We start from the raw sequence: 57,671 nt of genomic DNA, 5'->3' as shown, positions 1-57,671 counted from the left end.
AGGGCGAGAAGCAGTACGATTGTTAACATAATTTTATTTATTTATATGCCTATTGCCAATCCACATACCAAAAAACCAAAAGCACACTTAACCAATTGATAATCAACAATCAATACACCTAAAAAACTTCAAACCAGATGATAGGCATAAAAAAACCCTTCCAAAATGGAAGGGTTCTTTATCATAATGAAAATGGTTTTTTCAGGTTTTAACTGATTTTATATTCTTCCATTTTACGGTAAAGGGTGGTCAGACCAATCCCAAGTAGCCTGGCGGCTTCCGTTTTATTACCTCTGGTATGTTTTAAAACTTTATTGATATGCAGTTTTTCCATCACCTGCATTTTCATAGAATCTTCTTCCTGAACTTCAGCATGAAATTCATAAGGCAGGAGATTGGCTGTAGCCACATTGCCATCCGCAAGAATGACGACCCTTTCCATCACATTTTTTAATTCCCGGATATTTCCCTTCCAAACATGCTTCATGAGTAAGTCAGCAAAACTATCCTCCATTGTGAAGTCCGGCTTGTTCAGCTTTACAGCAAACTCCTTCAGGTAATGTTTAGCGATCATGAGGATGTCTGTTTTCCTTTGCGCCAGATTGGGTAATTCAATAGAAAAAACCGAAAGCCGGTAAAACAAATCTAATCTAAACCTACCTGCATCTGCTTCGGCTTTCAAATCTCTATTTGTGGCTGCAATAATCCGGACATTGACTTTACTGGTTTGTGTGTCTCCCAATTTAATGAAAGTTTGATTTTCCAGCACCCTCAAAAGTTTAGCCTGTAAATCGAGGTTCATCTCTCCTATTTCATCTAAGAACAGGGTTCCTTCATGCGCTTCTTCCAGTAAACCTCTTTTATCTTTACCTGCGCCGGTAAATGCACCCTGTTTATACCCAAACAGCTCACTTTCCAATAACTCAGGATTAAATCCACTGCAGTTAAGGGCCACAAAAGGTTTGTTTTTCCTGAGGCTCTCATAATGAATGGCCTGTGCAAAAACTTCTTTTCCCGTACCCGTTTCACCGAGTAATAGTACTGTGGTGTCTGTACCCGCTACCTTTTGCGCCAGATCCAGTGCCTCTTTCATGGCTTTCGATTGCCCAAGGATACTGCTAAAACTATATTTTTTACTGATTTTATTTTCCAGCTCAAACACCCTCCGCTGTAACTTCACCTTATCCATGGCTTTATAGACCAATGGAATAATTTTATCGTTATCATCTCCTTTGGTGATGTAATCAAAAGCACCATTTCTCATCGCCATTACCCCATCCTGGATGGTTCCAAACGCGGTAAGGTTAATCACTTCTACATAAGGTTTGATCTTTTTGATTTCTTTGACCAATTCCACTCCATTGAAATCGGGTAGTTTCACATCGCTGATCACGACATTCACATCCTGCATGGCAAGGGTTTTCAAGCCCTCCTTTCCGGTATTGGCCTGAAACACCTTAAATCCTTCCAGCTCTATGATCCTCGCCAGAAGGCTGCAGATTTTTTTCTCGTCATCTATGATTAGGACGGTGTCTTGCATATCGTTAATTTCAACAATTATAATAATTATCTAACATAACTAAGGCTTTCTGCTTGCCATGCTGACCAAATAATTTTTCCAGCATACAGATGTAATCTTCAATTCCGGTCCGGATTTCTTCAACATAAATGTATTCATCGGCCATATGAGATCTGGCCGAATCACCGGGACCCATTTTTAAAGAAGGAACTTCTAACCAGCCCTGATCGGAACTGGTTGGAGAGCAATAAGTGGTTTTTCCAATCTCTTTTCCCGCCATCACTAATGGATGATAACCATCGATAAAAGAAGGCTTCATGACATTCGGCCTGACTTTAATCTGGCATGTGGTATGGTTTTGAACGGTCGTTAAAATCTCTCTCCATGTCCAGCCATGTGTAAAGCGAATGTCTACCGTAAAATCGCATTCTGCAGGTACAATATTGTGTTGTAAACCGGCATGTACCTCTGTTACCGTCATTTTTACCGGATTCAGCAAATCGCCTTCGATTGGAAACAGGAATTCAGAAAACCATTGAATATCCAGCAATGCCTTATAAATGGCGTTATCGCCTTCTTCTCTTGCGGCATGCCCCGCTTTCCCGAAACTGGTACAATCGAGCACCATTGATCCTTTCTCAGCAACAGCCATTTCCATTTGTGTAGGCTCAGCTATGATGGCAAAAGCGATATTTTGTAATTCAGGAAGTACACTCTTCAGTCCATATTCCCCTGAAGTCTCTTCTTCTGCCGTTGCTGCCAAACAAAGGTTGTAAGGTAAATTTTCAAATGTATAGAAATGCAGGAAAGTAGCGATCAGTGCAACCAGACCACCACCGGCATCATTACTCCCCAATCCATAGAGTTTCCCTTCCTGAATAAAAGGTAGAAAAGGGTTAAACTGATAGGATTTTGTTGGCCTTACCGTATCGTGATGTGAGTTCAATAGTAAGGTCGGTTTTGAAGGATCGAAGTACTTGTTGTAGCACCAGATGTTATTGCGTTTGCGGAATGTGAACACTCCATTTTGATGAAGGAAAGATTCAATCAGCTCAGCGGTATCATTTTCTTCTCCACTAAACGAAGGACTGGCAATTAGTTTTTTTAATAACCCGATCGAGGCTTCGGAAAGGGTATTAAAGTCAGGTTCTCTACCTGATTGATCAAGTGATTGGCTATTCATTTTATTTGATAATTAGGGAATTTGATTTAAAAGGAAGGGTTGATTTTAGAAAAATAATGGGGATAAGATGCTGTAGAGAAAGTATGTTCAGCCTCTGGCTGATGCTGCTCCGGATCGAACAACATAGCGGTACACAAGCAGTTGCATTTCTTTTTGCCTTCCAGCACCTCATAATTGACACAGCTTTTACAGCCTTCCCAAAAATTCGGGTCATGCGTAATTTCCGCGAAGCTGACCGGCTCAAAGCCCAGCCGGGTGTTCATCTTCATGATCGCCATTCCGGAGGTAATACTGAATATTTTTGCCTCAGGGTATCTTCTTCTTGAAATTCTGAAGATCCGGTCTTTAATTGCTCTGGCCACACCAGATTTCCTAAATTTAGGCGCCACAATCAGTCCCGAGTTAGAAATGAACTTTTCATTTTCCCAGATTTCAAAATAAGCAAAGCCCACCCATTCGCCACTACTCGTGATTGCAATCACGGCTTTTTCATCTCTCATCTTCTGAGCCAGTGATTCTGGCGTCCTTTTTGAAATACCCGATCCCCGGGCAATCGCCGAAGATTCCGTTTCCTGAATTATTTCGTCTACGTATTTTATATCATTTATGGTAGCAATACGCACAAAGATCATAGGATTTTCCATTGGTGTTCTAATTTTATCCAGGCCCTGTTCAAAGCAAATGCCCTAAGCGGCTAAAATCAACGAAAGCCTGTTTTATCATTGATTAACACGGGAATATTAATTTCATGACGTTGTTGTGGCAATAGTTAAGCTTACCAAAATGGAAGGGTTAATTTCATTTTAGTTACCTTTACCGAAATTCTATTCTAAAAAGTTATGAAACTAAAATTTCTCCTTCCCTCGTCGTTTTTATTTGCGCTCGCACTCTTCGTTTCTTCCTGTCAGGAAAATAAAAAACTGCCAATTTTAGGGCCTAGAGAAGCAGTATCTGTAAAAAATGCAGACGGTTCAATGGGTGTGGATACGGTTTATAAAACCATTCCTGCTTTTAGTTTCTTAAACCAGGATAGCGTATTGATCAACAATGATACTTTTAAGGATAAGATCTATATCGCTGACTTCTTTTTTACTTCATGTACAACCATTTGTCCGACAATGCATCGGAATATGAAAACCATTTTTGAAGCCTATAAAGAAAATCCAGAGCTGATGTTTCTTTCACATACCATCGACTTCAAATATGATACCCCTTCAGTGTTAAAAAAATACGCACAGAAATTAGGTGTTGATGGCCCGAAATGGCAGTTTGTATACGGATCAAAAGATAGCGTTTACAAAATAGCTGAAAAAGATTACCTGGTTGCCGTAATGGAAGACAGCACAAACAGAGATGGTTATATCCATCAGGGATGGCTGGTGCTGATCGACAAAAACAAACGACTACGCGGTGCTTATGATGGTACAGACGAAAAACAGGTTGAACAGTTGAAAAAAGATGTTGCTATTTTACTAGCTGAAGATAAGAAATAACCATGCGCAGATTACTGATCACCATTCCTGTTCTCTTCACTTTAGTCATGATGATTTACTCCTGCCAGAGTGCAGATCAGGTCCAAAAAGACCTGTATTATGTAAGCGGAAGGGATTATTACATTAAGTATTGCCAAAATTGTCATGGTGCAAAAGGTGAAGGCTTAGGTGCCCTTGCTCCTCCGCTTACGGATACGGTGTTTCTAAAAGAAAATAGAAATAAGCTGGCCTGTTTTATCAAAAATGGGATGAGTGAAGCAATTACCATTCATGGTAAAAAGTATGAGGAGAAAATGCCAGATTTCCAAACGCTGGGTAATATCGACATCGCAAAGATCGTCGTTTACATCACCAACTCTTTTGGAAATAACCAGGGAATGTATCCATTGGAACAGGCCAATGAAGACCTGAAAAAGTGTAAACAATAATAGAAATCCTTTCTGATTTCCCATATTTTAAAAAGGGTTTAACTTCTCCATTACATTGGAAAAGTTAAGCCCTTTTTTAATTGACGCTATTCCACTTTTATTTCCAGTGTAGTACTCATTGGATTTTCTACGTTTAGATTCTGAATCGCTATTTTGTAATTGCCCGGTACATCGCTGGTATAAAAATCCAGGCTAGCCAACCCTTTGTTTAGGGAAACTTTTGGGGCGTAATAAATCAGGTTCCTTTGATCCGGCAGTCTTTTATTAACGGCTTGTTGGGGAGAAAAAGGCGTACGGGGAAGCTGTATCCCATTAAAAGAATGCACTGATACATAAGGTTCAAGCGGGTATCCATCCAGGTCGCCATTATAAGTTTGCAAGCTTAAAATCCCATTGGCTTCAAGGTTGTTATAAAAGTAAGTATGCGCTACTACAGCACCTTTTTTAAGCTTAAAGGGATCAAATTTGAAGAATTTGTTGAAGTTGAAAATCGGTACACCATCGATCATAATAAGAGGATCCTGATCCGAATAACGTGGCGTGACCAAACCTTTATTCAGGGCACGAAGCTGAAGTCCATCCTTATGTTTTTCAACGATAATGGTGCCCACATATTCCCTAAACACTTCTTCCATAGTCGTAAAACGGTTGTAATCATCAAGGTTAAACTTTTCATCAGGGATTCCGAAAAATTGGGTACTGTCCAATGGAGGGGCATTTAAAACGGTACTTAAGCTATCGCTGTGGTAAGCCGACTGTACCTGCAAGGTTTTATGTCGCTCCCTGACCTCTGCAATTAAATCCGGACTAAGGCCTAGCTCATCGGACATGATGCTATCTGCAACTTTATGCTCAAAGAATGGACTATAGATCACAATTCTTACCGTACTATCTTTAGGTAAGGGTTGAACGATTAAATCCATATTACCGTTTAACACGGGAATTTCTAAATCCAGGTTCCCATCCTGATCACTTTCAATGGCATAAAGCCGAACATTTTTGCCTGGTATACTGACCAATACCGGGATGTTCGGAAGCGGATCTCCTGCTTTGCTCAAAACTTTTCCCTTAATGAGCTGTCCGTTAATTTCCGGTGGAAATTGGAAGGCTTTAATATTTCTATCCATGAGCTCTCCCATCGGAATTCTTTTTTGAGGATCTCCTGCAAATACTTTATTTGCAGCCCATTCAGAAAGTTTATCGGTTTTGATCACCGTTACCATGAAATTATCGGATTGGCTATTCTTCGATTCCAGATTCAGGCTAACCTTTTCCCGTTTATTAAAAACGGTTTTGCTGGTTTTAACTGACAGCCCCGCAGTATTGGTTTGCGCTTGAACAATAGGTCTTGTGCTGATCGGGGAAGCTGCCTCCGAAATAAGAGGGATCGGTTGAAATGAGTTGAACAGTACAATTTGCTTTTTAAAAAAGCAATCTTCGCCATAGTTTTTCATCCAATTGGTATAGGCACATATGGTGTAATGACCCGTCGACAGTTCAGCAGGTAATTTTAGATACCCGGTTGCAGATCCGTTTTTCATGCCAATTTTCTCCTGGTAAACAGGCTTGTTCCGGCCATCTAAAATTTCTACATATACGATTTTACTCAGGTCCTGTGCTCTAGAACCCGGTGACTGCGTTGGAAGCAGCTGTAGCCAGATCGTTTCACCAGAGAGATAAACCAGCCGGTCTGTCTGAATTGATAATTGAGGCAGTTCATTATATTTAAGACGATCGCCTGCGGAAGGTTGCGCGTATGTGTAAGCAACGATCAGGAGAAACATCCAGACTGTAAATTGTTCCTTTTTCATAAGTGTAGTTTAAATCAACTATTTAACGTGGCCAATAGACCGGTTTTTCATTTGTGCCACCCCGGGTAATACATTCAACGCAATTTTTACTGATCACCCCAAATCCTTTGTTACGATTATTTTCTATGTAAACAATAAAATTTCCCAATGCAAATAGTCGTGCAAGTCCTAGTTTAGAGTGATCATAATCGGGATCTGGATTACCACAGTCATTTATGTATCCCCAATCCATAGGTCTGGGAATATATTGCCGCTTTATACTTTCTGTTGATGCAGACACATAGCCAATTACGGGCTCATTTGGATTGTTGATGCAAAAAATATTACCCTTTATTTCAGTGGGTAAAGGACTAAAAATCCCACCCAATTGTTCTGTCACTTTTCTCAAATTGAAATAATAGTAATAGGCTTCTTTAGTCAATGCATATTGTTTTAAATGCACGCTATAACCAATGGCGAACTCAATACTATTATCGCGAATGACTTTTAAAGGTGCCTGAAATACTTCATCCAGTCGAAGCTGTTCTGTACTGGCAATTAAAATACTAGTGTTCAGGTCTTTTTGCCAACAACGTAACTTTTTTTCCTGATATGGAACATCAGTAGGAAGCAGGGTTGAATCGGCCGGATTGAATTTCATAAATGCCGTATATTGCGAATTGTACTCATACGTACCCTCATACAACCAACGGTAATACCTGGTATTATTGGTTTCATCATGGGTATTGACGTATATCTGTGCATCTTTATTTTTAATGTAATAATCAATACGGTCAATTGGAGGAGAAATCTTCACCGGGACAAATGCAGAAGCATATTGCGATTGGTTTTTCGTAGTGATTTTCAGCCTGCATTTAGCACCTGCAGGCACCACAATGTCTTTTCCATAATAATTGCCGGGTTTATCTTCAACAAAAGCAAAGCTTGCCCCATTTTCTATCTCTACACTAACAGAGGCGCCTGCTTCTACGATGAGTTTTTCATCTGTATCAGGGGGAAGTGTTCTCGAAAGCATAATATGAGTAGTATTGCCCAAACCCGGTATAATGGTGCCCTCGATCACCAGGTAATTGACCTTACGGGATTCTATTTCAGGTATGAATTTATCTTTACACTGACAGAAAAACAGGCTGCATAGCAGTGCTGAAATCATATAGTATGAATGTTTTTTCATGGCTTTAGAATTTAAAGTTATAAGTAGCAAAAGGAATGGCGGCTCCAAAAATGGAAAATTTATAACCATTAGTTTTCCCGTTTTCAGATACAAAATAGACGGAGTAGGGATTTCTTCGACCGGTTAAATTATAGATGCCAACTGTAAAACTGCTGTGGAATAATTTTTTCACTTTGTGGTTGCCTTCGATATTCATACTAAAGTCTGTTCTAAAATAATCGGGTATGCGGTAGGTGTTTCGGTCAGCGTATAACATTCGATAAGCGTCTGCATAATAATACCTGGCTATAGGGTAAGTAATCGGCCTGCCTGTACTGTAATTCGTTGTTAAAGAGACACTAAATCGATGTGACAATTTGTAATTGCTGATAAAGTTTACCACATGTGGTTTATCGTAATCTGCCGGGAAGAAATTTCCATTATTTACGGCTGAGGGAACCAATGGATCATCCATTTTTAAGAATGTTCTCGAAAAGGTATAGCTCAGCCAACCCGTTAATTTCCCCGTAGTTTTTTTGATTAAAAACTCAATGCCATATGCTTTGCCAGAGGCATTGGCGATTTCGGTTTCGATGTGTGGATTTAACAGCAATTCAGCTCCGTTCTTATAAGTAATGGCATGTTGAATACGCTTATAGTAGGCCTCAATAGATGTTTCAATACTATTATCTTTGAAATTTCTATAGTAGCCAAGGGCAAACTGATCGCCGATTTGTGGACGCAGGTAATTGTCGCTGAGTTTCCAGGTATCCATCGGACTAATGGCCGTGGTGTTACTCAGCATATGGATGTTCTGCCTTGTTCTATTGTAAGCCATTTTGATACTCGCGTTTGAGGATAAAGTGTATCTTAATGATGCTCGCGGTTCCAGGCCTATATAAGATTTGATGGTTCCTGTTTTTTGAATGGTATTGCTGATGCTGACTGTACTCCTGGGAGCGCCGGGGAGGTATTCGTAAATGGTTTGTGGGCCATTATAATGGAATAGATTGAAGCGTACACCAACATTCAGGGATAAATCAGGTGTCATAATATAAGTATCACTTAAATAGACGGCGGCATCTAAACCCTGCTCAGGCTCTACCGTATTGGTCAGTACTTGTCCCTTCCCAATGGCAAAATAATCTCCTGGTCGTAATTTATAGGAAATGGCAGAAAGACCAGCCTCAAATTTATGTTTTACATTGGGTACATAGGTAAAATCAGCTTTGCCATGATATTGCCTCACATCAAACTTAAATTTAAAGTCATTTATATTGCCATTTTCACTTTCCATAGAGAAATTATAGCTATCGTATCCGGCTGTGACTACGCTAAAAAGACGATTATTGAAAATGCGTTTCCATTTAACAACCACATTTTTATTGGCATATTTATAAAGCGAATCTCCATCTAAACTGAAACGATCTGCACTTAAATAGCCGGAAAAATAAATACTGTTTTTTTCATTCGCATCATGACTGATTCGTAGGTTTAAATCCTGAAAACCACCTTTGCTGCGCTGGTATTTTTCATCATCCAGTAAACCAAGCAGCCAGTTGGAATAGGTGGCACGACCACCAGCGATGAACGTAGTTTTTTTTCCAATTGGCCCTTCAAAAGTAAGATGTGCATTTAATGGGCCTATCCCTCCCGAACCTGAAAACTTGTTGTGGTTACCTTCCCGCGTGACCACTTCTAATACGGAAGAGAGACGGCCACCATATTTTATAGGAATACTGCTTTTGTACAGCTCTGCATCTTTAACCACATCGGGATTGAATCCAGAAAAGAAACCAAAGAAATGGGATGGATTGTAAATTGTTGCGCCATCATACAGGACTAGATTTTGATCTACAGCCCCACCCCTGACGTTAAGTCCCGTACTCCCTTCCCCTACGCTGGTCACCCCCGGAAGGTTTAATATCACGCGAATAATATCGGGCTCGCCTAATAAAGCAGGCAACTGCTTTACAGTTTTGATGTTTACTTTTTGCATCCCCATCAGGGTAGAACGAACATTCGAAGTTTTCTCGCTGGCTATATTGACCACATTCAGGGCCGTAATATAGTCTGTCAGCACAATGGTCATCTTGCCATCGCCATACAACATCAATTGTCGTTTTGTATCACTGAGCCCAACATATTTGAGATGAAGGGTATGTTTTCCCTTTGGTAAGGTGATGCTGAAGTAGCCATATTGATCGGAGATGGCGCGGATTTTAAAACCTTCTACAGCGATAGATGCTCCGCTGATTCCTTCCCCGGTTTTATGGTATCTTACATAACCCGCTACCGTTGCATTGCCGGTACCAAAAGTCTTTGTTTTGATCCCAATATCATAGATTTTATTTTCTTCATAACTGATATGAATTAAAGGGTTGACCGTTGGGTCGGGAGGACTTTTTTCATTTGCCTTTACAGCTGGACTCAGGTACTTCTTTGTGACCGTAATTACTGGTTTTTCACCTACAGCAAAAGAAATAATGGCATCAGTGCTCAAATAAATCGCATGGTTATCTTCAATACTATAATAGACCCCTTTATTTTGGAAAGCCTCCTGTAAAACTTTTTCAAGCGGCTGGTCTTTCACATCCATCGTGATCACTAAACCATCAAACTTTTGTTCATCAAAGTAAAAGAAGCAATTACTTTGACGCTCTATGGCATCAACAAACTGTCTAATTTTTGCGCTATCAACTGAGAGTGTAATTTTCTTATTGAATAGTTTTTCCTGAGCTAGTCCTATGAGAGGAGAGCAAAAGACCATCAAGGTCCATAAATACTTCATATCTGGATTTATTTGTCTATAAATTCTGCAACAAGGCGGAGTGATGTGCCTGGTGATTCTTTGATGAGCAAATCATTTTTCTGTATAAAATCTTTTAGTTCCTTTTTCTTGTCAGGGAAGATATCATACAAAGATTTTTCATTTTTAACGAGGTTAAATTGCCTGTTGTTTTCGATGTAATATTTAGGATCATACTCATCAATCACATTTTGGGTACTGCCGAGATAAGGTATAGAATATCTGTAAGTTTTTTTATGCTTACGGAGTACCTTGGTTTTACCCTTCAGCACTATTTCATAATAACCAGGTGGTATATTTTTTCCTTCCGGAATGTTGATGAAATGATCATCGCCAATAGAGAATTCACTGACTTCAGATCTTCTCAATACAACTTCAGATTCCAGAAACTGGTGTAAAATGACCACTTCATCAAGAATGATGTCGTATTTTAGGGCTACATCTTTGTAGAATCTGCCACTATAAACCAGGGTTCCTGCTTTAAAGAGTGAATCCCTTAAAAAGGCATGTTTATTATGATAAATGTTTTCATCGAGGTAACTGGGATAAGCTATACCATTGTACAAGGAAGGATTAGTCCGTTCTTTATACTGTTTGTATACTTCATCTTGCAGGCTATTCTGAGGAAATGCCACATGGGTCATTATCAGTAACAGCAGCAGGTTTAACCCTACGGTTTTACGAGAAAATGTGCTTTTTCCAGTAGATTCATCATTGGGTTTTAATTTTGCCGGCAATGGATTAAACTGTTCTTTAATCATGGTAGACAGGTTTTTAGGACGCACCAAATCCATCGCAAAAAATGCAACATCAATAGGTACTTATGAATAATAGTTAATTGAAATTAATACTTACGGAGCCCCGAACGCTTTGTCTATTTTTATCCTTTTTGTTCATTTTATGAACAATTTTTGACAAGATTTTCGAACACAGTATTCTCAACCTTTTATAGAGTTTAATAGATGATCTTGGACTATTTTTAACTGTTTTCAGCTATTTTTAAACAGCTGAGTTTTATCTGTTTTATTCAATTTCAGACCAATTTTTAACAAGATTTTACGAAGCACATTTCAGCTTAAAATCAGTAGCTATAGTTCAATAAAACACTGAGGAATAAAACAAATTTTCTATTTGGCGGAAAGCTGAACGGCCGGGCCAAAACGAAAGGGATAACAATAGATGATATTGTAATTTTATTTAGCGCTGAAAAGAAAAAGAAATTGGAATGATATTAAATGAAGGAACAGTTGAATCAAAATCATTAAGGAACTGCCTGATCGAATATCTATATTATTCTCAAAAAAACAAAAATATGAGAAATAAAAAATTCACAAAATGATTAACTTCTGATTAAACCAGTCTACACAACTAATTACTCCTGTTTTTTTCCCGGTTACACTTGCAATTATATTGCTCATCTTTTGCTTGAGCAAAAGATGAGCAATATAATTGCATAAGAATAGCAAAACAGGAGCAAAACAAATAGCGGATTATATCCGGGGAAAGTAAAGTGAATAGCGGATGTAAAATCCTTTAGGATTTTTATTTGATAAACGACAAAGAGACACTAATTAGCTAAAAATAATAGAAACATCAAAAAAACACCAGAAATAAAAATTTCATATTATTTTCTTTTACTTCTTATTTATTAAAAAAAATAAAACAAAGATTGCTACGCATTGGTAGGAAACCACCTTATAAAAAAATGGTCCTGGAATACTTTTACGCCGATAGGATAAAAAAACTGCTGCTTACAATTCCGACAGACGGAGTGATGAGCGGTCTTCAAAACTGCTAAAGGACTTCCCTTATAGCAAAAAAGCGCCTTTTTTTTATATCTTTGCAGCACAAAAAATGCAAGCTGTTCTATCGCTGCGATTTATCGGAGAGGAAAGTCCGGGCAACACAGAGCATCCCGCTTCCTAACGGGAAGAGGCTTAGGAATGAATACCTGAGTTATGGAAAGTGCCGCAGAAAACATACCGCCGATGGCTTTTAAGCACAGGTAAGGTTGAAAACGTGAGGTAAGAGCTCACGAGTATTCCGGGCAACCGGATTGCTGGTAAACCCCGGGAGTTGAAAGACCAAATAGGCTAACGCATGTAGGGCTGCTCGTCCGATGTTAGTGGGTAGGTCGTTAGAGATAAATGGCGACATTTATACTGGATTAATGGTAGAAGGACTGAGCAATCAGTTTACAGAACCCGGCTTATAGGCTTGCATTTTTTTGTTAAATATCAACGCTTTGAAAAGCATATAAACAGGGTTTAGCCTTGATTTCAAGATTTTTTCATTTGGTAACAGATTAGTGAAGCAGGTTATCAAAAGTGCTAAAAGCAATTTTATTCAAATGAAAATAATATATTCGTATTCCTAATAAAAATGATGAGCAATACCTATGGCAAAATTATTAATAATTGATGATGAACGCGCAATAAGGAGCACACTTCGTGAAATCCTAGAATATGAAAATTACGATGTAGAAGATATTGATAATGGTGTTGATGGATTAGACCTGATTAAGAAAAAGAAATTTGACCTGGTTTTATGCGACATTAAAATGAATAAGATGGACGGAATGGAAGTGCTGGAACAAGCACAAGCCTATAGTCCTGATCTTCCTTTTATTATGATATCTGGTCATGGAACTGTGGAAACTGCAATTGAAGCCAGTAAAAAAGGAGCCTTCGACTTTATCTCTAAACCACCAGATTTAAACAGGCTATTAATTACCGTAAGAAATGCGCTGGACAGAGGTACTTTGGTGACTGAAACCAAGGTATTGAAGAGAAAAGCCAGCAAGACAAGAGATATATTGGGTAGTTCTGAGAGCATCGGAAAAATCAAAGAAACGATTGAACGTGTTGCGCCTACGGATGCCAGGGTATTGATTACTGGTGCCAATGGTAGTGGTAAAGAGCTCGTGGCTCGTTGGTTACATGAAAAATCCAATCGTGCAGACAGTCCTTTAATAGAGGTCAACTGCGCGGCCATCCCATCCGAACTGATCGAGAGTGAACTATTCGGACATGAGAAAGGTTCTTTTACCTCGGCTGTAAAACAACGTATTGGTAAATTTGAACTGGCCAATGGCGGAACTTTATTCCTGGATGAGATTGGTGATATGAGCCTTTCTGCTCAGGCTAAAGTATTGCGTGCCCTACAAGAACATAAAATCAGTCGCGTAGGTGGCGAAAAAGAATTGGAAGTAAACGTTAGGGTACTGGCTGCAACCAATAAAGATCTTTTAAAAGAAATCGAAGATGGCAATTTCCGTATGGATTTATACCACCGTTTAAACGTGATCAATATCCACGTTCCTCATTTAACCGAACGCGTAGAAGACATTCCTGAGATCGCACAGCAGTTCCTTGAAGAAATCTGCAAAGAATATGGCATGCCGGTTAAAAAGATCGGGGACGCCGCTATGCTGGCCTTACAGGCTTTACCATGGACTGGAAATGTACGGGAATTACACAACATGATTGAACGTTTGATCATCCTGAGTGATAAAGCCATTACAGAACATGATGTGGCTGCCTTTGCCAATCCTGGAGGTGGTACAAATATTGGTGCTGCAAATCCTAGTTCCGCAAGTCAGCATGCAGGCCGCAACCTGAGTCAGAATTACGATAGCTTTAGTAATTTCCAGGATTATAAAGACCATGCTGAAAAAGAATTCATCAAGTTCAAACTAGAGAAAAACAACTGGAATGTATCGAAGACAGCCGACGATATTGACATTCAACGTAGTCACCTTTACAGTAAGATTGAGAAATTCGGACTAAAAAGAACCGCTGAATAAACGTTAAAATAAAAGAATCAGTTACCGTAAAAAGCCAGCTTCTGTAATAGAGAGCTGGCTTTTTCTTATTCCATATAATCTGCCTGTCTGGCCAGTAGTTTTCGGTATTTATTAAATATCGTGGTTTTAGAGACAAAGCCAAGATAACGGTCTTCTTCCGTCAAAACCGGTAAAGCCCATACGTTTTCTTTCTCCATTTTCTGCATCACAATCCTCATCGAATCATTGATATGAACTTTATCCGGAGCCTCCTCGATTAAATCGTTAGCCCTCACTTCCAGGTGATCCACATGGTTGATCCCTTTCTTCAGCAGCTCCTCCAGATAGATCAAACCTTTAAAACTATGGTCTTCCTCCGCTACTACCGGAAATACGCTCCTTTTGGATTGCAAAATCTCTGTTAAACGGTCAACAATCAAATCGTCCTGATATAATACCAGGTAATCCTTTTCTACCAGATACCTCAATTTCATCATATTCAAAACCGTAGAATCCTTGTCTTCATAAGACAACAACTCCCCTTTTTCTGCCAATGGCTTGGTATAAATAGAGTATTTATTTTTACTGCGGTTGATCAGGTAAGAAATCGCAGAAACAATCATTAGAGGAACCATTAATACATAGCCTCCGGTGATTTCTGCAATCAGGAAAATTCCGGTCAGCGGCGCATGCATGATGGCACTTAAAGAGCCAGCCATCCCTGCCACAATAAAATTGGCCACATTGAGGTGTGCAATACCCAAAGTATTTATGGTAAAAGCCAGCATAAAGCCCATCAATCCACCCATGATTAAGCTGGGTGCAAAGATACCTCCATTCCCACCAGCACTTAAAGTGATCAGTGTTGCGGCGGATTTAGCAAAAAGTGTGGCAATGGTAAAGACCAGCACGAGCCAGGGCAGGTGACTGTAACCAGAGAAAATACTATTGTTAATGATGGTAAAGTAATTTCCACCCAATAGGTTTTTGATGGTGATATAGCCCTCTCCATATAATGTAGGGAATAGAAACACGAGTAAACCTAGCATTAAACCACCCAAAACAACCTTTTTATAAGGATGTTTGATCTGATAAAAAGCACCTTTTATAAAAGTACTTGCCTTGGTAAAATAAATGGAGAAAAAGCCTATAAACACCGCAAGGATCACATAATAGATCAGTGCATCCATTTTCCAGCCTTCGGTAACCAGGAAGAACAGTTGTTCATTATAAAACAATCTTGCTACCACAGCTGCTGTAGCTGAAGCCAGCAACAAGGGAATAAAGGCAGGAATGCTGAATTCAGGGAGCAGAATTTCTACCGCAAACACAATTCCTGCAATCGGACTATTAAATGCGCCTGCGATCCCCGCAGCGGCTCCACAAGCCAAAAGCATAGTCGTTTCCTTGTAAGACAAGCCCAGGAAACGGCCTACTACAGATCCGATCCCTGCACCACTGGTTACAATAGGCGCTTCGAGCCCCGTAGAACCACCAAAGCCTACCGTTAAGGCGGCTGTGATGATCTGGGAATAAATATTATGAGGTTCTACCTTGCTTGATTTTCTGGAGATGGTGTACAGCAATGGGGTCAATCCGGTTTCAAATTTCCCTCTTCTAATGAAACGCCGGACGTATAGGACCGACAATAAAATCCCGATAAAGGGAAAAAAGAAGAAAAGGTAATACTTGTATTCCCAATGGAAACCTGTCTGTAGAAATTCCTCAATATGGTGTGTAATCGCTTTCAGTAAGGATGCTGCAAGTCCTGCGAGCACGCCAACAATCAATGCTGCAATCACAAGGAAATTCCTGTTCGAGATTTTACTCTTCCGGTATTGGTTAATTCTGTCTACATAATTTACCATCCGTACATACATATCTTAGCCTCTAAGCGTCAAATTTATCAAGTAATTTAATCAGGGTTGCAAAATCCTTAGGATATGGTGCTTCAATTACGATATCTGTACCGTCCAGTCCTTTAAATACCAAATGTCTGGCATGTAAAGCAAAACGTTTCATAATCGGAAGCTCCTCATCATCTTTTGCAATGCGATAACCTTTTTTGATGGCCGATAAAAACACCGGTTTTCCACGGTACATATCATCACCAGCAATTGCGGCGCGTTGTGTAGCCAGGTGAATCCTGATCTGGTGCATGCGGCCAGTGATTGGCTTACATTCTACCAGGGTATAATGACGGTAATTTTTAAGGGTATTAAAAATAGTTTCTGCACGTTTACCTTCTTTTCTATCGATGGTAACGCTCTTATTCCCGTCGTTAAGGATAGGAAGGTCGATAAATAGCTCGTTAAAAGTAAACTGTCCGTCTACCACAGCATGGTACACCTTGTTTATTTTACGCTTTTCAAATTGTATCGCTACATTGCGATAGGCATCTGGAGTTTTTGCGATGATAATCGCACCTGAAGTTTCTTTATCTAAACGATGACATACCTGTGCATCAGCAGAATACTGCTTTGCCAAACGTAATATATTGACCTCCCCTGATCCGCCACGCTCATCCAGCGAGGCTACAAATGGAGGTTTATTTACAACGATATAATCATCGTTTTCGAATAGAATAAGATCTTTAAAAGAAGGATATTTCAATACAGTGAATTTAATACTGTACAAAAATACTAAGAAAGTTCGAATTTATAGCCTACACCCTTCACAGTTGCGACATAAGTCTCGCCTAATTTCTCACGAAGTTTACGGATATGCACATCAATTGTACGGTTGGTCACCACTACTGAATCTTCCCAGATGTTTTTAAGGATAGACTCTCTGGTGTATACTTTTCCTGGTTTAGAGGCCAATAAGTACAACAATTCAAATTCTTTTTTGGCAAGAATTACTTTCTGTCCGTTTTGATAAACCAGATAAGCTTCTCTGTCGATCACCAGATCTCCAATTTCTACTTTATTATCAGAAACTTCATCTGCACTCGAATTTCTTCTTAATATGGCATTAATTCGACTCACCAATGCACGTGGTTTAATTGGTTTCGCGATATAATCATCCGCACCTACATTAAAACCAGCAATTTCTGAGTACTCTTCACTTCTGGCAGTCAGGAATACCATGAAGGTATTTTTAAACTCTGGAATGGCACGCATTAACCTGCAAGCCTCTATCCCGTCCATTTTGGGCATCATGATGTCAAGGATGATCAAATCAGGATGAACCTTCTTTGCTACCGTAATCCCCTCCTGGCCATTGCTAGCCAAAAAAACCTGATATCCTTCTTTTTTCAAGTTGTACTCGATCAATTCAAGGATATCAGGTTCATCATCCACAATTAGTATCTTCTGTTTTACGGTGCTCATAGCTTTAAATATTTGTTACGAAATTAAGTAATCAATTATAATATACCGTTAAACCCAAGTTAACAAATTGTTAAGTAACTCCAGTGTGTTAACACGGATTTATGATTATTTTAAGGTTTTATTTAAGAAAGCATCCAGTTCTTCCCCACGTAAGTTCTTTGCTAATATTTTTCCGTTAGGGTCTAATAAAAAGGAACTTGGGATCGCTTCGATCTCGTACATTCTCACTACAGGGCCATCAAAATCTTTCAATTCACCAGCATGAGTCCATGTTAAATGATCCGCAGCAATTGCATTTTTCCATGCCGCAGCATCTTTATCCAAAGAAATTCCAAGGACGGTAAAGTTCTTATCTTTGAAAGTCTGGTAAGCTTTTACCAGGTTTGGATTCTCCTCGCGACAAGGTCTGCACCAGGAAGCCCAGAAATCGATCAATACATATTTACCTTTAAAATCTGACAATTTCACTGGTTTACCATCAATACCGGCAATGGTAAAATCTGGTGCCTGCTGACCTACTGATAATGATTTAAGCTTAGACATTTTTGTGATAAACTCCGTTACCGAAGGGTTATCATTGAAATTACTCTTGATTTTATCTGCATAGGCTACCATTTCCTGCTCATACTCTGCTGGATTTAATAGGTTGATGGCATAGAAACCAGCCAATGAATTGCTGTTTTCCTGAGCAAATTTCAATACTGCTTTGTTCAGGCCATTGATTTCTTCCATATATTTAGGCTTGAATTGCTCCATCATCGCTTCTCTTTTATCAGATTGACCGGCTACAGCTTCCTCAAATTGCGACTGGATTGCCGATAGTTTCTGCATATACTGGTTTTTAACCGTATTCAATTCCTGCAATTTATCGGCTTCTGTTGCACCAGAAATGGTATATCCTAAATTCTTATCCTGTAAATCAGCAGCGATTTTTATGTCGTCGCCATTTTTTGCAATGATCATGTATTCGCTATTACCGGCAGCGATTTTAAAGAAATCTACACCTGGTGTGCTGTGTGAGAATTTAAACTCTCCTTTTTCTGAAAACACCGTTGAATCCAAAGGCAATGCATTTTCCTTTTGTAAGCCATATAAGTAAACTTTACTTTGAGGCGTTGCGTTTTTAAATTCTCCGGTGATGGTGAACTTACTCTTATCTTTACATGCAGTAAATGCAAAACAGATCAATAACAGATATCCGAGTTTCTTCATTTGTGTTCTTTTACTTTAGTTTTTCTTGTAATAGTTCGTTTACTTTCTGCGCATCTGCTTTTCCTTTGGCAAGCTTCATGACTTCACCAACAAACAGACCGAGTACGCCCTTCTTCCCTTTCTTATAGGCTTGTACCTGGGCATCAAATTTAGCCAAAACCTGATCTACAAAGCCAGACAGTTCATCGCTGTTCTCTACAATCAAGAGATTTAAAGATACAGCGGTTGCCATCGCTTCTGCTTCCGGATGCGCAATCAATTCAGGAAGCAATTGCTGTAAAGCAATCTGCTGAGTAATCTTTTTATCATCCACAAGGTTGATCATTTCGGCCAGTTGTACAGGTTTCAGCTTAAAATCAGCAATGCTGATCTCCTGTTCGCTTAATAAGGCTCTGATAGATCCCGTTAACCAATTCACCAGACTTTTCTTCACATTAACAGTGGCTAAAGCCTCATTAAAATAGCTCAGTAAGTCTCGATCTTCGGAGAGCATAGCAGCTTCGGAAGCATTAACGCCAAAATCGGCAACTAATTGCTTAGAGATGGCTGCAGGTAATGCCGGCATTTCCAATTTAATTTGCGCCAGCCATTCTGCAGAGATGTGTATCGGTGAAAGGTCAGGATCAGGGAAATAGCGGTAATCATTGGCTTCTTCTTTAGTCCTCATCGGGGCTGTGGTGCCCTGATCAGCATCAAAATTCAAGGTGCTTTGAATGATTTTACCTCCTGCAGAAATTACTTCCTGCTGACGGTTGAATTCAAAATCCATCGCCCTGCGTACGTTACGAACAGAGTTTAAGTTTTTTACTTCACAACGTGTACCGAATTCAGTCGTACCAAATTTACGGATGGAGATATTTGCATCGCAACGCAAGCTACCCTCTTCCATATTTCCATCACTCACATCAAGATGGCGCACCAGTTTCCTGATTTCCAGCAATAATGCAGCAGCTTCTTCCGCAGAACGGATATCCGGTTCAGTCACAATTTCTATTAATGGAACCCCCGCCCTGTTCAGGTCTACAAAAGAAAAGCGATCGTTCTGATCGTGTAAACTCTTTCCTGCATCTTCTTCCAGGTGGATTCTGTTGATGCCTATTCTTTTCTCTTCGCCATTCGCTAAAGTCACATTCAGGAAACCATTCTGACAAATCGGCTTATTATCCTGAGTGATCTGGTATCCTTTAGGAAGATCCGCATAGAAATAATTCTTGCGGTCAAAGTAATTCAGTTCGTTGATGGTACAATTGAGTGCCAATCCCATTCTAACGGCTTTGGCAACAACTTCTTTATTGAGTTTCGGCAAAGCGCCGGGTAAGGCAAGAGATACCGCAGAAATGTGTTCATTGGGTTTAGCCCCGAAAGAAGCACTATCTGAGGAGAAAATTTTTGATTTCGTATTTAACTGTACGTGGATTTCTAAACCAGATACCAATTCAAATTCTGATGGAGAAACTGCTGTATTCGTACTCATTTATCGGCAATGATTAAAACTTGATTTTCGATGTATTAGATAGACAAATATAACGGAATTGCGCATTAACTGGGTAGTTTCCATCCAGAATTATACAGAGCAGAAGAACTTTAATGCCGCTCTTGTCCGAAATCATTGCATTTACCCATTACTCCATCCAAATTTAAAGAAGCATCCTATGGCTTTAAGATGAGGAGGAAGAATTGCCCGATCAGCTCAATTGAAGGGCATCGATTTAGGAATCGATACCCACATTTACCTCTGAAGGCAACATGCCAAAATAGCGTTTAAAAGCGTCTGTCAGGTGACTTTGATGATTAAAACCTACTGCTGTTGCGACTTGTCCGATGCTCATTTTCTCTTCCAGAATGAGTCTTTTTGCTTCTTCCATCCGCAGGCGGGTCACATAGCCATAAATAGTGATGCCAAAATACTCTTTAAAAGCACGCTTCAGTTTAAACTCATTTAAGGTGGTGATTTTTGATAACTCTATGATGGTTGGTGGATAACGGTAACCGGAATCCAGCACCTCTCTGGCATGTTCAATTTTCTTTAAATCATCAGGTTTGATCTGGTATCTTTCCACTTCCAATCCGGACTGCATTTGCTCCAGTTGTAGCATCAGCAGCTCCAGAATCTTCGCTTCGGTATGCATTCTTTTCAACTCTCCGGAACGTTTACATTCGCAAATGTCGTTGATCAGCCTTCTCATTTCAGGGGTTACGGATAGGTCTTTCGCAACAAATGAGGTGAATTTTCCTTTGAGGATCTCTTTTACAAAATCGGTATGCAGTAAAGAATGTTGATCAATCAAATGAAAATAATAGGCTTTGGAAAGCACCAGTAAAAAATACTTATATTCCACACCAGGAAGCATCGGATATTTTCCTTTCAAAGAGGGAATGTAGCGAATGTTATGCCTGCTACCCATCCTCCTGCTGTTTTTGGAAAGGCCTTTTTCCGATGAGGCCGGAGTAGCGCCATAAAAGATAAATTGCGAGGTGATGGTTTCCCCTTCTACTTCTGACAAGACCTTCACATTCTCATTAAACTGCATGGTAGAATGTACCAGAAATAAGCCTCCTGAACTCAATTGATAATTGATCAGTTTATTGACAGAAGGCATTTTAATGTTGATGTTCTTTTCTGAAAGTGGCGTATTGGCTATGTACATTTCAGGAATTTCTTCGATGAACAACCAGTCTTCAGAGCCCTCTATCTTTGATTTAATTTTCATTCTTTTTAGTATATATTCCTTCGCTTTTTCCAATGTAGCTATTGGATTCCGCTTATTTAATGGAACAGGTTTGCTGTTTTAGGTTTTACTCATGAGCTGATAGACCTCGTTCATATAGATCGATTCATCAATGGCCTGCTTAAAATTTTCAAATTCTTCATAGCAAAAAGCAAAACAGATGTCGTCGTTCGGTGTATGTAGAATGATCCGCTCCACATCATCTGGAAATGGCAGACTATTCTTTTGAAAAGGAAGGCTAAATACGACTCCTCTAAATGCCTGAAAAGCATCAACACTGAAATTCAACAACAAATTATTATGCCACAGATAATACATTTTACATCCTACACAGCTACTGATCACTGTGTCTCCTTTGGTACTCAACACTCTCGTTTTGCACATCCTATTCTATATTTAATTTCAAATTTAATTTCTTTTCAGCACAGCCGTATTCCATCTGCCGCCAGTGGGCAATTCCTTCGGAATTACCATCATCACTTAAGGGCCTAAAACACAGTCTGCATTCCCCTTAACGTGCAATTTTATATGGCCCATTAATTTTCATTCTGGAACCACTGATCATTTTAATAAAATAACTTCCAGTATCAATTACATTTGCAGCCGGTACTCTGGCATTGAAATTTGCGATGGTCAATGTAGTTACCGGATCAATTCTGATTTCCTTTTTATCTTTATCAATCAGGTAGACCCTTGTTTTTGCCGTATCGGCTACAAAATAATTCCCTCTAAGTAGGAATAATGCTCCACGAACCATCGTCCTTGCCAGCTCAAAATCCAACAATGGCTGATTATTCACTCTTTTCAAATGATAGGTTTTTGCCTGGCCATCCTGAGCAGTTACCGTATATCGGGTAGCATCAGAAAAAGCAACTTTCTGCCCGGAAGCTGGAACAATACTGGCACGTTCAGACACCCTGATCCGCGGCGTAATTGAATCCGGCATATCCATAAAAGGAGGCCAATACATGATGATGCTATCTCCTTTAAGCACGCCATCGATGTTACTTTTTCCGTCTATGCTGACTTCAAAATGTTCGATATCATGGTAAGGAAAATCGGTGTATTCCTTTTTACAGGCAGAAAGGGAAGCTAGAAACAATACCAATACACCCAAAGTGCAGGACATTACTGAAGATCTCGTAAACTTATATTCAGGCATCTTAAATTTAATTTGATAAAATCGATGAGTTAAAAACAAAGCGCTGCCAGAAATATCCGGCAGCGCAATAGGTAGATGATATTAAAGTATTTCTCCGTATTGGATCACGTATTTACCACGGTTAAGCGTAGCAGTACCTTCCCCGATGATAGAAGTAAATTTCAATGCATAATCAGGTCTAGCATCATTTGAACGTGCAATGATATAGAAGTCTGGTGCTAAAGTATTTCCATTAGGTGCAACATAAGAGTACCATCCATTTGCAGCACTAAGTGGTGTTGTACTTTTTCCAATAGTTGTAGCAACCGTTCCTGATGTTGTGGCATCAATTAAAGCAAATGTTAAGGCAGGATCCTGAATATACTCTAAAGTATAACCATTTACGCCCTGTACAAATGAATTGTTGGTTCCATTCAATACGATGTCAAATCTACTGTCGTTTGTAGAGGCCGTATCCAGGCTGGCTGACTGGCTAAGATTGATGTAAATAGAACCGAAATTTCCGCCTCTAGGATTTCCCCAGTGGCCAAAAATCGTATTTGAAGTTACTGGTGTAACTGAGGCCACACTATTTGTAGATTTTAAAGCACCTGCAGGCGCATTTCCTTCATTTTGTTTTTTACAAGAGGTGACAGCTAAAGCGATGGCAGTTACAGCAAATACGGTTTTTATAATAGTTTTCATATTGTTTTTTTTAAATGATTTAAATTTGTAGATGATTAATTTTGAGAGTTTAATTGATTAGGTAGAAGCGTTTTTTTTCATTTAATTCATTAGCATCAGTATTTAAGTTTAACATTAGGGATTTATAAAACCTCCTCTGTACACAAGTCGGTTGTATGTCTATTTCGCGGATACCGTAAGCGATCCAAGCTTACTTACCGGTTTCCAGTTTTCAAATTCAAAAGTGAAGGAAGCGGTGTAATCGTACACGCCTACAGGGAAATCATCAGGCACTTTAAGTGTCATTTCCAGAGGAGTGAAACCGAGGATAGGCAGGTCATAGGAAACTGCATCATTCAGTTTTACCTTCACCGATTTCAGGCCTAAAAAAACACTTTGAAAAGCTGGGAAAGAGATGCTTTCTCCTTGCTTTACATTCTTCGATGGCATGAGCAAATCCGGCTGACGGTGGACAATATGAAGGGGTTCTTTCATGGTAACCACCTGGTCATAATATTTCAGATTCATCTGATAAACCCCGGTATCTATCGTAGGACCTGGCGTAAAAAAAGCCGTTTGATCTACTGCGCCGGGACGCCATACCACTTCCGCATCATTCACTTTAATCAGCTTTCCAGTCTTTTTATGGATCAGGTCTATCTGTAGCAGTCCGGTACCGAATGCGTTGAAATTTCCGGAAAAAGAAGTACTGTTAACAGGATAACTGATCATTTCTCCATTCACAATATAGGTAGCTGGCCAGCTGGCAATTAACTTCACAGGATTCATGACGATGATTTTAAGGGTATAGGTCTTTGTACTTCCATCTGCGGCTTTCACCGTATACTTTTTATCCTGTTCGTAAATTCCTACCGGCATGGGAACTTCTGTAAGTGTAGCGCCTTGGGAGAGCTTAATTTCCGGATCAATCAAGGAGAGTCCGTAAAAAACAGGTACATAAACTGTAATGGTATTGTTCAGCTGATTAATTGAGGCATACATAACAGTATCCTTTAAATTGCTCACCTTATATTCTAGTATTTTGTTCTCAGGAAGTGGTTCCAGGTCGACAGTCTTCTTACAGGCGGTAAGGACAATCATAAAAAATATCATTAAAAAGTAGCCGTAATTGTGTTTCATATCAAATGGGTATCGTGTTTTAATTGTATAGGATTCAGCGATTATTTCAATTCAAATTTTGTACTGCCTTTTGGCACCAACACATACTCAAAACTGAAGTACATATGGGGTGTATTTCTGAACCATTTATCGGGGCTAAATACATCCTTATAGCAGCTGATCATTTTAATTTTGGCATAATTTCCTCTGGAAGTGCGGATTACCAATGTTCTTGCCGGCGCTGTATTTCCATTTTTCAATTTAACCGGGCTTCCTAAAGCATAAGCCACATGGGATTTCTCATAGCTACTATCGCCCACAATTCCACCAGCAAAATCATAGATGTACCAGCCTGTGCCCTCCCCAAAATCACCCATATTATCTGTTCCAATCAGGCCAACACCAGTTTTAAAATCCACATCAGCAGGAACATTGACCACCTCATCGAAGGGTTTTTCAATAATAGTTACTCCCCCTTTTCCAGGACCACCAGCGCCAAAATTGCTGGTATTATCGCCATTGTTTCCAGATACAAAACTGTTGTACAAACCACTTAAGCCCATATCCCATCGGTGCGTTTTTGCCATAACAGCCGTTACCTCCTGTTTATCTTCCAAACTGAAATAAACCGCTTTCTTAGGGACTGTAGGGTTTTTATCATCAGTTTCCGCAGCCAGATTCTCTACCCTTTGGATTTTATAAAAAGTTACTTTACCCGGCTCAACAGGGGGATCTACCTTTTCCGGATCATCATCTTTGGAACAGGCGGTTGCCAAACTGACCATAATGCCAATCATCATCAGGCGACTATATTTTTTGAAGTATTTAAGCGTATTCATTTATAGTTATTAAAAGGTTAATCATTGGTTGAAAGGTTCCTGCTGCCATCCTCCTGCAGGAAATAACGAAAAGTGAAGTAAGGTGCCGGCCAGTTCAAATCACTCACCACAGCCGGCGCCCCCTTGTACATACTGATCAGTTCCAGTTTGGCGTATTTACCCTCGGCAGTCCGGATCACAAATGTTCGGTTCTTTACCGGTACGGCGATATGGGTATTCATCTCATAGAAGAACCAGCCATTCCCATTTCCCACATCAATCCCTGTACTACTGATGCCATTGGCTGTAAATTCGGCATCTGAAGGGGCGGTTTTCAGCTGAGCATAAGCCTGATTGATCACCATCATTGCTCCTTTCCCCGGACCTCCGAAACCCAGGCTATTCGCGTCTGAACCGTTGTTGATAGAGACATAAGAATTGTATTCTTTGGCAAAAGCCAGATCCCAGGCGCTGCTTAATTTCTCTGAAGCCGGAACTTTAGCGACTGTTTTCAGGCTAAAATAAAAAGGCTCAAAGGGTTTTCCACTACCCACCGTATTGCCTACATCACCGGGTAAATCCTTCACCACCTTACTCTTCCCATCTTCCAGCTCAGGTTTGATTTCCTTCTTGGTGCAGGCCGATAGCGTCAGAATACTGAGCAATACCAGGAAGCAGGATTTTAAACTTTTGTTCATGTGTCTATTTTTTGATGCGTTTATATAATTTTTCTTAGTGCTATAAGTCTTTTCTAAGGAGCCCATTAATGTTGCAGCACTTTTGTTTTAATCTTTAAAAAATCTCCAGTTGAGCCCTACAATAATGGCCCGACCTTGTTGAGCCGGCATCAACTGATTCCGGTAATCCATCAGGTTATCAGCAGTCAGTTGTAACTGCAGGTGTTTCTTGTAAAAAGTCTTCTGTATGGCCACATTGAATAAAAAATAGCTAGGCACATAAGTATCATAGGGATCCAGGAACAGGTTGGCACTATTCGCTTCTGTAAAGCCATATTTACTGCGGTAATTGACGCGGAAAGAACCTGTAATTCCAGTTGGCTCATGCTCATAACTGGCTCTGATATTGGCCATATGTCTGGATCTATTGGCCATTCCAAAATAATCAGATCTCCGGGAACGTCGCGGTGGATTTACCCCATCATATACCTGTGCATACAAGCCGGTACCATTTTTTATCGCCTCAACAATACCTAAGTCGACCGCGTATAACAACTGGTATCCGGCAGAGAGACTAAGCACTTTTGTGGCTTTCCAGTTCATCCCAATCTCGGTTCCGGCGGTATAGGCTTTTGCCACGTTGAGGTAAGAAAAGATCTGTTGCTGATTGGTTTTTAGGGCTACAGGTTCTGCACTAATGAAATTCCTCATGTCGTTGTAAAAAACATTGACATCTAATTTGACCGAAGCAATTGGCTGATAAGCAAATCCAGTACTGTAAGAAACCGATCTTTCTGGTCGTAAGCTCCCAATCTGATTGGCAATCGGGAACACGCTCATGATTTGTCCGGCTTCCTTCAGCAACTGAATTTCCCGCCAAAATTCTTCTGCTCCAAAAACAGTATAACCGGTTTGCAGGTTTGTAAACACCATATACAGCTGCTGGAAATTTGGGGTTTTGAAACCGGTTCCAATTGCGGCTCTTAAAATCAGCTGCTCAACTGGCTGATAACGCAGTCCAACACTCGGATTTATTTTAGAACCATATTTATCGTGGTAATCATAACGGGCACCACCGCTAAGACTTAGGCTGGAAGACAAATTCCAATCCGCCTGGCCGTAGGCAAAATAATTACTCATGTCCTTTTTTCCCCGGTAATAAGAATTGTCTAACCGTTCAAAAGCGGCACCTACACCAGTAGTTAACTGGAGCGTTTCAAAAAAACGATGACTTCCTTGTGTTTCTATACGGTGTAAGAATTGCTTAAACCGACTACCGGGAATGATAATATTTGTATTCAAATCTGTGATATCCTGAGCCGTTTGATACCTCGTGAAGTAATATTGCGTTCTCATTTTTGTTCCATTCCTAAAATTATTATTCAAAGAGAGGGAAGCATTCAAATCATGCTCATCAAGGATATCTTTAGTTGGCGATACCCCATAAGACTGCTCATTTACCGAATGTCTGTTGGCGTAACGTCCGTTAAAACTCAGGCTGCTGATTTCATTTAATAGATAGCGCCCGCGACTTTGAAAAGAATAGCTGTCAAATGGAGGTGCTGTTTTTCCTTCCTGCAGATAAGGATTGGAGTTAAAACCATCTGTCCGGTAATAATTTCCGGATAAATAAACCGATCCCTTTTTTCCGGCAAATGGGCTCTCCCCTTCCAGGGTGGCATCTACCATATTGAAACTGCCATAACGGATGGCGGCCAATCCTTGGGGCTGGGTAATATTTTTACGGGTTACAATATTGACCACCCCTGCCAGCGCTTCACTACCAAATAAACAGGATGAAGCACCTTTAATGATTTCTATTCTTTCGATATCCGAAACTGTAACCCTGGAAAGGTCAAAATTACCGCTATTCCGGCCTACCATCGGTTGTCCGTCGATCATGATCATCGTATAACCACTGTCGAAACCCTGCATTTGCAAGCCTACAGCCCGATTCCCGGCACCTATATCACTAACAATCGCCAATCCGGTTTGCTCTTTCAACACCTCGTCCAGACGGCGGCTCCCCATTTGTTCAATTTCTTTTCTGCTGATGACTGTGCTGGGCATGGTGGTTCTGGTCATGTCGATGAAATTATCCGGATTGCCATGCACACCATTCACGTTAACTTCCTTCAGGGATTCATTTTTACGAACCAGCCTGATGGTAATCGAGTTTTTATGACCTGATAAAACTTCTACCTCCTGTGTATAGGTTTCAAAGCCAATGGCTGATATCCGCAGTGAATAGGTTCCAGGATACAGTTGGTCCATTTGAAAGCTACCTTTGGCGTCTGTTATCGCACGTTTTCTATCTGGTTCCAAGGCTACAGTTATTCCGGAAAGCAACTTATTGGCATCGTCGTAGACAAGCCCTGTGAGCCTTCCTTTAATATCCTTTGCAAAACCAGCATTGGTCAGGAAGATGAACAGTATAAATAAGTAAGGCTTTGCAGCGTTTTGAGTAGTCATTTATTTCCAGTGCTATTTTTAATCAGTCTAAATAAAGTAGGCAAATATGCTTACATTTACCAATATGTTAGCAACGCAAAAGGGATTATTTTTAACCTTTTCGGGATAATATTTACGGAATCGGGATAATTTATAGATAGAATTAACTGAACCCGCAGAAAAAAGAGTGATTCCAAAAAACAAACAACACACTAAAAAACAGTAATTTATAACAATAAAAGCCAAATAAATCAGTACATCAATGCCTGAAAAATTAAACAGACCCAAAACCGACAAGTGCAAAATATTTATTTGGAATCAGTATAATTAAACATTCCTTTGTATCCTTATAAAGCCAAGAGCCTTTTTTTAAAATGACCAAAACACTTCATTCCTTCCTTCTCCTACTCTTATGTTATGTCGGAGTTCAGGCAGCTGCCCCAAAAAGAATCATCACGCTGAGTGGTGCCATCACAGAAACAGTAGATGCGTTAGGGTTGGGAAATCAAATTGTAGCTGTAGATGTGACCAGCATCTACCCTGCTTATGTTGCCAAATTACCGAGAGTAAGTCAAAACAGAGTTTTATCCGCAGAAGGCATCATTTCTTTTTCACCAGACCTTGTCATTGCCCCAGAGGGAGATATTTCCAAAGCCATTGCTTATCAGTTAAAATCAGCGGGCATCAAAGTAGTCAGTATCAAGCAGGAATTCTCTATTGCCGGTACTACAAAATTCATCAGAGCGGTTGCCGCAGCTGTAGAACAAAGCCCAAAAGGAGAAATCTTAGTAAAGCAGCTCTCTTCAAATTTACAGCAAAGTCTGGCGGAAACCGCTAAAAACCCAAAGCATCCAAAGGTCCTGTTTGTTTATGCAAGAGGTACCGGAGTGATGATGGTTGCCGGTAAAAACACCAATATGGATGCGATTATTCAGCTTGCTGGTGGTAAAAATGCGGCAAATGGTTTTTCGAGTTATAAACCTTACACTACAGAAGCCCTGGTGAACGCCAATCCAGACCTGATCCTGATGTTTGATTTTGGCTATCAAAGTCTGGGGGGCATCAATAGCATTTTAAAAATGCCAGGTGTATCACTGACCAATGCGGGAAAGAACAAAAGAATCGTACAAATGGATGGCGAATTGTTAACAGGTTTCACTGTGCGACTGCCACAAGCCATTAAAGAATTGAACAGTAAATGGTAATCAAGAAAGTCAGTCTTTACATTTCCCTAAGCCTTGCTTTATTTCTTGCTGCAGCTTTTTCTCTGGGACTTGGTGCAGTAAAAATTCCGGTTACCGATGTATTGCTGATATTGGTAAGAAAAGCAGGTTTTTTCAGTGAATACCAGGTTTCTATCCAGCATGAAGGCGTCATGAATATTGTCCGCCTTCCAAGAGTGCTTTTAGGAATTCTTGTCGGCGCTGCATTGGGTATTTCCGGTGCAGCAGTGCAAGGGATCTTTCGTAACCCCTTGGCAGAGCCGGGATTGATTGGAATTTCGGCAGGGGCTTCCTTAATGGCTGTCATCGTAATCGTCTTAGAAATGGCCTTATTTGCAGGTTTAAGTAATATACTGGGCTATTATCTCTTAGCGTTTGGTGCATTTGCAGGTGCTGGAATTGCGGCAATGCTGGTTTATCAAATATCCCGCACAGATGGAAAATCGAATGTCGCCACCATGTTGCTTGCAGGTATTGCGATCAATGCTTTAGCGGGCGCGCTCACAGGCTTAATTACTTATATGGCAGATGATCAGCAACTGAGAAATATTACTTTCTGGATGCTGGGAAGTCTAGCTGGTGCAACCTGGGAAACTGTTCTCGCGATTTTTCCTTTTGTACTCCTACCCGTTTTGATTCTTCCTTATATGGGGAAAGCACTCAATGCATTTGCCTTAGGTGAAACTCAAGCCAATCAAATCGGACTCCGTGTAAACCGGATTAAACGTAATGTGGTGATTCTGTCTACACTTGCTGTTGGCGCTGCTGTTGCCGTATCCGGAATTATAGGATTTGTTGGCCTGTTAGTACCGCATACCATACGACTCCTCATCGGGGTCGACAATAAATATGTGCTTCCTGCCTCTGCATTGATGGGTGCTTTAATGCTGACCCTCGCTGATATGCTGTGCAGAACAATTATCGCCCCTATAGAATTGCCAATCGGTGTCATCACTGCTTTATTGGGCACCCCCTTGTTCCTCTATATATTAATTAAAGACAAAAAGAAACTGGTATTATAATGTTAATCGCAGATCACATCAGTTATGAAGCAGGAAAAAGGACGCTGGTTAAAGAGTTGTCTTTCAGCCTGCGCCCGGGCGAAATGCTGGTGATATTGGGTGCCAATGGCGCTGGTAAATCTACACTTTTGCGCATGCTCAGCGGAGAAAAGAAAGCTTCAAAAGGAAGTATTCATTTACATGGACAGTGCATCAATTCTTACTCCTCTCCGGCGCTTGCTTTAAAAAGAGCGGTATTAAATCAGCAAAATATCATAAATATGGCCTTCCTCGCACAAGAAATTGTGATGATGGGACGTTATCCTCATTACCAGAACCATCCGACTGCAAAAGACAAGGAGATCTGTGATGAAGTGATGAAATTAAGCGGTATTACACATCTTGCAGACCGTTCTTACCTCAGTCTATCGGGGGGAGAGCAACAAAGAGTACAGTTATCCAGAATTCTGGTGCAAATTTGGGATGTCCCTAACGCTTTGCTCCTGCTGGATGAGCCGGTATCTGGACTGGATTTACAATATCAGCAACAAACGCTGGCGATTGCAAAGGCCTTGGCCTCTAAGGGCTTTATGGTGATTGGCATCCTTCATGACATCAACCTTGCCGCACAGTATGCTGATCGGATTCTGATGCTTAAAAATGGCCGGAAATGGTATGATGGAACTGCATCTGAAGTGCTGAGTACCAAAAACATCTATGAGGTCTTTGAGATCGATGCCGATGTGTTCACCAATCCAAGAACATTGAAACCCTTTTTTATCCCTAAAAATACAAACGTACAAATCAATTCATTTTAACCCAACACCCCTTTATGATTACCGCAACCAACACCCTAAAAGAAAAATACGAAGCCTATAAAATTGCCAATCCTAAGAAACGTATCAGAGAAGCCGCTCAGGAATTACAAGTATCTGAAGCAGAATTGCTAATGACTGGTCTGGGTACGACTGTTACTTTTTTGGCGCCCGACTTTGAAAAGATCCTGGAATCTGTAACCTCGTTGGGTTATGTGATGGCTTTGACACGCAATGAATATTGTGTAAACGAGAGAAAAGGGGTGTATGAAGACATTTCCTTTACGCCACATGCAGGTCTGGTTTTAGGGGCAGATATTGACCTTCGCTTATTCCTACGTGTTTGGAAACATGGTTTTGCTGTAGCTGAAAACGACCGTCAGAGTTTACAGTTTTTTGATGCACATGGAACTGCCTTGCACAAGATTTACCTGACAGACCGCAGCGTTGTAGCAGCATACGAAACTTTAGTGGAAAAATTCCGCAAAGCAGAACAGGAAGCAGTAGCGATTGAATCTGCTCCGGCAGCAAGCCCTGCATCAGAACTTCCGGATTCGGAAATCGATGTGACCGGTTTTCAGGAAGCATGGAATAAAATGGGCGATAGCCATGAGTTTTTCATGTTGTTGAGAAAATTCAAGGTAACGAGAACTCAGGCATTGCGTTTAGCACCTGCAGGAAGAGCAAAAGAAACTACTGTTGAAGCTTTTAGAAAAGCAATGACTGCCTGTTCAGAAAAACAGGTTCCTGTAATGGTTTTCACTGGAAATGCAGGTTGTATTCAAATCCACAGCGGAAATATTACTAAATTAGTAGACATGGGTCCATGGTTTAATGTTTTAGATCCAGAATTTAATTTGCACCTTCGTGAAGATGAAGTTCGTAGCGTTTGGCAGGTAGTTAAACCATCTACTGATGGCGATGTCAACTCTATTGAATTGTTTGACAAAAACGGAGAAATGATTGTTCAATTTTTTGGTAAACGCAAGCCTGGAATTCCTGAATTAGAGAGCTGGCGTGAAGTCCTGAAAGAATCGCTTTAAATATGACAAATACACCCAATTCAGAAAAAAAAGCCAAAATTATCAAATGGGTAAAGAAGTTTGGTTTCTGGGGATTTTTATTCTTCCTGGTCAAAGGCCTGTTATGGCTGGCTTTAGGTTACTGGGTCATTAAATGATAATAGAAAAGGAGTTGTTTGCTCAGGATTAACCTGTAGAGCACAACTCCTTTTTTTTATTAGCTTTCTTCTGCCCCCTTGTCTTATTGGGCTATTATTTCCACCTATTCCCCTTTATGCGTATACAGGATCTTTTTGATTAATGAAATTTGTCCGAGGTGATAGTGTGTATGTTCAATAATTCCCTGTAGATTCCTGTAATAGTTTCCGTATTTAGGATCGATAAAATCCTCAAAAAGCTGTTCTTCTTTTAGCCTCTCGATTTGTAGGGCAAATGACTCTGCCTCAGACAAAGTTTTGGTGATTAATCGTTGCCAATCTTCTTCAGAATGGATCTCCGGTAAATCAAAACTCAATTTATCACTGGCATTTAAGGGCTCCCCTTCTAAAACTTTCAGAACTGCACTTACATAATAATTCATATGAAAAACCAGGACTGCGATGTTATTTAAATCCGCAACTTTTGTTGTGGCTTGTTGCCAGTCTACATCAGCTAAAGTCTCCTTAAGGTTAACCGAGGTCCAGTTCCCACCAAAATGTACATCCCTGAAATGTTTTGCGATTTGTTTGATTGTATCCATATCCTCCATCCATGCTATTCTTCTGGAATCACATAAGTGTAGATTTCTTTGTAGTCCGCACTCGCTTCTTCTTTGTTGTACCAGAATTTTTTAATTCTTTGATTGTCACCCTTACTGATAAAAGATCCTACAATTTCGTCCTCTCTACCGTTTTCCCAAAGGAGGTATGCTGTCGTTCTTACATCATCACCATCTGCCTGAGGTAAAGGCAGTGGAATATTTAAGGTATAAGGACCACCAGCATATCTTGGTTTAACCAGGTTGTCACTCACCCTACCAATATTATTAAAATAAACCTTTTTTCCGTCAACCAGGTGATAAAGTTTAATACCTGAAAGTGTTTCCTGACTTAGCGTTTTTAAGTAGTCATTTCCTTGCTTGTCTGAATAAGCTACAAAGATCCTGTTATCAAATATCGCACAACAATATCTGATCTCTTTTTTACAACCACTTAAAGTAAGTGTGGAAATTAAAGCCAGTAATATCAGCAATTTATTTAATGTATTCTTTAGCATAAGGCGAAATTTTGATCCTAAATTAACAAAAGCAAGATAAACATAATTCCACTTAGATTTTTAAATTGAATCAATTTCGTTAGGCGTAACAATAAAATAACGATATAACCTGATTAAATGTCCTGGATTTAAGCGTTCTTCGATTGTTTTCATCATGTTAAGAAATGTTAACTGAGACTAACGTGGCGATTATTAAGAAGAATCCGCTGAAGAAAACCAGGAGATGCCTGGAGCATATTTGAACCTTCCTCAATCCTGATCCAGATGCTTTAGAAAGCAATGAAATTCAGAATTGAGGAAGGAATACTACAGTCAGAATTATTGATTCAGCAATGGTTTTACTGTTTTCAGCATCTCATCTGCTGTCGTCTTCGCCAAAGATTTTATCTCGAAAATTTCCAAAGCTTTATTCAGTTCAGCCAACTGCTTGGTTTGCTTATTTTTGGTGTATAATGCTCTCAGGTACTTAATTTTCTCAAAATCCTGTCCACCTTCAATTAGTTTTTCAAATCTCATAGAGCTCAGCGGACCAGGGTAAACCATGTAGGTATCGCCAGCTGGCCAGGTGATAAAACGACTATCTGCCATAGGATCTTTTGTCCAGCTATTGTAAGCCCATCTTAAATAACCTTCCATATTTTTACTTGCAGTGTACCAACCGATCCAAACTCCTTCTGCCGGTGAAGAGAAAGTAAAGCCATTTGGATAAGGCTCGGTACAGCAGGTATACCAGGTGCTCAACTGACCTTTTTGCTTACGCTTTGCCAAAGTAGCCGCAGGAAACTCCCATCTCGAAGCAATGCAATACACATCAATGTCTTGTTCTATCTCAGGGTGATAATCGCCCGCCAAAGCAATCTTCCAGCCTTTATCGGTCTCTTTCAATAATTTAATCACCGATTGCATAGCAGCCATTGGTCTTTCGTCCATGGCAATATAAGTTTTGTTGAACCATCCCTTTTTCTTCAGGTGCTGGGTAAAATCGGTCAGCATTGGTTTCCAGAAAGCATTATAAGCAGGTGTACCAATCGCATCGGTAAACACCGCTTCTTTCTGTGAAGCTTCATCATAATAGGTGAAAGCGATTTTCCAAGGCACCATACTGTAGCAATTGATGCGTTCAGTAATGCCGCATTCCATTACAAAAGAGATGTACTGATCAAATAAACTGTAATCGTATTTCCAGCTGCCATCTTTTTTCTTCGTCCATTTCACCAGACTTGGATAATCATCATAAGTTTGATGTCCCCATGGCTCATTTACGATACTTGCTGTAATGGTTTTCTGACCCGCATTAGCCAACATCGTATAGTATTCTTTCATCGCCGCATAATGCTCTTTACTCCAAAGCGGAACATTGTGCACACGGGCGATCGAGGCCGGGTGTTGCCATAAATCCAGATCATACTGCCATTTATTAGGTGCTGGCAATGTTTTGTCTAATACCTGAATACTGATAGGCAAGGAATAATCCTTATCTCCTTTTATTTTTACTGTACCTGTATAATTTCCAGCTTTAGCATTTGCAGGAACTTTAATGCTCAACCAGATGGGTTGTGTGCTGTTCTTATTTAAGGAGACAGATTTAGTTTTGGTATCAATGGCATCCGCTACATATGAAGAATCAAAATCTGCTGGTTTCCGGTGGCCACAACCGTCCCTAAATTCATCAGTGATTACATATTTAAGAAAACCAATGTTAATGTTGTCTTTTTTAAGCAGGTTACCTTGCTTGTCCTTCAGGTCTGTAAGTTCGTAACTGATATCCTTTCCACTTTTATTAGCCCATACCAGCACTTGCGTATGTACTTTCTCGCCTTTCCAGGCTTTTGCTTCCCAGCTGTTTGTTGTCGCTACTTTCGGTGGCAATTCCCTTGCAAAGCGCATATCGGAAGAAGCGAAACTTACGTTAAGTCCATTTGGGACTTTCGCCCATTCCTCATTAAGAATTTGCTGGTTTATTAAGGGCTTTTTTTGCAAAGCTAAACTTGCGTCTTGTGCCTTAACATTTAAAGACAAAAAGGCCAGACAAGTAAAAAAGAGATGTTTCATAGCTCTAAGTTAGCTATTTAGAGAGGATGGCAAAATGATTAATACATCAGGTTTGTTACGCAAGCGTTTGTGTAAATGTAACAATCTGGATATATTTAACCAATAGCTGTTTTCCTTGAACTTATCCGTTTTAAAACAAAGAACAAGGGGATGAGCAATAAAGCAAACCACAATTCCGAAATTGGAAAGCGTTCTTTTCTTTTGATTGCTTTCCGGTGATGTGGCATTTTGTTCTTTTATCCCAATAGTTTTAGCCCGTTTATCCAACTGTATTTTCTCTTCAGGTCTGTGTTGTCCAGACTTTAATGTTCCAGATATCATTACCTGATCTGCCATTCCAGAAAAAAATTCTCCAAAACCTCCACCGGAATCTTTAAAGCTGTTGCCACCCGCTCCAATATTTGTTGCTCTTCAATTTCTTTCGCCTCTACCAATGAAACCCTCTTCTGGTTCCCACTCGCTTGTCCTTCGATTTACTATTTTAAAAAACCACCCACATAAGCAAAAAGGCATATAACTTGTTCCCCCCTCTTCTTACTTTCGATCTCTTTCTTTTCATCATTTCAAACAGAAATTCTTCAGGAAAACGGGTAATATTACCTCTTACCAAATGCAAAATATTCCCATAATTAATCGTAAACCACTTTATCTAGATAAATAATCAAAGGATTCAAATAAACATAGCGCTCTATTTTATTTTCTTTACCAGCATCATAATTGAACAGACTGTTTATTCTGTCTGAAAAATCTGAAAGTGCTATTTTTCGTTCATAATCTACTTTTGAAGTATAATTGAATACTATAACCGCTACTGGAAGTATGATCACTGATTTACCAGGTCTCGAAATGATAGAACTGTAGTCTATTTTTTTTAAAGCACTGTAACTCTTAACTTTTACATAATCAACACTATCATTAGGAGCGACACGCTCTACTAAAACCTTATTCTTGATTTTATTTACTTCAATTCTTATCGAAAAGCTATAGAAGGCAATGGAATCCTTCAATCGATCTGTATCGATATGAATACTTGTATCTACCTGTCTAATTAAATGACCTCTTGGACTTTTCTGAGCAAATGAGATGGTTGTATTAAAAAGGAGCAGGAAAAACAGAAATGAACATGTTAAATATCCAAACGTTATACTTACAGGAATATTTGAATCCCAAATTATCGTTTTGGTTCTATTCATAATCACACTTTATATAAATTTACATTATCAAAATACACACTTAAACTAAAAAACTAGTACAAATAGCAAACCGATTTAAATCTATTAATTACATATTGGAGTTCCCTTTGTATACCCAACATTCGAAGGGTCAAGAGTTGAAAGTTTATATAAACCTGAAATTGCACCTATCTCACCCGCAGTAATTTTATTTCCATCACTCATCGTGTATTCTGTATCAAGAGATAGCCCAGGATTGAATACTTTAGAATCGGGCACACCACTCCATGCAAGTGCATATTTGTATCTAGTTCCCCAGATATCTCATTGTTTTCCCAATCAATAGCGGCCGAAATTTTCTTGTTCGATATTCCTTCATTCTTAGTTTGTTCTATAATTTTTTTTAGCAGCAGCAATACTCAGCTCTTTTTGAGCTACGCCAGTGACTTCAGAGATATCCTTTAGTAATTAGTAATGGTAATTTATTTTCATTTAAAAGCGTTTTTTATTTTTTAAAAATATTAAAATAGTCTTAAAATGCAATTAAAGCAACTCCTCATTTTTTTGCTACGTGGAAGCTTATTTTTCATTCTGTTCGTGGAGTTCAATATGCCTGCAATAAATTTCTGGAATTAGGAAAAAATCCCTTGATCATCAGGAACATGAGCAAAAAAGGCAATTGCTGGGACAATGCAGTGGCAGAAAGCCTCTTTAAGACACTAAAAGCTGAATGTGTTTATCAGCACAAGTTTACTGACAAAGAGCAGGCAGCCAGCATTGTTTTCGAAAATATTGAAACATGGTATAACCTTAGAAGACTACATTCTGCCTTGGGATACTTGTAAATGCTATAGTCTATTTTTTGCAAAGCAGTATAGCTCTTTTTCATTACAAAATCTAAGGTATCATTTGGAACTACTCGCTCCACGACAAGTTTATTTTTAATTTTATTCAGCTCGATTCTTACCGAGACGTAATTCATAATCATTTAATTCTGTCTTCTTATTGTTGCTAATTTGCGTTTTCCTTTCTCATAGTGATAAAACAGACAAATTAAAATTCTCTGAAAAGCTTTGAGTACATTTATCAACTCTATAGGCTGAGGAAAAAACAACGCTTAAATATTTTATCATTTTATAATTTCAACAGAAGCTCATTTTTTGCTCCTTGTTCGCTTCTTATTAAGCTTAAAAATCAGATTCTAAAAATCACTACTTTCCAAAAAAATCATCAGCCGGGAGGTTTCAGCAGGCGTTATCTGCTGCCCCCCTTACTAAACTTTTTCTCAGGGTTCGTTTGATCATAAAAGTCAAAATGACAATATAAATATTCATGCCAATATATTAATTCCAATCAATTCAATCTTTAAGGTTTTCTTACCAGGAAAAACCCTTTATCGTACCCCTGTACACTATTGTCAATGTTAATTTGTTGCTCACTGACTACATATGAAGCAAATTCAGTTTTAATCTCGTAGTTATCAAAATGCTTGAGGAAATTCTTTTCATTAAAAAACCATGAAGGATATTTTGCTTCGTAAATCTCAGGAGGTACAATTTGCAAGGTTAATCTATCAGGGTTGTTATCACAAATAAAAGCCGTTCGATCTATCAAGATGTATTTAAAGTCAAACTTTTTCAATTCATCTAGAAACTCATGGGGCTTTTCCAGATACTGTACGACTCCTGATAGTAATAATATATCCGCTTTCTTATTGCTCATGCTATTAGCAATTGTCGGATGGAACTTAAGAAAATCATCCTCAAACATTGTTTTACCACAATTAACATAGTCTTTTTGCTCCACTACACTCCAATGCACTTCTAGTCCCGATGGAATAAAATCCCGAACCTGATAATAAGTGCTTCCTAGTGAACCTCCAAAATCAATCACATTTAAACGATTATTGCAATTTATAGCAGCGTATAAAAGAGCGGATATTACGGAATATGGATATATCTTTTCATTAAATAACACAGAATCCCGTTCATAAACGGCCTCACCATTTTTTATTTTCAATAATGAATTGCGTGTTTTATTTAAAATTATATCTGACTCATATCCACCAGAAAGCGCTACAAGTTCGCTCCAATCTTTATAATCACCAAACCAACCACATCTATTGTTTTCAGGTTTCTTTTTTCTCTTAAAAAATGACATATATAGCCTATAATTTGTTTGGTGCAAAATAGATATTTACTTTGACAGATAGTCCTCTTTAATCTAATGAAACCGTTATTTATTCTAGAATTACAACAATAACATGAACATTAAATTGGGCTGCTAAATGTTGTATATTTAAATTTCTACCAAATTCCTATGGAGATTTATATCCCGATGAACAGTGTGGTCTTTTATGAATGCACCAGGTCTTATTATATTCGTTTTCTATTACAATTAATACTTAAACTAACTTCAATGTAACTTGTAGTTAGTTTAAGTAGTTTTATCATCCTAATACGCTGTTAAAAAACTATTTACATTATAGCTCGGATTTCCCAACACTACTAATGATCCATCGTTTTTATTTACTTTGTGAAGTCTAGCATTTTGAAGAATGTATAAAGAGTTATCATAGAATGCCATTCCCATTTTATAAGTGTTTAACCAATCTTGTCCTCCCAGTATTACAAATGATCCATCATTAGTATTAACTTTGTGCAAGTACCCATTTTGCACTATGTAGATGAAACCATCTCCTGAGCTAGCGATCGCTTCTGTCCCAGCCCAATCTGGATCACCTAGTATAGAATATTCTCCAGTATTCTGATCTACTTTGTGTAAGGTAGAATTCTGAACAACATAAAGATATCCATTATAGGCAACCATAGCTTCTGTTCCTCCCCACTCCGGATTACCCAGGATCGAAAAATCTCCTGAAATTGGATCCACCTTATGTAGCCTTGAATTTTGAATTATATAAATAAAACCATTTGAGGAGGATGCTGCAACGTCAGTTCCATTCCAAATCCCTGTTTCACCTATCAAAACCCAGTCTCCATTTAAAGGATTTACTTTATGTAAATTTCCTGCTTGAACAATAAAAATGGAACCATTTAAATGTGCAACTCCCTGAGTATTGGCCCAAACATTAGACCCCAGATTCTGGAATCCACCGGTTAAATAATCTATTCTACGTACGGTTCCTTGTTGATGAACAGAAAATAAATGTGCGTTAGCACCACTGAAGCTTGTAGGTGGAATTACTGGGCTTGGGATAAAAGTTGTATAACTAGTTGACGAATACTCAGTGCCACGTAAATTATTAATTAATTTACCATTTAAATCATACGTCAATGCTTGGAACTTTAAATATATTATACCACCGACTTTACCCGGGGGTATGGTTGCCGTAGCAGTTCTTGTATTTAAGGGTTGTGTTAAAATAGTTTCCGTAAGGGTAACTGGAGTTGTTAATTGAATCTCATTCTCACCACTCTTTTGATAAACAACAGTAACTATCCAATCGATTTTTTCATATCCATAATTCCTTAGGAATCTTACAATACTATAGTCTACTTTAAATTCTGTAGAAGTAATTAATGAAACTTGAAGTTGTGAACCTACCAAATACTGACTCTGAATGGAAAAACTATTTAGAGCAGCAGCAGATAATTTTAAAGAAAATAAAAAACACACTAATAGAAGAATATAATATTTTTTCATGACTTATTTTTCATGGTTAAGTTTGTATTCATTGGCTGATTTATAGGCTGATTCAATTGTTTCTAACGACATTTTGAATACTGTATTAGGGACAGAGAATTCTGCAGAAGTTTCATTATAGTGAATTTTATCGCGATCAATATCGAAGGAGATCGATATATAGGTCATCAATTTTTCCAACTCGATTTTTTTTGTCGATTCAATTTCCAGCTTAGTATCTACATTTTCTTCTTTTTTGCAAGCAGCAGTAAGTGAAAATAAAATTACAATTACAATCCAATGGATTTTTCTTAAATAAAAGTTCATCTTTTTTTATTATAAATAACATATACCCTACTCTTTTATAGATTTTCGGACCCTCTAATTAAAGCGCTTGACAAAAATTACAATAACAACTACAGACTTGTTAAATATGCACATCCATTATATCCGCTATTTATGTTGGTAATACTTCCTGTTCCCTTTTCTACTTTTAGAAGTACACCGTTACGAATAACATAAAGAGAATTATTGTAAAAAGTCATTCCTTTTTGATGTGTGTTTGCCCAAACTTGTTCTCCTAGAATAGTGAATGATGCATCTTCTGTACTGATTTTATGTAGATAAGAATTTTGAATGATGTAAATAAACCCATCTCCTGAACTCGCAATTGCTTTTGTACCTCCCCAGTCTGGCTCACTAATTAGCGTTATTGCTCCTGTGTTCTCACTTACCCTATGTAGTCGAGAATTTTGAACAACATAAAGGTTTCCTTGATAGGCAACCATCGCTTCAGTTGCTGACCATTCTGGATTTCCTAAGATTACATATGCTCCTGTTATTGGATCCACCTTATGTATTCTCGAATTTTGTACAATATATAAAAAGCCGTTTGAGGAGCCTGCTACGGCATCTGTACCATTCCAATCTCCCATAGTTCCTAAAATAGTATATTCACCTGTTTCAGGGTTCAGCTTATGTAGATTTCCGGCCTGAACGATATATAAAAATCCATTAAGCGATGCCATTCCCTGAACATTCTCCCAGTTTTCACTGAAGTTCCAATATCCACCAGATACATAACTGGCTTTTCTAAGGATAGAATAATAAGTTGAAAACAATTTTAGATCTCCCTTAAGGAAAGGATTTGGATGTTCTTTTCGTGTAGTAACATATAACTTTTTGGAATACGTAACATCCCTATCGGTATTTATCAAGTCTCCAGAAGTCTCGTCGTAAGACAACTGCTCGTATTTCAAACGAATTTCTACATAGTCAAAATGTAGAAGGTTATTTGGCATTGTGCCCAAAATTTCTAGATTATTATACATCTGAGATAGGCCGTCAGTATGAGTTAGAGTGATTGGCTTGGAGATGTTCTGTTCATATGAAATTCCATCCTCCTCTCCAATTGCAACGAGAGTAACTATCCAATTCAAATTTTCCAATCCGTAACTTCTTAATGCCCTCGTTACTGTATACTCCGCTGTAAATTGTGTAAAATTTGAATTTTGACTAATAGGAACATAATTATCAGTATCGTCAAGCTGATACGCTCTTTTAATGTAAAATCTATCCAATTTTGCGGCATTTACACAGCTCAAGGACATAATTAGGAATAGTAGTGTGAATACAGGTTTTCTCATTTAATATTTAGGTTAATAAATTGAATTTCTTAAAGATGCTTATGCTTCTTTTTCCGCTATAAATGTTATTATATATTGTAAAAATGGGAAATACAATTGTCCATATCTTAGATTTCTAAGACATCAAGAAAAGAGTTGATCCTCTATGAAATTTCTAATTGTTAGTTGCAACTAGGCTAATCATTTTACATTCAATAGGAACATCCTTACCAATTTGAAGTTTGCAGAAAGGACTAATTAACGCTATAATAACGAGTTATCGTTAATAGGTATTAGGATTTGAAATTTGCATTTCTGATAATACAGAATAATTGTAAAATTTTTAGAATTTGAGTGAGGCATGTTAATTTATTTTTAATAACTAATTTCAATATTTTTTTTGCAAAAACAAAATAATTATTTCTAAATAAACTAAAATTGATTAATCAATTATTTATTACAGAACCTGCTTGGTTTATTTATCAGTATTAATCAAAAAACATCTAGGATAGGTTACCAATTTTTGTTGCAGTTGGTGATTGAAAATAGGATAACATAGTTCTTTGCACATTTAAACATTAAATTAGTAGATGCAAGGTGCCCCATACACCTCATCTATTTTAGATAAACAATTAATCTCAATTCAATTTTCCTCAAAATTTTGGTTAAATAATAATTTAAACTACTGATTTTACTAATTTTATTAGCATAATTGCAATGGAAAAACCTTGTAAAAATGAGAACAGTATCATTAGATTATAGAGAGACCGTAGATTTACTACAATGGAAGTTAATTACCTTCATCAGGTTAAACTATGCTTTAACCTCAAATATTCACTACAAAGGAAGATTTGTAAATACTACAGAAAATGCCGTCATATTTAATTTCATTGAATTTACTGAGGCATATAGAGCAAAATACATTGATCCTGATATTGAAGGCTACCAGCTCAAATTCATTGAATTTATCAAACCCGTATTCTACGACTTTATAAAGGAAATCAGATACGGCGGACATGGGTTCCTGATCAAAATCAGATACAAAGCAGAAACCTTCGAAAAAAGGTTTACTGTTTTAAATGATGAAACCCAAAGTCGTTAACTATAGGGGAGCAGGCCTCCCCTATGTTTACAACAGAATAATTACGATTTATTTTTCTGTTAAACCACTGCTGTATGTTCTGCGCTCTGGCCCAATTCCTTTCAAGGTTAACTTTTTCCAATGAGCAGGCATCACACTCCTCACTTTCTTTATCCCATCATCTGTAATATCCAGTCCGCCAAAACCCATCATCACCGCTTGAAGTGCACCTCCAGCACCCGTAGCAAAATAAGGATTTGTGCCCGCTTTGGTTTCCGCAATTACCCTGAATGGAGGATTTAAATTCGGCAGGTATGCATCATTAAAGTAATGAGCAGCTTGCAAAGCATCACCTGTTCTGGCATGTAAAAGAGCAAAAATTGCCTGAGTCATCGCAGGGGTATTCGCCACAGGAACACGCCCTTGATAATAATCCAGATCGCGGCGAATCTGATCAGGAGCAGTAACTACCTTTAATGGGTAGGCCAGCAGATTCACATCGGCCTGTTTTATGGATTCTCCGACATAACTTGCATGCTCTTTGGTTACCCCATCAGGAAATTTAAGAATCGGAATATTCCTAGCCACCAGACTCCAATCCGGATTCGCTTTTAAATTTAGCAGAGCAGCTGCCTTAACCGCGATCTCCAGATTGCTTTTAGCCACCGCATTGGTAAAGGCATTATTGTCTACATTTTCTGCCCATTCATCGGCAGCTACCACGTTCTTAATTTCGTACTTTCCAGGACCATTTCGTTCTACCCTGCTCGCCCAAAAATCTGCAGTAGCGGAAATGATCGGCCAGCCTTTTTCTCTTAGCCAATCCTGATCCTGGGTTACACCATAATAATTCCATGCCGCAAAAGCAACACAACCCGTAATGTGGTGTTCAAAAGGTCCGCTTAATGCCCATACCGGAGTTTCTTCCATACCAGAATCTGCGCTTTCCCAGGGGTACATCGCCCCTTTATAACCATGTTCAAAAGCATTCTTCTTTGCAGCTTCCAGCCGATTGAAGCGATAATTCAGCATTGGTTTAGCCAGTTCCGGATGTAAAAGCAATAAAGCCGGCATCATCCAGATGTCGGTATCCCAGAAAACATGTCCGTTGTAGCCCAATCCGGAAAGCCCCATCGGAGACAATGAATATTCGGACCCTTCCCTTGAAAAAGCATACAAATGGTACATCATACTATGGATATCCTGCTGCGCCTGATCATCACCTTGCAGAATAATGTCACTCTCCCATAATTTATCCCAGGCCTGATGATGTTTCATCAACAAGCGTTCCCTACCTTCCAGCTTGGCAAACAGCGTCAATCGCTCTGCTTCATTCAGGGGATCGGGATGATGTGAGCTCGTTAATAAAGTTCCGGCCAAGCTAAAACGATAAGTACTTCCTGCTTTTATCTTTTTATTAAAACGCATGCTGTGGCGGTTATGGTCGTAGCTCGCATGGCTCATCTCAGGTTGCAAAGCTTTAGGTTCCTCAAATATAAAAGTGCTGGAGGCGGCAATATTTATTTTACCCGTCGGGCTCTTGGCCGTGCTGCTCAACAGTCCCGCTTTCACATGCGAACGATTAATTTCACTATAATAGTTCTGTACCTCCCTCAGCGCATCCGGACTTTCCATGATACCCGCAGCACTGATTTCAAGATCTTCATGTGCAGTTACACAGACATCCAGCATCACACCATACGGGAGCTGACGCAAAGCATAATAAGTATAGCTCACACTGGCTTTAGTGCCAAAATCAAAGGAAGAAGCAAAGCTTCCTTTTTTCATGTTGAGCTCCTGAGAAAATTTCTGAATGTTCTTCTCTGAAACACTCTGACCATTCACAGAAAAGGAAAGGTTTAACAAGTTGATGCTATTGATAAAATTACTGACCCTACCTCTTCCATAAGCATCATAAGCACCTGCGAGCACGGTGCTTTTCACTTTAAATGGTTCTGGCGCAGAAGTGACACCAATGATGCCATTGGCGATGCTGATGCCATAATAGTTTTGAGGATCAATCTTTTCAGCCTTGATCAGCCATGGATTGATTTGTGCATAACCGCTCAGTACACTGCATAGCAATGCACTAAACAGGACATTAAATATATTTTTCATATCTATTTAGAAAAAAACCTGTGGCCCCTGCATAAAACAGCAGAGACCACAGGTTAGCTTATCAGGTGTAAACCTGTTGATTAATAACCTGGATTTTGAGTAAGACTGGCATTCGCTTCAATCGCACTTAGTGGAATTGGCAAAAGCACTTTATAAGCTGGAGTCACATAGTTTTTTTCTTCTCTCGCATCACGGTATTTATTGAAACGTACCAGATCCGTACGACGGTTACCTTCCCAATACAATTCAAAACCTCGTTCCTTCAGGATTTTATCCAGATCTAAACTGGTATAAGCAGGCATACCACGTTTCGTGTTTCTGATGTAATTGATGTCTTCTAAAGCACCAGCAACATTACCTGACCTGAATTTCGCTTCCCCACGCATCAGATAAGTATCTGAAATCCGGTATAATGGAAAATCATTTCCTGCATTACTGGTATTGGTAGTAGATGGATTTGGTGCAAATTTAACCACCCTTACTCCCTCCTCTTCCTTAGAATTCTTAATGCTGAACTCCTTGGTAAAGATCAGCGGTGCACCCGTACGTGTTTTCAAAGCTACACCTGTTGGAGAATACTGTTGACCAATCAAAAAGCCCTGATTAAAGCCCAGCTGACTGATCAGCCTCCTGTCACTAAATCTTTTATCTGAAGTATCCCAGGTGTTCACAAATGTTGGTGTAGTACAGCAACCGTTCCAGAGACTGGTAAAACTGCCAAACTTTTGATTGTAATGTAAGGTAATTGGAATCCATACCGCACCTGTAAGTCCTATTGTTTCATCATAAATCACAGAAAGAATAGACTCCGTGTTTTGCAGGTACTTGGCATTGTCGTACTGGAACATTCCCCAGTAATCATCTGCTACAGTATACTGACCAGAATTAATGATCGCATCACATTGCTGTATGGCTTCCGTCCATCTCGCGTTTCCAGTAAACACTTCATGATTCAAATAAACATTTGCCAACAACATCTGAGCTGCTGCTTTAGATACTCTGCCGTAAGGAATTTCTGATTTATTTTTCAATTGAGGAATTACCTCATTCAGTTCTTTGATCATTCTATCTACCGCCATCTGACGATCAAGAATAACCGGTACTTTCGAATAATCAGTTTCCGTAAACTCCCTGAAAGGAAATTTCCCAAAGTTATCGGTAAGTCTAAACATGCAAAGGGCACGGATAAACTTTACCTCGGCAATGTAACCATCTACTTTTGGAGATTTAGGAAATTCCGACAAGTACTTCAAAGCCACATTACAGCGGGTAATGCCCAGCATAAAGCTGTTCCAGGTATTTCTTACATAAGAATTGGTAGGTGCATAATCGTGGGTAAACAGCGCTTGTAAATCAGGGGTTACCCAATCTGATCCTCTTGCCGGCCATGCCAGCTCGTCGGTCACCGATTGAATCGTTCCCCAAACTCCAGAGCGGTTTTGTAAATCCCTCAGGTAAGCATATGCCGGAGCCACAATCATCTCCACATTTTCAGGATTATGGATCACTTTATTACCATTTACCTCATCCAGAATTTCTTCCTCTACGGTACACGCGCTAAGCGATAAAATGGCCGCAGTGATCATGATATATAGTTTTTTCATCAGTGTATTTTTTATTTATGGGACATTAGAATTCTACATTTACTCCAAAAACAACTGTTCTGGCTTTTGGATAAGTGGTCCAGTCTATACCAATAGAAGGCACACCACCAGAAGAATGATCGGCATTTACTTCCGGATCATAACCGGTGTATTTAGTAATCACAAATAGATTATTTCCAGTCAGGTTAAAACGAAGTTTACTAATCCAGTCTACATTTTTCAGTTTAAGCGTATAGCCCAAAGTGGCATTCGACAAGCGCAGGTAAGACCCATTTTCGATAAACCGACTGCTGTAAGTCAGCGTACCATTAGGATTTTCATTGGTTTTTATGGCCTCATTGGTGGCATTCCATTCTTTCGCGATCAAGGTATTCTGATTGATGATGTTTGCCAGGTTGTTGTATACTTTATTACCGTACACTCCATTTAGCGCCAAACTCAGGTCAAAATTCTTATACACCACACTGGTACTGATTCCATAGTTAAAACGAGGTAATGCCGAGCCCAGGTTTTGTTGAATCTCTACGCCATTCGCATCTGTTTCAAAAATACTGTTCCCTTGATCATCAAAGCCCAGGAATTTTCTACCCCAGAAAGTACCTATAGAAGATCCATTTCTAATGATCTGAGAAGAATATCCGGTGATGCCGGGTCCACTAGGAGATCCTGTAGTAATCTGACTCATTGGTAATCCGGAAACACGGTTTTTGATGGTCGTAAAGTTCAGTCCCATATCCCAGCTCAAACCTTCCTTTTCTACAATTAAACCATTCAAAGAAAGTTCCAATCCTCTGTTTCTGATGCTCATATTCGGCACATTGGTCCATACCTTGGTTGTTGGTGCCGGTGCAATAGAAAATACCTCCAGCAAAACATCTCTGGTTTGTTTGTCGAAATAGTCTATGGTACCATTTATTCTGCCATTCAACACCCCAAAATCCAGTCCCAGGTTAACCTGGCTCGTTTTCTCCCATTTGATGTCAGGATTTGGTGTACGGGTAAGCGTGATTCCCTGTACCACATTTTTGCTGGAACCGTCCAGAATTGCCCCACCGGATGAACCCAAAAGAATCTGAGAAATCTTATTTGGGATCTCCTGATTTCCGGTAATTCCCCATCCTGCACGTAACTTTAAATTACTGAAAACCTGAAGTTTTTTAAAGAAAGCCTCTTCGTTCATTCTCCATGCGGCAGAGGCAGAAGGGAAATATCCATACTTATTGTTGGTCCCAAACTTAGTTGAACCATCCGCTCTCAAGGTGGCAGTAAGGAGATATTTGTCGTTGAAATTATAGTTTAACCTACCGAAAAAAGACTGTAACGCATTCTTAATGATAGAAGAACTAACGGAAGCCTGTTTAGAATTCCCCAGACTCAGGTCATTGATATAATCGAAATCATCAATAACAAATCCCTCCTCGCTTAGTTTATAGGATTGAGCTTTAAATTGTTGGTAAGAATGTCCGGCAAGGGCATTAAACTTATGCTGATCACCAAGATTAAAATCGTAGGTCAGGTAATTTTCCATCAGATTACTATTCTGCTCCACATTACTGATGTCTACTGTTCCTTTATTGCTCAGATAGATCAGGCTATGGTGTTGCGTTACTTTTCTGGAAGCATTGGAATGATCTGTAGCCAGGTTAATTTTATATTTCAAACCTTTGATCAGGTCAAGGGAAGCGGTAATATTTCCCAGAATACGATCGTTTTGATTTTTATCATTGGTAAGGTTGATCATCGCCAACGGATTTCTCACATCTTTACTCATCTGATAATAACTTCCATCAGGGTTGTAGATTGGAAGTGTTGGATTGATTTTCAACGCAGAAAGAATTACATCTCCCTCAAAACCGCCAGTTTCTCCTATAGGCACCCTTTGATCTCTGGTTCTGGCAGCGGTTAAGTTCGCTTCAATCTTTAACCTGTTGTTGATCAAATTTTGAGTAACATTAAACCTGGAAGTTAATTTCTCCAGACCAGTTTTCCTTACAATTCCCTGCTGGTCCAAATAACTGACCGAACCGCGGTAATTGCCATTGTCGTTGCCACCACCATAAGAAAGATTGTGGTTTTGCGCATAGGCATTCCTAAAAATTTCATCCTGCCAATTGGTATTTGCGCCATAATCGCCTTGTGTAATTCCTTTTGAAGCACGGTAGCTTTTAAAAGCCTCCGCATCCATCATATCCAGTTGTTTCGGCAGTGTTGATACCGCACCTGTTGCTGCATAATTAAGAACGCCTTTTCCAGATTTTCCTTTTTTAGTAGTAATGATAATTACCCCATTTGCGCCTCTGGAACCATAGATTGCCGTGGCAGATGCATCTTTGAGGATGTCCATAGAAGCGATATCATCCGGGTTTAGAAAGTTCAACGGATTCTTTGTGGCATTACTGCCCGCTCCTGAAATCGTTGCCCCGGAAGGCTGAACATCCGTAATATCTAAAGGAACACCATCTACCACATACAAAGGATCTTGTCCGGAACGAATAGAGTTTGAGCCCCTCACTCTTACCAGTGCTCCCGCTCCAGGCTCTCCACCGTTGGTGATCACATTTACTCCAGATACACGTCCCTGCATCAGCTCTACAGGATTGGCAACCAGACCTTTGTTAAAGTCTTTGGCCTTTAAAACGGCTACAGCACCAGTCAGGTCCTTTTTACTCACAGAACCATAGCCTACCGATACCACCACCTCATTTAAGCCTGTTGCAGAACTTTCCAACTTCACATTGAGTATTCCTTTTGTCCCCGGACTTAAGGTCTTGCTTTCCATCCCCAAATAAGAAAACACCAGAGAAACAGCGCCTTCAGGCATCATGATCTCATAGCGGCCATTCCCATCAGTAGTTGTTCCTGCATTGAAATCCTTTACCTTCACTGAAACTCCAGGTAGAGTGGTTCCATTGGCATCGGTCACTTGCCCGGTCACTTTTCTTTTTTCTCCCTGATTGATCTCCCTTGCAATTGGAGGATTTGGTTTTAGCACAATCAGGTTATCCTTTTGAAGGTTGTAACTGATGGATTTATCAGGGAACAAAATTCCCATCACTTCCTGTACTGATTTATTTTTCACATGGATATTCACCTTACGGTTGCCGTCCAATTGTTCCCGCTGGTAAAAAAAGCGGTATGGTGTTTTTTGTTCTATTGCTTTTAGTACGTCGGTAATTTTTACCTGATCATAATCCAGGCTGATCGAACCCTTGCTTTGCGCATCGGTTTTAACAGCAATAAGCATCAGGCAAAACGAACAGATCAAAACTAATAGGTAGTTTTTATTTATTTTTTGCATAGTTTTAAATAAAGATTAATTCTAAAATCCTTTTGAGTTGGTCTATGTGCCGGAAGAAGGGTCGAAGCTCTTTCGGCACTTTTTAAGTGGATAGGTTTAGCTGTTACATAGGCCTGTTTTTAGGTAAGCAATCTGTTTTCTTATTTTTCTATCTGGATACTTCCATCTGCCAGCCTCTGGTAATGGAATGGCAATGTCTGGTTAAGGATGTCCAGCACGGTACTTAAGTTTTCATCGCGGATGGTTCCATCGTAATGGTAATTAAACAATTCCTGGTCTTTAACCACAAAACGTACGTTGTACCTGCCTTCCAGCATATCCAGTAAATCTTTGAAATTCTTATTCTCGAAACGGATTTCCTTCTCTTTCCAAAGGGAAGCAATACCTGCCTGTACTCTTGTAACAATGCCCTTTCCTGTGGCAGGATAGAAGACAAATTGTTGCCCTGGCTTTAGCATCACTGGAACTAGTTTTTGTTGTTCATCACGAGGAAGAATCTCTACAGATCCATGCTGTAAGGTGGTGATCAGCTCTTGATCACCAGGGAATGCACGAACATTAAATCTGGTTCCATGAACCTTGATGCTATAACCGGAGGTCTTCACTACAAAAGGGTGTTCTTTATCTTTTTTTACATCAAACCAGGCTTCGCCAGTTAAGAAGACTTCCCTGAGTTCTGTTTTTTCATCCTGATGGTAGCGAACACTGGACTTTGCATTTAGAAATACCTTAGAACCATCCGGTAAAATGGCTTCAGTTACCGCATGCTCCGGTGCTATCAAGGTCAATTCCGTTACAGCTTTCGGATAGAAATATGGGTGTACCACCAAAGCGTAACTAAGGATACCCAGTAAAAAGATGGCAGCTCTGGTGAGGACATACCTCATGAGTTTAATGACCTTTTTCCGTTGTTTCTGTTTCGCTTCTTCTGCGATTTTATGACAAATTTTATCATACAAAGGATCAAAGTCAGGATCGGCTTCCTGTGATTCCGTCTGAAGTTCTAAAAACTGATACAAATCTCGCTTTACCTCGAATTCTAATTCGGGTTCAATGAAGGAACGGCTTATTTTATCCTGGGGATCTTCTCTGTGCATACCCTCCTAATACGGATGGGAAAGCTCAGGTACTCACTCCTATCGGAAAAAAATTAATATAAATAATAGAAAATGAAATAAAGGAGGTATTTGGTGTGAATGTGGAGCTTTAAAAAGGCCAGTGCCCGGTATACCTGATTCTCTACAGTTCTAATAGAAATGTTTAGCTTTTGAGCAATCTCTTCATAACTCAAACCTTCTACCCTGCTCAGGGTAAACACCAATCGTCGTTGATCCGGCATTTGCGAAATCAGGGTATCAATCTGGGATTGAAGTTCTTTAAAATTCAGTGTATTCCAGGTGGTGTCTTCCCGCTCCACCGTTTGCAATGCCGTTAGCTCCGCAGCAAGTTTATCCAGTTTGCGTTTTCTCAACTGATCATAGATCAGATTCACCGCAATCTTGAAAATGTAGGCTTTGATATTCCTGCTTTCGTCGAGCGACTCAAATTGGTTCCAAACCTTCATAAAAACATCTTGCACCAATTCTTCAGAATCATGAACAGACTTTAGGTAAGACATCCCGAAATGATAAATTTTAGGCGCATACAGTTTAAACTGCTCCTTAAAAGCGATATCCTTACGCTCAGTGCTCTTCTCTTTGGCAGCAAGTGATCCCGTCTTTAGCCCTGTATTCAATGTGATTTGGTTATGGAGGGAAAGATACGGAAGTAGATGAATATACCAAGAACATAGGGCTTGTTTTTTATATCTTAACTAAGCGTCCCATTAAGTCCCCCTGAACTTTAGGAAGAAAACTTCATGGTCTATTAATCATAAACAGCTTTGTCCAGGTAAATGAACAAGGGATTCAAATAAATATAATTCTCTATTTTCTGATTTCTCCCAGGACCATAATCAAATAAATTATTAATTCTTTTGGAGAAATCTGTCATTGTTACCTTGCGTTCATGGAATACTTTTGAATCATAATTGAACATCAAAATTGCAATTGGAAGAATAATTACTGAACGCCCAGATTTGGATACTATAGGACTATAGTCTAATTTCTTTAACGCTTCATAACTTTTAGTAATTACAAAATCCAAAGTATCATTGGGCACTACACGCTCTACGATTAACTTGTTATTGGTTTTGTTTACCTCAATTCTAACTGCAAGACTATAAAAGGCAATAGAGTCTTTCATAAGTTTCATATCAACATCAAAACTTCGTGCGATGTCGTTAACTAAACGTAATCTTGAATTCTCTTGAGCAAACAAAATCTGCGAACTGGAAATGAATAACAAAATTGCCATAAAACAATTTCTGGCAAATCTACTCCATATGGTATCTTTTGGGATTCTGATCATTTATTTTAGGTACAATATTTATTTTAATAGAAGACAAAGTGGGGGTAAATTATCAAATTAGACATTCAAAAAATTAACATGATCAAATTACACAGCCAATCTAAAACTATTTAATTACATATTGAAGTTCCCATGATATTTCAGCTGTAATTTTCATTTCCATCACTCCTGTGGCACTATGCTTTAAGCCGGTTTAAACCTACGCTATTATCCTTGATTTTATCCGTTTTAAAACAAAGAATAAAGGGATCAGTAACAAAACAAGCCACCATCCCGAAATTGGAAATCGTTCTTTTATTTTTTCTTTTTGATTTCGTTCCACCGAGCGCTCATTTATTGCTTTTATGGCAATAGTTTCAGCTTGTTTTTGCAATTGTACCTTCTCTTCCCGCATTTGTTGTCCAGACTTTAAAGTTCCAGTAATCATTACCCGATCTGCCATTCCAGAAAAACCAGTCAAAGGAGAGAAACTAAACTCCCCCTTCGGCCAGATCACAACCGTTGAGGAGGAGTTTAAAGAATCATCTCTTACAGACAAGGACCAGCCCAAACTTTGATTCATGGATTTCAATTGAGCAGTCCTAACCGACTTTTCTTCAGCCTTCATCGCAGACCTCAACGTACTGGTACTCGTTTTCTGGAATAAACTGCAAGCAGAAAAGCAATGCGCGATGCAAAACAGTGTAAAAACCTCGCGCTTCATGACCTTTTATCCTCTTTAATCCAATTCGCAAATCTTGATATCGTACGCTTATGTCTTCGTTTTCTGTATACGCCATCACCTTCCCTGCTCCCTTTCGGATTCGTATTTCCTTCCAGCGTAATGACCCAATCAGAACTAACCTGCGCCACTAAGCCAGCATGAGCGATCCGTTTTAGAGCGGGAAAATAAAGTCCAAATACATCTCCCTGAAGCGGCAACTTTGTTAAGCGCGAGGATGGGAACAAAGAAGGCGTCCAACCTATGCGAGGTTCTGCTAATCCAGCCTTACCATAAACCCAGCTTACAAATGCGCCACACCAGGCATGTCCTTTTCCCAACCGAATCGCATTCAAATAAGCCTCTACCCTAAGTCCGTCGTTATTTCCGGTTGCTTCTCTCACCCCCAACTCTCCTGCTGCAATGGCTACAATCTTTTGTCGGAGCACATTTTCCTCCTTCCTACTGCTGATCATCTTTCTTAGCAGATCGCGATCAGGCATCCTACTCCCGCAAAGAGCAAGGATACAAAGCAAGCCCATAATAATCCTAACTGTTGCCATATTTCCATTTTTTTAAACTGTAAAACCATAATGTGTTTTTCCGGAAGGTCTAAGCCTTTCCATAAACCTTTTACCAGCCAGAAGCTCAGTCCTACCATCACTAGAAAGGTGATGATGCTCAACAGCAGCAAAAGCCAGATCCCCGGATCTATATAACCTGCATTTACGTCCATACTCATGATCATCTGCTGACCAATAGGCCACAACAATAGCAGTGCGATGAGTAGTAATCCCATTTTAACACCAGTTCCTAACCTTAGGTCAGGTGTATTTATACTTAAATGTTTCATGTTTTTCTTTTTAGTAATGAGTGATCAATTTGAAAAAAAACACCCACTAACCTTTCGGTTAGCAGGTGTCTGCTGTTTAAGCCTTCAACAGGGTTCCTGCATGCTGAGAGTCAGAAACCTTCTTCCCATCTGCAGTCGTGAAATTCACATAACATTCGAGCTCTTCCCCAGCAAAGCTGTATGGAATAGCTAATTCCCAGGTTAAAGCAGATCTTTTCACCACTTTCGTTAAGCCTGTATTCCGACCTGTAGCAGGACAATGAACCATGAAATTGATAAAATCAGTATCTCCGGCTTCTTTATCATTCACATCTTTCGTCCAGGTAAAGGTCAAATAATATGAATCATCCAACGAATTGATCACTTTCAACTGTTGCGCACCGGGTAAACTTCCACGGCTAAACATGAATTTCGAATAATCGATTTCCCTGTTTGGTGAAGTTCCAGTGATGGCCCTTTCAAAATTGTATTCTACGGCTAATTGCCTGGCTGTTTGTTTTGAATTAAGTCTTCCAAATCCTTGTGAGATTTGCTCCGCCCAATGAACCACAATACTATTGATCTTACCGAACAATTCCTGGTGATTGAGCTGATTTGCTGTTGGCGGTTTATTGGATTTATGTGGTTTAACTGTGATGATGTTTTCACCATTTACATAACGTCCAACGTTATTTCCTACTTTTCCTCTTACGTCCATCCATGGACCTGCAAATAATTTTCCCATTTTTTCTAATACTTAAGTTTTAAAATCTATTAAATCGTAAGTTGCTTGCAAGCCGCTTTTTCCGGGCGCCACAGAAATCGCTTTAAACATTACAATTCAAACGTAGAGATCAATATCTTAAGAACCTAGTGATGAAAACCTTGTGGTTCAGATTGACACACTTTGGGATAATCTGGCTCAAATTGGAAGTCTTGATCCTGCCTGGATTAAATAATTGAAGACTTTAGGTAGTACTTTTTACCGCCAACCATCTTTTCCTTCCAATTACACATCTTCAATTTTCGGTAAAAACTGCTCGGACTAATTCGCAATAACTTCATCACATCCTGGTTATCTAACCAAACTTCATCTTCCAGTTCTGCTGCATGTTTTACATTAAACTCTTCTTTTAATTCAAGAAATCTCTTCAAAATCATTTCGATTCTTAATAAAGTCGTTTTCATAATTACTGGGATTTAAAAGAGACAAATTTGGACATAGCCGTAGCCATACCTTTAAAAAAGGCCTCTATAGTTTAAAATAGGGTGAATTTGGAACGGTAGATGATTTTAATTGCGCATGCCGCGCCTACTTCGGTTTTAGATACTTGTTCATTTGTGTGTGTTTAGGTTAACCTGAATTAAAATTCCTCTTCAGTAAAAATCAATCAGCAATAATCGTCACAAATAAGACACCAAATAAAATTGATAAAATACTTTTATGACAAAAATAAATCAATTTATAACTTTAAAATAAATATAATAATTCATACCGCAATGTTTAGCACTAAAACAAATAAAAATATATTTTATTTCATATAAAAATAATATCGACTCATCTTAATAAAACATCCCATGCTAACACTAGAGTTAACATGGGATGTCATGGTATTAAAAGCAAAAAGAAATTATTGAAAAAACAAGCTAGAGCAAGATCATACCCTGGTAGAAAGGATTTCATTTTTCTCTCGCTCAACGGCAAGTAGAGCCATATAAAGACCTTTATTCTCTTCATAGAGTGCTTTGAGCATATTGGTTGTTTCAATGAATTGATCTAACAGGTTAAACTTACCTACACTAGCATTGGTATTGTTAACAGTACTTGAAGCATTATCATTACTAACATTACTGTTAACGGAACCACTCCCATTATTCACAAAAGTATTGAAGTAATTAATCGCTGCTTCTTCCGTAAAATTTTCCAAAACCTCCACCGGAATCTTTAAAGCTGTTGCCACCAGCTCCAATATTTGTTGTTCTACAATTTCTTTCGCTTCTACCAATGAAACCCGCTTCTGGTTCCACTCGCTCCCCATGATTTCTGCCAATCCTTCCTGTCTCAAACCTAACATTTCTCTAAATCGTTTCACATTTTTACCTTGATGAACCCTTAGTTCATTGTTTTTCGTATTTCTCACAACCCAATTTTTAAATCTACTGTTAAGTTAAATATTAAACTTTAAATAAACAAAAACGAATTAAAATAACTGAACAAACACAAACAATTAACCTATAACTTAAACAGAACTCAAAAAGCATGGTTTAGAAAATCAGGAGGATAGTTATTCGTATGTCCCCCAGGGAATAATTAACAAATCGCTTATTTAAAAATTTAAGACATGAAAACATCACTATTTACCAGCAAGGCAGAATTCGATTTCAGTTATTTAAATCAGGATGAAATTGACAATCCCTTACATTGTATCGGCTATTTTTTCACAAAACAAATATATATCGAAGTGCTTAGAAAAGATATTCAAAATTGGATCAGAACAGCCTGCTCCCTTTCTAACGACCAGTTCGGAGATCCTGATCAGTTTGCGGTAGTCCACCAACACTGCACCAAATTATTGGAAATTGCTTATTTACTACTGCACGATGATACTGTTCTTAGATTAGAGAAGAATGATCCTATTTACCGCATCAACAACGAACGTTTCATATGGCACATGGAGAATAAACAAACCCTGAGCTGTCCGGATCTATATTACAGAAAACTAGTGGGCGATGACATCAATGATGTAAAGCTTTATTTTGAAGATTTATTCGAATTTATGAGTCTGGAACAATGGTACAAAATCCTGGATCAGCTGTTCATTTACTCTAAAGAGGAAGCCAGCTTCACGAAACAAGAGCAATACGGATTCCTGGTGCTGGAAATTCTAGAACACCTGGAAAAAGTATTGGAGGCGATATCTGTAGTATACGAAACTAAGGCACTCCCATATATCAATAAATACTATCATGAATTATTGGATTAGCCAGATATGGAATATCATTTACGCTCAAAGCCATTCTTTCAAATGGCTTTGAGCGTAAATTTAATATAATAAAATTGATATTTACCAGAAAAACATTCTAACTCTATTCCTCAATCTTGACTTTCCAATCTAATTGATCGAGCTCTTCCATCGAATATTCTAATCGCTTATATAGTTTCTTGATGTTTAAAGTATCAATACTGTTATATGCTTTAAGTGTATCAACATTATAAATAAATAGGTTCAACTGGATTCAAAAACAAATTAATTTGCTTATCAAAACTATCACATCCAATATTACAGATAATAACAAGTATAAAAAAGTATTTTATTCTACATTTCATGATTAATTCCCTTTAAGTGGAATAATTATACGCATTCCTTGAGTTCTTTTGCCCTGATATGGTCGCTCATTAGTTGAAATATTGTTGTAACCTTCCTTTACATTCATCAATATTTGAAATTAGATTGTTTGCTGCATATTGATATTGAC

At 39.0% G+C, this 57,671-nt stretch carries 52 protein-coding genes, 1 other RNA gene and 1 pseudogene (1 of these 54 only partly in view); 12 read left to right on the top strand and 42 right to left on the bottom strand.

Translation table 11 applies throughout. The features are described from left to right. Window positions 1-208 precede the first annotated feature (208 nt). Genes R2Q94_RS07830 through R2Q94_RS07820 form a run of 3 tightly spaced genes read right to left on the bottom strand, consistent with a single transcriptional unit; the run spans window position 209 to window position 3,346 of the window. Complete coding sequence (locus tag R2Q94_RS07830; protein ID WP_316820893.1) at window positions 209-1,540, bottom strand: sigma-54 dependent transcriptional regulator; 1,332 nt, start codon at window positions 1,538-1,540, stop codon at window positions 209-211. A 10-nt stretch (window positions 1,541-1,550) separates the two neighbouring features. After that, window positions 1,551-2,702, bottom strand: coding sequence for a M20/M25/M40 family metallo-hydrolase (locus tag R2Q94_RS07825; protein WP_316820892.1), 1,152 nt, complete (start codon window positions 2,700-2,702; stop codon window positions 1,551-1,553). Window positions 2,703-2,728: 26 nt separating this feature from the next. After that, window positions 2,729-3,346, bottom strand: a complete 618-nt coding sequence (locus tag R2Q94_RS07820; RefSeq protein ID WP_316820891.1) for a GNAT family N-acetyltransferase — start codon at window positions 3,344-3,346, stop codon at window positions 2,729-2,731. A 195-nt stretch (window positions 3,347-3,541) separates the two neighbouring features. On the opposite strand from R2Q94_RS07820, the gene R2Q94_RS07815 reads away from it, so the two are divergent. Together R2Q94_RS07815 and R2Q94_RS07810 are read left to right on the top strand one after the other, a co-directional pair. Further along, window positions 3,542-4,195 carry an SCO family protein gene (locus R2Q94_RS07815; protein WP_316820890.1) on the top strand — a complete coding sequence of 218 codons (654 nt, stop codon included), beginning with the start codon at window positions 3,542-3,544 and terminating at the stop codon, window positions 4,193-4,195. Window positions 4,196-4,197: 2 nt separating this feature from the next. Continuing rightward, window positions 4,198-4,623, top strand: coding sequence for a cytochrome c (locus R2Q94_RS07810; protein WP_316820889.1), 426 nt, complete (start codon window positions 4,198-4,200; stop codon window positions 4,621-4,623). Between the two features lie 86 nt (window positions 4,624-4,709). Here R2Q94_RS07810 and R2Q94_RS07805 read toward each other — a convergent pair whose 3' ends face one another. From R2Q94_RS07805 to R2Q94_RS07790, 4 genes are read right to left on the bottom strand one after another with little or no spacing between them, the layout of a single operon-like run. After that, window positions 4,710-6,434, bottom strand: coding sequence for a hypothetical protein (locus R2Q94_RS07805; RefSeq protein WP_316820888.1), 1,725 nt, complete (start codon window positions 6,432-6,434; stop codon window positions 4,710-4,712). Window positions 6,435-6,456: 22 nt separating this feature from the next. Continuing rightward, complete coding sequence (locus R2Q94_RS07800) at window positions 6,457-7,608, bottom strand: DUF4249 domain-containing protein (RefSeq protein ID WP_316820887.1); 1,152 nt, start codon at window positions 7,606-7,608, stop codon at window positions 6,457-6,459. Window positions 7,609-7,612: 4 nt separating this feature from the next. Continuing rightward, the gene (locus R2Q94_RS07795; protein WP_316820886.1) at window positions 7,613-10,378 is read right to left on the bottom strand and encodes a TonB-dependent receptor; all 2,766 of its coding nucleotides are present in this window, start codon (window positions 10,376-10,378) and stop codon (window positions 7,613-7,615) included. Between the two features lie 8 nt (window positions 10,379-10,386). Then, on the bottom strand, window positions 10,387-11,157 hold the full coding sequence (locus tag R2Q94_RS07790; protein ID WP_316820885.1) for a hypothetical protein: 771 nt from the start codon (window positions 11,155-11,157) through the stop codon (window positions 10,387-10,389). Between the two features lie 1,092 nt (window positions 11,158-12,249). Between R2Q94_RS07790 and rnpB the strand changes: the two genes are divergently transcribed. Next, an RNA gene (rnpB, locus tag R2Q94_RS07785) (RNase P RNA component class A) lies at window positions 12,250-12,624 on the top strand. 170 nt (window positions 12,625-12,794) lie between these two features. Continuing rightward, complete coding sequence (locus tag R2Q94_RS07780) at window positions 12,795-14,201, top strand: sigma-54 dependent transcriptional regulator (protein ID WP_316820884.1); 1,407 nt, start codon at window positions 12,795-12,797, stop codon at window positions 14,199-14,201. 65 nt (window positions 14,202-14,266) lie between these two features. On the opposite strand, the gene R2Q94_RS07775 is transcribed toward R2Q94_RS07780, so the two are convergent. From R2Q94_RS07775 to R2Q94_RS07715, 13 genes are all read right to left on the bottom strand, one after another. Continuing rightward, window positions 14,267-16,060, bottom strand: a complete 1,794-nt coding sequence (locus tag R2Q94_RS07775; RefSeq protein ID WP_410478530.1) for a chloride channel protein — start codon at window positions 16,058-16,060, stop codon at window positions 14,267-14,269. Between the two features lie 10 nt (window positions 16,061-16,070). Then, window positions 16,071-16,793, bottom strand: a complete 723-nt coding sequence (locus R2Q94_RS07770) for an RluA family pseudouridine synthase (protein ID WP_316820882.1) — start codon at window positions 16,791-16,793, stop codon at window positions 16,071-16,073. Between the two features lie 29 nt (window positions 16,794-16,822). Beyond that, a complete protein-coding gene (locus R2Q94_RS07765) occupies window positions 16,823-17,512 on the bottom strand; it encodes a response regulator transcription factor (protein ID WP_316820881.1) in 690 nt (229 codons plus the stop codon). Between the two features lie 105 nt (window positions 17,513-17,617). Beyond that, a complete protein-coding gene (locus tag R2Q94_RS07760) occupies window positions 17,618-18,724 on the bottom strand; it encodes a TlpA disulfide reductase family protein (RefSeq protein ID WP_316820880.1) in 1,107 nt (368 codons plus the stop codon). A 10-nt stretch (window positions 18,725-18,734) separates the two neighbouring features. After that, window positions 18,735-20,198: an Asp-tRNA(Asn)/Glu-tRNA(Gln) amidotransferase subunit GatB gene (gene gatB, locus R2Q94_RS07755; protein ID WP_316820879.1), complete on the bottom strand. Its 1,464-nt coding sequence runs from the start codon at window positions 20,196-20,198 to the stop codon at window positions 18,735-18,737. A gap of 235 nt (window positions 20,199-20,433) precedes the next feature. Next, window positions 20,434-21,435, bottom strand: coding sequence for an AraC family transcriptional regulator (locus R2Q94_RS07750; RefSeq protein ID WP_316820878.1), 1,002 nt, complete (start codon window positions 21,433-21,435; stop codon window positions 20,434-20,436). 78 nt (window positions 21,436-21,513) lie between these two features. Beyond that, window positions 21,514-21,837, bottom strand: a complete 324-nt coding sequence (locus R2Q94_RS07745; RefSeq protein WP_316820877.1) for a DUF6686 family protein — start codon at window positions 21,835-21,837, stop codon at window positions 21,514-21,516. Window positions 21,838-21,964: 127 nt separating this feature from the next. Further along, window positions 21,965-22,615 carry a hypothetical protein gene (locus tag R2Q94_RS07740; protein ID WP_316820876.1) on the bottom strand — a complete coding sequence of 217 codons (651 nt, stop codon included), beginning with the start codon at window positions 22,613-22,615 and terminating at the stop codon, window positions 21,965-21,967. 81 nt (window positions 22,616-22,696) lie between these two features. Continuing rightward, entirely contained in the window at window positions 22,697-23,299 is a 603-nt protein-coding gene (locus R2Q94_RS07735) for a hypothetical protein (protein WP_316820875.1), read from the bottom strand. Window positions 23,300-23,458: 159 nt separating this feature from the next. Beyond that, window positions 23,459-24,418, bottom strand: coding sequence for a hypothetical protein (locus tag R2Q94_RS07730; protein WP_316820874.1), 960 nt, complete (start codon window positions 24,416-24,418; stop codon window positions 23,459-23,461). A 41-nt stretch (window positions 24,419-24,459) separates the two neighbouring features. Further along, complete coding sequence (locus R2Q94_RS07725; protein WP_316820873.1) at window positions 24,460-25,236, bottom strand: HmuY family protein; 777 nt, start codon at window positions 25,234-25,236, stop codon at window positions 24,460-24,462. A 17-nt stretch (window positions 25,237-25,253) separates the two neighbouring features. Next, the gene (locus R2Q94_RS07720; protein ID WP_316820872.1) at window positions 25,254-25,913 is read right to left on the bottom strand and encodes an HmuY family protein; all 660 of its coding nucleotides are present in this window, start codon (window positions 25,911-25,913) and stop codon (window positions 25,254-25,256) included. Window positions 25,914-26,000: 87 nt separating this feature from the next. Continuing rightward, window positions 26,001-28,364: a TonB-dependent receptor gene (locus tag R2Q94_RS07715; protein ID WP_316820871.1), complete on the bottom strand. Its 2,364-nt coding sequence runs from the start codon at window positions 28,362-28,364 to the stop codon at window positions 26,001-26,003. A 353-nt stretch (window positions 28,365-28,717) separates the two neighbouring features. On the opposite strand from R2Q94_RS07715, the gene R2Q94_RS07710 reads away from it, so the two are divergent. The 5 genes from R2Q94_RS07710 to R2Q94_RS07690 are packed head-to-tail and all read left to right on the top strand — an operon-like array spanning window position 28,718 to window position 32,562. Continuing rightward, the gene (locus tag R2Q94_RS07710; protein ID WP_316820870.1) at window positions 28,718-29,548 is read left to right on the top strand and encodes a hemin ABC transporter substrate-binding protein; all 831 of its coding nucleotides are present in this window, start codon (window positions 28,718-28,720) and stop codon (window positions 29,546-29,548) included. Continuing rightward, complete coding sequence (locus R2Q94_RS07705) at window positions 29,542-30,588, top strand: iron ABC transporter permease (protein WP_316820869.1); 1,047 nt, start codon at window positions 29,542-29,544, stop codon at window positions 30,586-30,588. Before R2Q94_RS07710 ends, R2Q94_RS07705 begins: the two co-directional genes overlap by 7 nt. Next, a complete protein-coding gene (locus R2Q94_RS07700) occupies window positions 30,588-31,385 on the top strand; it encodes a heme ABC transporter ATP-binding protein (protein WP_316820868.1) in 798 nt (265 codons plus the stop codon). Before R2Q94_RS07705 ends, R2Q94_RS07700 begins: the two co-directional genes overlap by 1 nt. A 14-nt stretch (window positions 31,386-31,399) precedes the next feature. Next, a complete protein-coding gene (locus R2Q94_RS07695; protein WP_316820867.1) occupies window positions 31,400-32,425 on the top strand; it encodes a hemin-degrading factor in 1,026 nt (341 codons plus the stop codon). A gap of 2 nt (window positions 32,426-32,427) precedes the next feature. Further along, window positions 32,428-32,562 carry an alanyl-tRNA synthetase gene (locus tag R2Q94_RS07690; RefSeq protein WP_316820866.1) on the top strand — a complete coding sequence of 45 codons (135 nt, stop codon included), beginning with the start codon at window positions 32,428-32,430 and terminating at the stop codon, window positions 32,560-32,562. Window positions 32,563-32,666: 104 nt separating this feature from the next. On the opposite strand, the gene R2Q94_RS07685 is transcribed toward R2Q94_RS07690, so the two are convergent. From R2Q94_RS07685 to R2Q94_RS07665, 5 genes are all read right to left on the bottom strand, one after another. Beyond that, window positions 32,667-33,143: a DUF1572 domain-containing protein gene (locus tag R2Q94_RS07685; protein WP_316820865.1), complete on the bottom strand. Its 477-nt coding sequence runs from the start codon at window positions 33,141-33,143 to the stop codon at window positions 32,667-32,669. A 14-nt stretch (window positions 33,144-33,157) separates the two neighbouring features. Beyond that, complete coding sequence (locus tag R2Q94_RS07680) at window positions 33,158-33,658, bottom strand: hypothetical protein (RefSeq protein ID WP_316820864.1); 501 nt, start codon at window positions 33,656-33,658, stop codon at window positions 33,158-33,160. 318 nt (window positions 33,659-33,976) lie between these two features. After that, window positions 33,977-35,710: a DUF4091 domain-containing protein gene (locus R2Q94_RS07675; protein WP_316820863.1), complete on the bottom strand. Its 1,734-nt coding sequence runs from the start codon at window positions 35,708-35,710 to the stop codon at window positions 33,977-33,979. A gap of 9 nt (window positions 35,711-35,719) precedes the next feature. Beyond that, window positions 35,720-36,046, bottom strand: coding sequence for a hypothetical protein (locus R2Q94_RS07670; protein ID WP_316820862.1), 327 nt, complete (start codon window positions 36,044-36,046; stop codon window positions 35,720-35,722). A 293-nt stretch (window positions 36,047-36,339) separates the two neighbouring features. Then, window positions 36,340-36,903, bottom strand: coding sequence for a hypothetical protein (locus tag R2Q94_RS07665; protein ID WP_316820861.1), 564 nt, complete (start codon window positions 36,901-36,903; stop codon window positions 36,340-36,342). A gap of 548 nt (window positions 36,904-37,451) precedes the next feature. On the opposite strand from R2Q94_RS07665, the pseudogene R2Q94_RS07660 reads away from it, so the two are divergent. Further along, window positions 37,452-37,727, top strand: a pseudogene (locus R2Q94_RS07660) (integrase core domain-containing protein); the annotation flags it as partial. Window positions 37,728-38,247: 520 nt separating this feature from the next. On the opposite strand, the gene R2Q94_RS07655 reads toward R2Q94_RS07660, so the two are convergent. From R2Q94_RS07655 to R2Q94_RS07640, 4 genes are all read right to left on the bottom strand, one after another. Next, complete coding sequence (locus tag R2Q94_RS07655; protein WP_316820860.1) at window positions 38,248-39,042, bottom strand: methyltransferase, TIGR04325 family; 795 nt, start codon at window positions 39,040-39,042, stop codon at window positions 38,248-38,250. Between the two features lie 294 nt (window positions 39,043-39,336). Beyond that, window positions 39,337-40,548: a hypothetical protein gene (locus tag R2Q94_RS07650; RefSeq protein WP_316820859.1), complete on the bottom strand. Its 1,212-nt coding sequence runs from the start codon at window positions 40,546-40,548 to the stop codon at window positions 39,337-39,339. Between the two features lie 3 nt (window positions 40,549-40,551). Then, a complete protein-coding gene (locus R2Q94_RS07645) occupies window positions 40,552-40,854 on the bottom strand; it encodes a hypothetical protein (RefSeq protein WP_316820858.1) in 303 nt (100 codons plus the stop codon). 89 nt (window positions 40,855-40,943) lie between these two features. After that, window positions 40,944-42,173, bottom strand: coding sequence for a hypothetical protein (locus R2Q94_RS07640; RefSeq protein ID WP_316820857.1), 1,230 nt, complete (start codon window positions 42,171-42,173; stop codon window positions 40,944-40,946). A gap of 715 nt (window positions 42,174-42,888) precedes the next feature. Here R2Q94_RS07640 and R2Q94_RS07635 point away from each other — a divergent pair. Further along, window positions 42,889-43,254 (top strand): hypothetical protein, encoded by a 366-nt coding sequence (locus tag R2Q94_RS07635; RefSeq protein WP_316820856.1) that lies wholly within the window; start codon window positions 42,889-42,891, stop codon window positions 43,252-43,254. Between the two features lie 48 nt (window positions 43,255-43,302). On the opposite strand, the gene R2Q94_RS07630 is transcribed toward R2Q94_RS07635, so the two are convergent. From R2Q94_RS07630 to R2Q94_RS07575, 12 genes are all read right to left on the bottom strand, one after another. Further along, entirely contained in the window at window positions 43,303-45,351 is a 2,049-nt protein-coding gene (locus R2Q94_RS07630) for a glycoside hydrolase family 65 protein (RefSeq protein ID WP_316820855.1), read from the bottom strand. A gap of 80 nt (window positions 45,352-45,431) precedes the next feature. Next, a complete protein-coding gene (locus R2Q94_RS07625; RefSeq protein ID WP_316820854.1) occupies window positions 45,432-46,955 on the bottom strand; it encodes a RagB/SusD family nutrient uptake outer membrane protein in 1,524 nt (507 codons plus the stop codon). Window positions 46,956-46,980: 25 nt separating this feature from the next. Then, window positions 46,981-50,253: a TonB-dependent receptor gene (locus R2Q94_RS07620; RefSeq protein ID WP_316820853.1), complete on the bottom strand. Its 3,273-nt coding sequence runs from the start codon at window positions 50,251-50,253 to the stop codon at window positions 46,981-46,983. Between the two features lie 140 nt (window positions 50,254-50,393). Continuing rightward, entirely contained in the window at window positions 50,394-51,350 is a 957-nt protein-coding gene (locus R2Q94_RS07615; protein WP_316820852.1) for a FecR family protein, read from the bottom strand. Window positions 51,351-51,403: 53 nt separating this feature from the next. After that, entirely contained in the window at window positions 51,404-51,988 is a 585-nt protein-coding gene (locus R2Q94_RS07610) for an RNA polymerase sigma-70 factor (protein ID WP_316820851.1), read from the bottom strand. A gap of 131 nt (window positions 51,989-52,119) precedes the next feature. Continuing rightward, window positions 52,120-52,662, bottom strand: a complete 543-nt coding sequence (locus R2Q94_RS07605) for a hypothetical protein (RefSeq protein WP_316820850.1) — start codon at window positions 52,660-52,662, stop codon at window positions 52,120-52,122. Window positions 52,663-52,861: 199 nt separating this feature from the next. Then, window positions 52,862-53,365, bottom strand: a complete 504-nt coding sequence (locus R2Q94_RS07600) for a hypothetical protein (protein ID WP_316820849.1) — start codon at window positions 53,363-53,365, stop codon at window positions 52,862-52,864. Further along, a complete protein-coding gene (locus R2Q94_RS07595) occupies window positions 53,362-53,925 on the bottom strand; it encodes a peptidoglycan-binding protein (protein ID WP_316820848.1) in 564 nt (187 codons plus the stop codon). The genes R2Q94_RS07600 and R2Q94_RS07595 overlap by 4 nt, the downstream gene beginning before the upstream one ends. Continuing rightward, window positions 53,844-54,215: a hypothetical protein gene (locus tag R2Q94_RS07590; protein WP_316820847.1), complete on the bottom strand. Its 372-nt coding sequence runs from the start codon at window positions 54,213-54,215 to the stop codon at window positions 53,844-53,846. The genes R2Q94_RS07595 and R2Q94_RS07590 overlap by 82 nt, the downstream gene beginning before the upstream one ends. Window positions 54,216-54,291: 76 nt before the next feature. Then, complete coding sequence (locus R2Q94_RS07585) at window positions 54,292-54,939, bottom strand: DUF6266 family protein (protein ID WP_316820846.1); 648 nt, start codon at window positions 54,937-54,939, stop codon at window positions 54,292-54,294. Window positions 54,940-55,145: 206 nt separating this feature from the next. Beyond that, the gene (locus R2Q94_RS07580; protein WP_316820845.1) at window positions 55,146-55,382 is read right to left on the bottom strand and encodes a hypothetical protein; all 237 of its coding nucleotides are present in this window, start codon (window positions 55,380-55,382) and stop codon (window positions 55,146-55,148) included. A 470-nt stretch (window positions 55,383-55,852) separates the two neighbouring features. Then, window positions 55,853-56,335 (bottom strand): helix-turn-helix transcriptional regulator, encoded by a 483-nt coding sequence (locus R2Q94_RS07575; RefSeq protein ID WP_316820844.1) that lies wholly within the window; start codon window positions 56,333-56,335, stop codon window positions 55,853-55,855. Window positions 56,336-56,536: 201 nt separating this feature from the next. Between R2Q94_RS07575 and R2Q94_RS07570 the strand changes: the two genes are divergently transcribed. Then, entirely contained in the window at window positions 56,537-57,178 is a 642-nt protein-coding gene (locus R2Q94_RS07570; RefSeq protein WP_316820843.1) for a hypothetical protein, read from the top strand. 413 nt (window positions 57,179-57,591) lie between these two features. Here the strand turns inward: R2Q94_RS07570 and R2Q94_RS22210 are convergent, their stop codons facing one another. Continuing rightward, window positions 57,592-57,671: the 3' portion of a hypothetical protein gene (locus R2Q94_RS22210; RefSeq protein ID WP_410478535.1), read on the bottom strand. Its footprint extends 34 nt past the window's final position; only the last 80 of its 114 coding nucleotides appear in the window; its start codon lies beyond the right edge, outside the window; its stop codon occupies window positions 57,592-57,594.

Source organism: Pedobacter gandavensis (assembly GCF_032678465.1).
In the GTDB taxonomy this organism is placed as follows: Bacteria; Bacteroidota; Bacteroidia; order Sphingobacteriales; family Sphingobacteriaceae; genus Pedobacter; species Pedobacter gandavensis_B.
Note: the sequence above shows the minus strand (reverse complement) of the source record. Positions and strands in the feature narration are given on the sequence as shown.

What these genes read in the sequence shown, in the direction of transcription:
- R2Q94_RS07830 (WP_316820893.1), bottom strand. Translation starts at nt 1,540, where the DNA reads ATGCAAGACACCGTCCTAATCATAGATGACGAGAAAAAAATCTGCAGC.
- R2Q94_RS07825 (WP_316820892.1), bottom strand. Translation starts at nt 2,702, where the DNA reads ATGAATAGCCAATCACTTGATCAATCAGGTAGAGAACCTGACTTTAAT.
- R2Q94_RS07820 (WP_316820891.1), bottom strand. Translation starts at nt 3,346, where the DNA reads ATGGAAAATCCTATGATCTTTGTGCGTATTGCTACCATAAATGATATA.
- R2Q94_RS07815 (WP_316820890.1), top strand. Translation starts at nt 3,542, where the DNA reads ATGAAACTAAAATTTCTCCTTCCCTCGTCGTTTTTATTTGCGCTCGCA.
- R2Q94_RS07810 (WP_316820889.1), top strand. Translation starts at nt 4,198, where the DNA reads ATGCGCAGATTACTGATCACCATTCCTGTTCTCTTCACTTTAGTCATG.
- R2Q94_RS07805 (WP_316820888.1), bottom strand. Translation starts at nt 6,434, where the DNA reads ATGAAAAAGGAACAATTTACAGTCTGGATGTTTCTCCTGATCGTTGCT.
- R2Q94_RS07800 (WP_316820887.1), bottom strand. Translation starts at nt 7,608, where the DNA reads ATGAAAAAACATTCATACTATATGATTTCAGCACTGCTATGCAGCCTG.
- R2Q94_RS07795 (WP_316820886.1), bottom strand. Translation starts at nt 10,378, where the DNA reads ATGAAGTATTTATGGACCTTGATGGTCTTTTGCTCTCCTCTCATAGGA.
- R2Q94_RS07790 (WP_316820885.1), bottom strand. Translation starts at nt 11,157, where the DNA reads ATGATTAAAGAACAGTTTAATCCATTGCCGGCAAAATTAAAACCCAAT.
- R2Q94_RS07780 (WP_316820884.1), top strand. Translation starts at nt 12,795, where the DNA reads ATGGCAAAATTATTAATAATTGATGATGAACGCGCAATAAGGAGCACA.
- R2Q94_RS07775 (WP_410478530.1), bottom strand. Translation starts at nt 16,060, where the DNA reads ATGTATGTACGGATGGTAAATTATGTAGACAGAATTAACCAATACCGG.
- R2Q94_RS07765 (WP_316820881.1), bottom strand. Translation starts at nt 17,512, where the DNA reads ATGAGCACCGTAAAACAGAAGATACTAATTGTGGATGATGAACCTGAT.
- R2Q94_RS07760 (WP_316820880.1), bottom strand. Translation starts at nt 18,724, where the DNA reads ATGAAGAAACTCGGATATCTGTTATTGATCTGTTTTGCATTTACTGCA.
- gatB (WP_316820879.1), bottom strand. Translation starts at nt 20,198, where the DNA reads ATGAGTACGAATACAGCAGTTTCTCCATCAGAATTTGAATTGGTATCT.
- R2Q94_RS07750 (WP_316820878.1), bottom strand. Translation starts at nt 21,435, where the DNA reads ATGAAAATTAAATCAAAGATAGAGGGCTCTGAAGACTGGTTGTTCATC.
- R2Q94_RS07745 (WP_316820877.1), bottom strand. Translation starts at nt 21,837, where the DNA reads ATGTGCAAAACGAGAGTGTTGAGTACCAAAGGAGACACAGTGATCAGT.
- R2Q94_RS07740 (WP_316820876.1), bottom strand. Translation starts at nt 22,615, where the DNA reads ATGCCTGAATATAAGTTTACGAGATCTTCAGTAATGTCCTGCACTTTG.
- R2Q94_RS07735 (WP_316820875.1), bottom strand. Translation starts at nt 23,299, where the DNA reads ATGAAAACTATTATAAAAACCGTATTTGCTGTAACTGCCATCGCTTTA.
- R2Q94_RS07730 (WP_316820874.1), bottom strand. Translation starts at nt 24,418, where the DNA reads ATGAAACACAATTACGGCTACTTTTTAATGATATTTTTTATGATTGTC.
- R2Q94_RS07725 (WP_316820873.1), bottom strand. Translation starts at nt 25,236, where the DNA reads ATGAATACGCTTAAATACTTCAAAAAATATAGTCGCCTGATGATGATT.
- R2Q94_RS07720 (WP_316820872.1), bottom strand. Translation starts at nt 25,913, where the DNA reads ATGAACAAAAGTTTAAAATCCTGCTTCCTGGTATTGCTCAGTATTCTG.
- R2Q94_RS07715 (WP_316820871.1), bottom strand. Translation starts at nt 28,364, where the DNA reads ATGACTACTCAAAACGCTGCAAAGCCTTACTTATTTATACTGTTCATC.
- R2Q94_RS07710 (WP_316820870.1), top strand. Translation starts at nt 28,718, where the DNA reads ATGACCAAAACACTTCATTCCTTCCTTCTCCTACTCTTATGTTATGTC.
- R2Q94_RS07705 (WP_316820869.1), top strand. Translation starts at nt 29,542, where the DNA reads ATGGTAATCAAGAAAGTCAGTCTTTACATTTCCCTAAGCCTTGCTTTA.
- R2Q94_RS07700 (WP_316820868.1), top strand. Translation starts at nt 30,588, where the DNA reads ATGTTAATCGCAGATCACATCAGTTATGAAGCAGGAAAAAGGACGCTG.
- R2Q94_RS07695 (WP_316820867.1), top strand. Translation starts at nt 31,400, where the DNA reads ATGATTACCGCAACCAACACCCTAAAAGAAAAATACGAAGCCTATAAA.
- R2Q94_RS07690 (WP_316820866.1), top strand. Translation starts at nt 32,428, where the DNA reads ATGACAAATACACCCAATTCAGAAAAAAAAGCCAAAATTATCAAATGG.
- R2Q94_RS07685 (WP_316820865.1), bottom strand. Translation starts at nt 33,143, where the DNA reads ATGGATACAATCAAACAAATCGCAAAACATTTCAGGGATGTACATTTT.
- R2Q94_RS07680 (WP_316820864.1), bottom strand. Translation starts at nt 33,658, where the DNA reads ATGCTAAAGAATACATTAAATAAATTGCTGATATTACTGGCTTTAATT.
- R2Q94_RS07675 (WP_316820863.1), bottom strand. Translation starts at nt 35,710, where the DNA reads ATGAAACATCTCTTTTTTACTTGTCTGGCCTTTTTGTCTTTAAATGTT.
- R2Q94_RS07670 (WP_316820862.1), bottom strand. Translation starts at nt 36,046, where the DNA reads ATGGCAGATCAGGTAATGATATCTGGAACATTAAAGTCTGGACAACAC.
- R2Q94_RS07665 (WP_316820861.1), bottom strand. Translation starts at nt 36,903, where the DNA reads ATGAATAGAACCAAAACGATAATTTGGGATTCAAATATTCCTGTAAGT.
- R2Q94_RS07655 (WP_316820860.1), bottom strand. Translation starts at nt 39,042, where the DNA reads ATGTCATTTTTTAAGAGAAAAAAGAAACCTGAAAACAATAGATGTGGT.
- R2Q94_RS07650 (WP_316820859.1), bottom strand. Translation starts at nt 40,548, where the DNA reads ATGAAAAAATATTATATTCTTCTATTAGTGTGTTTTTTATTTTCTTTA.
- R2Q94_RS07645 (WP_316820858.1), bottom strand. Translation starts at nt 40,854, where the DNA reads ATGAACTTTTATTTAAGAAAAATCCATTGGATTGTAATTGTAATTTTA.
- R2Q94_RS07640 (WP_316820857.1), bottom strand. Translation starts at nt 42,173, where the DNA reads ATGAGAAAACCTGTATTCACACTACTATTCCTAATTATGTCCTTGAGC.
- R2Q94_RS07635 (WP_316820856.1), top strand. Translation starts at nt 42,889, where the DNA reads ATGAGAACAGTATCATTAGATTATAGAGAGACCGTAGATTTACTACAA.
- R2Q94_RS07630 (WP_316820855.1), bottom strand. Translation starts at nt 45,351, where the DNA reads ATGAAAAATATATTTAATGTCCTGTTTAGTGCATTGCTATGCAGTGTA.
- R2Q94_RS07625 (WP_316820854.1), bottom strand. Translation starts at nt 46,955, where the DNA reads ATGAAAAAACTATATATCATGATCACTGCGGCCATTTTATCGCTTAGC.
- R2Q94_RS07620 (WP_316820853.1), bottom strand. Translation starts at nt 50,253, where the DNA reads ATGCAAAAAATAAATAAAAACTACCTATTAGTTTTGATCTGTTCGTTT.
- R2Q94_RS07615 (WP_316820852.1), bottom strand. Translation starts at nt 51,350, where the DNA reads ATGCACAGAGAAGATCCCCAGGATAAAATAAGCCGTTCCTTCATTGAA.
- R2Q94_RS07605 (WP_316820850.1), bottom strand. Translation starts at nt 52,662, where the DNA reads ATGATCAGAATCCCAAAAGATACCATATGGAGTAGATTTGCCAGAAAT.
- R2Q94_RS07600 (WP_316820849.1), bottom strand. Translation starts at nt 53,365, where the DNA reads ATGAAGCGCGAGGTTTTTACACTGTTTTGCATCGCGCATTGCTTTTCT.
- R2Q94_RS07595 (WP_316820848.1), bottom strand. Translation starts at nt 53,925, where the DNA reads ATGGCAACAGTTAGGATTATTATGGGCTTGCTTTGTATCCTTGCTCTT.
- R2Q94_RS07590 (WP_316820847.1), bottom strand. Translation starts at nt 54,215, where the DNA reads ATGAAACATTTAAGTATAAATACACCTGACCTAAGGTTAGGAACTGGT.
- R2Q94_RS07585 (WP_316820846.1), bottom strand. Translation starts at nt 54,939, where the DNA reads ATGGGAAAATTATTTGCAGGTCCATGGATGGACGTAAGAGGAAAAGTA.
- R2Q94_RS07580 (WP_316820845.1), bottom strand. Translation starts at nt 55,382, where the DNA reads ATGAAAACGACTTTATTAAGAATCGAAATGATTTTGAAGAGATTTCTT.
- R2Q94_RS07570 (WP_316820843.1), top strand. Translation starts at nt 56,537, where the DNA reads ATGAAAACATCACTATTTACCAGCAAGGCAGAATTCGATTTCAGTTAT.